Source organism: Curvibacter sp. GW821-FHT01G03, from assembly GCF_059422285.1.
Genome location: NZ_JBWKWP010000007.1, coordinates 277,688 through 333,004, shown reverse-complemented (window position 1 = coordinate 333,004; position 55,317 = coordinate 277,688). Strand labels below are relative to the sequence as shown.

General features: G+C 65.3%; 56 protein-coding genes (2 of these 56 only partly in view). 27 read left to right on the top strand and 29 right to left on the bottom strand.

All coding sequences use genetic code 11. The features are described from left to right. The 9 genes from AC07VS_RS12615 to AC07VS_RS12575 form a co-directional block, all read left to right on the top strand. Positions 1–348, top strand: the end of a protein-coding gene (locus tag AC07VS_RS12615) for a 2-hydroxymuconic semialdehyde dehydrogenase (RefSeq protein WP_494655673.1). The gene continues 1,125 nt to the left of window position 1, outside the view; 348 of the gene's 1,473 nt are visible here — the last part of the coding sequence; its start codon lies off the left edge, out of view; its stop codon occupies positions 346–348. 2 nt (positions 349–350) lie between these two features. Then, complete coding sequence (locus AC07VS_RS12610) at positions 351–752, top strand: RidA family protein (RefSeq protein ID WP_494655424.1); 402 nt, start codon at positions 351–353, stop codon at positions 750–752. A gap of 8 nt (positions 753–760) precedes the next feature. After that, a complete protein-coding gene (locus AC07VS_RS12605) occupies positions 761–1,546 on the top strand; it encodes a 2-keto-4-pentenoate hydratase (protein WP_494751085.1) in 786 nt (261 codons plus the stop codon). 50 nt (positions 1,547–1,596) lie between these two features. Beyond that, positions 1,597–2,370, top strand: coding sequence for a 2-keto-4-pentenoate hydratase (locus AC07VS_RS12600; RefSeq protein WP_494655426.1), 774 nt, complete (start codon positions 1,597–1,599; stop codon positions 2,368–2,370). 50 nt (positions 2,371–2,420) lie between these two features. Then, positions 2,421–2,870, top strand: a complete 450-nt coding sequence (locus AC07VS_RS12595) for a RidA family protein (RefSeq protein ID WP_492348728.1) — start codon at positions 2,421–2,423, stop codon at positions 2,868–2,870. Next, the gene (locus AC07VS_RS12590) at positions 2,863–3,447 is read left to right on the top strand and encodes a 3-hydroxyanthranilate 3,4-dioxygenase (protein WP_492348729.1); all 585 of its coding nucleotides are present in this window, start codon (positions 2,863–2,865) and stop codon (positions 3,445–3,447) included. Before AC07VS_RS12595 ends, AC07VS_RS12590 begins: the two co-directional genes overlap by 8 nt. After that, entirely contained in the window at positions 3,444–4,436 is a 993-nt protein-coding gene (locus AC07VS_RS12585) for an amidohydrolase family protein (protein ID WP_494751084.1), read from the top strand. Before AC07VS_RS12590 ends, AC07VS_RS12585 begins: the two co-directional genes overlap by 4 nt. A 110-nt stretch (positions 4,437–4,546) precedes the next feature. Next, positions 4,547–5,893: an MFS transporter gene (locus tag AC07VS_RS12580; protein ID WP_492348731.1), complete on the top strand. Its 1,347-nt coding sequence runs from the start codon at positions 4,547–4,549 to the stop codon at positions 5,891–5,893. Positions 5,894–5,976: 83 nt separating this feature from the next. Next, positions 5,977–7,161, top strand: coding sequence for a PA0069 family radical SAM protein (locus AC07VS_RS12575; RefSeq protein ID WP_494655427.1), 1,185 nt, complete (start codon positions 5,977–5,979; stop codon positions 7,159–7,161). Between the two features lie 19 nt (positions 7,162–7,180). On the opposite strand, the gene AC07VS_RS12570 is transcribed toward AC07VS_RS12575, so the two are convergent. The 3 genes from AC07VS_RS12570 to AC07VS_RS12560 form a co-directional block, all read right to left on the bottom strand. Then, a complete protein-coding gene (locus AC07VS_RS12570) occupies positions 7,181–8,068 on the bottom strand; it encodes a MipA/OmpV family protein (RefSeq protein ID WP_492348733.1) in 888 nt (295 codons plus the stop codon). A gap of 218 nt (positions 8,069–8,286) precedes the next feature. Continuing rightward, positions 8,287–9,138: an S-formylglutathione hydrolase gene (gene fghA / locus AC07VS_RS12565; protein ID WP_494751083.1), complete on the bottom strand. Its 852-nt coding sequence runs from the start codon at positions 9,136–9,138 to the stop codon at positions 8,287–8,289. Positions 9,139–9,152: 14 nt separating this feature from the next. Next, positions 9,153–10,259, bottom strand: a complete 1,107-nt coding sequence (locus tag AC07VS_RS12560; protein WP_494655429.1) for an S-(hydroxymethyl)glutathione dehydrogenase/class III alcohol dehydrogenase — start codon at positions 10,257–10,259, stop codon at positions 9,153–9,155. A gap of 203 nt (positions 10,260–10,462) precedes the next feature. Between AC07VS_RS12560 and AC07VS_RS12555 the strand changes: the two genes are divergently transcribed. After that, complete coding sequence (locus AC07VS_RS12555; RefSeq protein WP_494751082.1) at positions 10,463–11,461, top strand: GlxA family transcriptional regulator; 999 nt, start codon at positions 10,463–10,465, stop codon at positions 11,459–11,461. 80 nt (positions 11,462–11,541) lie between these two features. Here the strand turns inward: AC07VS_RS12555 and AC07VS_RS12550 are convergent, their stop codons facing one another. From AC07VS_RS12550 to AC07VS_RS12520, 7 genes are all read right to left on the bottom strand, one after another. After that, the gene (locus AC07VS_RS12550) at positions 11,542–12,852 is read right to left on the bottom strand and encodes a citrate synthase (RefSeq protein ID WP_492348737.1); all 1,311 of its coding nucleotides are present in this window, start codon (positions 12,850–12,852) and stop codon (positions 11,542–11,544) included. Positions 12,853–12,916: 64 nt separating this feature from the next. Beyond that, positions 12,917–13,234 (bottom strand): FAD assembly factor SdhE, encoded by a 318-nt coding sequence (locus tag AC07VS_RS12545; protein ID WP_492348738.1) that lies wholly within the window; start codon positions 13,232–13,234, stop codon positions 12,917–12,919. 10 nt (positions 13,235–13,244) lie between these two features. Continuing rightward, entirely contained in the window at positions 13,245–13,949 is a 705-nt protein-coding gene (locus tag AC07VS_RS12540) for a succinate dehydrogenase iron-sulfur subunit (protein ID WP_019574360.1), read from the bottom strand. Positions 13,950–13,974: 25 nt separating this feature from the next. Further along, positions 13,975–15,783, bottom strand: a complete 1,809-nt coding sequence (gene sdhA, locus AC07VS_RS12535) for a succinate dehydrogenase flavoprotein subunit (protein WP_494751081.1) — start codon at positions 15,781–15,783, stop codon at positions 13,975–13,977. Positions 15,784–15,786: 3 nt separating this feature from the next. Continuing rightward, complete coding sequence (gene sdhD, locus AC07VS_RS12530; RefSeq protein ID WP_492348740.1) at positions 15,787–16,152, bottom strand: succinate dehydrogenase, hydrophobic membrane anchor protein; 366 nt, start codon at positions 16,150–16,152, stop codon at positions 15,787–15,789. 20 nt (positions 16,153–16,172) lie between these two features. Continuing rightward, positions 16,173–16,604, bottom strand: a complete 432-nt coding sequence (gene sdhC, locus AC07VS_RS12525; protein WP_492348741.1) for a succinate dehydrogenase, cytochrome b556 subunit — start codon at positions 16,602–16,604, stop codon at positions 16,173–16,175. A gap of 140 nt (positions 16,605–16,744) precedes the next feature. Beyond that, positions 16,745–17,530, bottom strand: coding sequence for a GntR family transcriptional regulator (locus tag AC07VS_RS12520; protein WP_492348742.1), 786 nt, complete (start codon positions 17,528–17,530; stop codon positions 16,745–16,747). A gap of 215 nt (positions 17,531–17,745) precedes the next feature. Between AC07VS_RS12520 and AC07VS_RS12515 the strand changes: the two genes are divergently transcribed. The 4 genes from AC07VS_RS12515 to acnB are packed head-to-tail and all read left to right on the top strand — an operon-like array spanning position 17,746 to position 22,968. Further along, positions 17,746–18,732 (top strand): malate dehydrogenase, encoded by a 987-nt coding sequence (locus AC07VS_RS12515; RefSeq protein ID WP_492348743.1) that lies wholly within the window; start codon positions 17,746–17,748, stop codon positions 18,730–18,732. Positions 18,733–18,746: 14 nt separating this feature from the next. Next, positions 18,747–19,739: an HpcH/HpaI aldolase/citrate lyase family protein gene (locus AC07VS_RS12510; protein ID WP_494655432.1), complete on the top strand. Its 993-nt coding sequence runs from the start codon at positions 18,747–18,749 to the stop codon at positions 19,737–19,739. Between the two features lie 21 nt (positions 19,740–19,760). Beyond that, positions 19,761–20,318 (top strand): hypothetical protein, encoded by a 558-nt coding sequence (locus AC07VS_RS12505; RefSeq protein WP_494751080.1) that lies wholly within the window; start codon positions 19,761–19,763, stop codon positions 20,316–20,318. A gap of 58 nt (positions 20,319–20,376) precedes the next feature. After that, a complete protein-coding gene (gene acnB, locus AC07VS_RS12500; RefSeq protein WP_494751079.1) occupies positions 20,377–22,968 on the top strand; it encodes a bifunctional aconitate hydratase 2/2-methylisocitrate dehydratase in 2,592 nt (863 codons plus the stop codon). Positions 22,969–23,109: 141 nt separating this feature from the next. Here the strand turns inward: acnB and AC07VS_RS12495 are convergent, their stop codons facing one another. From AC07VS_RS12495 to ribD, 17 genes are all read right to left on the bottom strand, one after another. Beyond that, entirely contained in the window at positions 23,110–23,493 is a 384-nt protein-coding gene (locus tag AC07VS_RS12495; protein WP_494655434.1) for a DUF3597 domain-containing protein, read from the bottom strand. Between the two features lie 1,074 nt (positions 23,494–24,567). Beyond that, positions 24,568–26,784, bottom strand: a complete 2,217-nt coding sequence (locus AC07VS_RS12490) for a molybdopterin-dependent oxidoreductase (RefSeq protein WP_494751078.1) — start codon at positions 26,782–26,784, stop codon at positions 24,568–24,570. Positions 26,785–27,147: 363 nt separating this feature from the next. Then, positions 27,148–28,533: a prephenate-dependent tRNA uridine(34) hydroxylase TrhP gene (gene trhP / locus AC07VS_RS12485; protein WP_492348749.1), complete on the bottom strand. Its 1,386-nt coding sequence runs from the start codon at positions 28,531–28,533 to the stop codon at positions 27,148–27,150. A 175-nt stretch (positions 28,534–28,708) separates the two neighbouring features. Continuing rightward, on the bottom strand, positions 28,709–29,269 hold the full coding sequence (locus AC07VS_RS12480) for a nuclease/transposase family protein (RefSeq protein ID WP_494751077.1): 561 nt from the start codon (positions 29,267–29,269) through the stop codon (positions 28,709–28,711). Next, positions 29,257–29,727, bottom strand: coding sequence for an Rpn family recombination-promoting nuclease/putative transposase (locus AC07VS_RS12475; RefSeq protein WP_494751076.1), 471 nt, complete (start codon positions 29,725–29,727; stop codon positions 29,257–29,259). Before AC07VS_RS12475 ends, AC07VS_RS12480 begins: the two co-directional genes overlap by 13 nt. A 99-nt stretch (positions 29,728–29,826) precedes the next feature. Next, entirely contained in the window at positions 29,827–30,858 is a 1,032-nt protein-coding gene (tolA, locus tag AC07VS_RS12470) for a cell envelope integrity protein TolA (protein WP_494751075.1), read from the bottom strand. Between the two features lie 18 nt (positions 30,859–30,876). Continuing rightward, positions 30,877–31,305, bottom strand: coding sequence for a protein TolR (gene tolR, locus AC07VS_RS12465; RefSeq protein ID WP_492348752.1), 429 nt, complete (start codon positions 31,303–31,305; stop codon positions 30,877–30,879). Between the two features lie 21 nt (positions 31,306–31,326). Further along, positions 31,327–32,034 carry a protein TolQ gene (gene tolQ / locus AC07VS_RS12460; protein WP_492348753.1) on the bottom strand — a complete coding sequence of 236 codons (708 nt, stop codon included), beginning with the start codon at positions 32,032–32,034 and terminating at the stop codon, positions 31,327–31,329. After that, positions 32,031–32,468 (bottom strand): tol-pal system-associated acyl-CoA thioesterase, encoded by a 438-nt coding sequence (ybgC, locus tag AC07VS_RS12455; protein ID WP_494751074.1) that lies wholly within the window; start codon positions 32,466–32,468, stop codon positions 32,031–32,033. The genes tolQ and ybgC overlap by 4 nt, the downstream gene beginning before the upstream one ends. After that, a complete protein-coding gene (locus tag AC07VS_RS12450; RefSeq protein WP_494655439.1) occupies positions 32,465–33,649 on the bottom strand; it encodes a pyridoxal phosphate-dependent aminotransferase in 1,185 nt (394 codons plus the stop codon). The genes ybgC and AC07VS_RS12450 overlap by 4 nt, the downstream gene beginning before the upstream one ends. Positions 33,650–33,697: 48 nt before the next feature. Further along, positions 33,698–34,276: a transcription antitermination factor NusB gene (gene nusB, locus AC07VS_RS12445; RefSeq protein ID WP_494655440.1), complete on the bottom strand. Its 579-nt coding sequence runs from the start codon at positions 34,274–34,276 to the stop codon at positions 33,698–33,700. After that, the gene (ribH, locus tag AC07VS_RS12440) at positions 34,273–34,737 is read right to left on the bottom strand and encodes a 6,7-dimethyl-8-ribityllumazine synthase (RefSeq protein WP_494751073.1); all 465 of its coding nucleotides are present in this window, start codon (positions 34,735–34,737) and stop codon (positions 34,273–34,275) included. Before ribH ends, nusB begins: the two co-directional genes overlap by 4 nt. A gap of 5 nt (positions 34,738–34,742) precedes the next feature. Next, positions 34,743–35,867: a bifunctional 3,4-dihydroxy-2-butanone-4-phosphate synthase/GTP cyclohydrolase II gene (ribBA, locus tag AC07VS_RS12435; RefSeq protein ID WP_492348758.1), complete on the bottom strand. Its 1,125-nt coding sequence runs from the start codon at positions 35,865–35,867 to the stop codon at positions 34,743–34,745. A gap of 438 nt (positions 35,868–36,305) precedes the next feature. After that, entirely contained in the window at positions 36,306–36,638 is a 333-nt protein-coding gene (locus tag AC07VS_RS12430) for a hypothetical protein (protein ID WP_494655441.1), read from the bottom strand. A 425-nt stretch (positions 36,639–37,063) separates the two neighbouring features. Beyond that, positions 37,064–37,480 (bottom strand): hypothetical protein, encoded by a 417-nt coding sequence (locus AC07VS_RS12425; protein WP_494655442.1) that lies wholly within the window; start codon positions 37,478–37,480, stop codon positions 37,064–37,066. 435 nt (positions 37,481–37,915) lie between these two features. Next, positions 37,916–38,539 carry a riboflavin synthase gene (locus AC07VS_RS12420; RefSeq protein ID WP_492348761.1) on the bottom strand — a complete coding sequence of 208 codons (624 nt, stop codon included), beginning with the start codon at positions 38,537–38,539 and terminating at the stop codon, positions 37,916–37,918. A 2-nt stretch (positions 38,540–38,541) separates the two neighbouring features. Continuing rightward, complete coding sequence (ribD, locus tag AC07VS_RS12415; RefSeq protein ID WP_494751098.1) at positions 38,542–39,660, bottom strand: bifunctional diaminohydroxyphosphoribosylaminopyrimidine deaminase/5-amino-6-(5-phosphoribosylamino)uracil reductase RibD; 1,119 nt, start codon at positions 39,658–39,660, stop codon at positions 38,542–38,544. A 120-nt stretch (positions 39,661–39,780) separates the two neighbouring features. Between ribD and AC07VS_RS12410 the strand changes: the two genes are divergently transcribed. The 6 genes from AC07VS_RS12410 to AC07VS_RS12385 are packed head-to-tail and all read left to right on the top strand — an operon-like array spanning position 39,781 to position 46,211. After that, on the top strand, positions 39,781–40,374 hold the full coding sequence (locus AC07VS_RS12410; RefSeq protein ID WP_494751072.1) for a GspH/FimT family pseudopilin: 594 nt from the start codon (positions 39,781–39,783) through the stop codon (positions 40,372–40,374). Continuing rightward, positions 40,371–40,925 carry a type IV pilus modification protein PilV gene (gene pilV / locus AC07VS_RS12405; RefSeq protein ID WP_494655444.1) on the top strand — a complete coding sequence of 185 codons (555 nt, stop codon included), beginning with the start codon at positions 40,371–40,373 and terminating at the stop codon, positions 40,923–40,925. Before AC07VS_RS12410 ends, pilV begins: the two co-directional genes overlap by 4 nt. Positions 40,926–40,933: 8 nt before the next feature. Next, a complete protein-coding gene (locus tag AC07VS_RS12400) occupies positions 40,934–41,752 on the top strand; it encodes a PilW family protein (RefSeq protein ID WP_494751071.1) in 819 nt (272 codons plus the stop codon). Beyond that, the gene (locus AC07VS_RS12395) at positions 41,749–42,468 is read left to right on the top strand and encodes a pilus assembly PilX family protein (protein WP_494751070.1); all 720 of its coding nucleotides are present in this window, start codon (positions 41,749–41,751) and stop codon (positions 42,466–42,468) included. Before AC07VS_RS12400 ends, AC07VS_RS12395 begins: the two co-directional genes overlap by 4 nt. Further along, positions 42,465–45,761: a pilus assembly protein gene (locus AC07VS_RS12390; RefSeq protein ID WP_494751069.1), complete on the top strand. Its 3,297-nt coding sequence runs from the start codon at positions 42,465–42,467 to the stop codon at positions 45,759–45,761. The genes AC07VS_RS12395 and AC07VS_RS12390 overlap by 4 nt, the downstream gene beginning before the upstream one ends. 15 nt (positions 45,762–45,776) lie before the next feature. After that, positions 45,777–46,211, top strand: a complete 435-nt coding sequence (locus AC07VS_RS12385; RefSeq protein ID WP_492348767.1) for a type IV pilin protein — start codon at positions 45,777–45,779, stop codon at positions 46,209–46,211. Between the two features lie 53 nt (positions 46,212–46,264). On the opposite strand, the gene AC07VS_RS12380 is transcribed toward AC07VS_RS12385, so the two are convergent. After that, the gene (locus AC07VS_RS12380) at positions 46,265–47,455 is read right to left on the bottom strand and encodes an ABC transporter substrate-binding protein (protein WP_494751097.1); all 1,191 of its coding nucleotides are present in this window, start codon (positions 47,453–47,455) and stop codon (positions 46,265–46,267) included. Between the two features lie 434 nt (positions 47,456–47,889). Between AC07VS_RS12380 and AC07VS_RS12375 the strand changes: the two genes are divergently transcribed. The 4 genes from AC07VS_RS12375 to AC07VS_RS12360 all read left to right on the top strand — a co-directional run bounded on the left by AC07VS_RS12375 (position 47,890) and on the right by AC07VS_RS12360 (position 51,121). Next, positions 47,890–48,774 (top strand): helix-turn-helix transcriptional regulator, encoded by an 885-nt coding sequence (locus tag AC07VS_RS12375; RefSeq protein ID WP_494751096.1) that lies wholly within the window; start codon positions 47,890–47,892, stop codon positions 48,772–48,774. 137 nt (positions 48,775–48,911) lie between these two features. Further along, positions 48,912–49,721, top strand: a complete 810-nt coding sequence (locus AC07VS_RS12370) for a fumarylacetoacetate hydrolase family protein (protein ID WP_494751068.1) — start codon at positions 48,912–48,914, stop codon at positions 49,719–49,721. 124 nt (positions 49,722–49,845) lie between these two features. Beyond that, a complete protein-coding gene (locus AC07VS_RS12365) occupies positions 49,846–50,430 on the top strand; it encodes an NAD(P)H-dependent oxidoreductase (protein ID WP_494751067.1) in 585 nt (194 codons plus the stop codon). Positions 50,431–50,590: 160 nt separating this feature from the next. Next, entirely contained in the window at positions 50,591–51,121 is a 531-nt protein-coding gene (locus tag AC07VS_RS12360) for a GNAT family N-acetyltransferase (RefSeq protein ID WP_019574394.1), read from the top strand. A 136-nt stretch (positions 51,122–51,257) separates the two neighbouring features. Here AC07VS_RS12360 and AC07VS_RS12355 read toward each other — a convergent pair whose 3' ends face one another. Then, complete coding sequence (locus tag AC07VS_RS12355) at positions 51,258–52,178, bottom strand: alpha/beta hydrolase (RefSeq protein WP_492348771.1); 921 nt, start codon at positions 52,176–52,178, stop codon at positions 51,258–51,260. A gap of 171 nt (positions 52,179–52,349) precedes the next feature. Between AC07VS_RS12355 and AC07VS_RS12350 the strand changes: the two genes are divergently transcribed. From AC07VS_RS12350 to AC07VS_RS12340, 3 genes are all read left to right on the top strand, one after another. Further along, entirely contained in the window at positions 52,350–53,513 is a 1,164-nt protein-coding gene (locus AC07VS_RS12350; RefSeq protein WP_494751066.1) for a methyltransferase, read from the top strand. Between the two features lie 201 nt (positions 53,514–53,714). Further along, positions 53,715–54,794: a LacI family DNA-binding transcriptional regulator gene (locus AC07VS_RS12345; RefSeq protein ID WP_494655675.1), complete on the top strand. Its 1,080-nt coding sequence runs from the start codon at positions 53,715–53,717 to the stop codon at positions 54,792–54,794. A 163-nt stretch (positions 54,795–54,957) separates the two neighbouring features. Further along, a protein-coding gene (locus AC07VS_RS12340; protein ID WP_492348773.1) for an amino acid ABC transporter permease crosses the window boundary here: on the top strand, positions 54,958–55,317 show its 5' portion. Its footprint extends 312 nt past the window's final position; only the first 360 of its 672 coding nucleotides appear in the window; it begins with the start codon at positions 54,958–54,960; its stop codon lies off the right edge, out of view.

Here is a 55,317-nt window from a genome sequence, read left to right as displayed (position 1 = left end):
CAGCCCACCATCTGGACCGGTCTGCCCGACACGGCCCGTTGCGTGCGCGAAGAGGTGTTCGGACCGGTGTGTCACATCGCGCCGTTCGACACCGAAGAAGAGGTGATGCGCCGAGCCAACGACTCCAACTACGGCCTGGCCGGCACTCTGTGGACCACCAACCTGCAGCGCGCCCACCGCGTGGCACGCCAGTTCGATACCGGCATCGTGTGGGTCAACACCTGGTACGTGCGGGATCTGCGCACTCCGTTTGGTGGCACCAAGCTGTCAGGGCTGGGCCGTGAGGGTGGACGCTGGTCGCTCGATTTCTACTCTGAAGTCAGCAACATCTGCATCAAGGTGGGCTGAGCATGCAGCGGCAAAACCTCAGTTCGCCGCGCTTGGCGGCGCCGCGCTTTCGCTACACGCCCTGCGTGAAGGTGGGACCGCTGGCCTGGCTGTCGGGCATGGTGGCCCTGGACCCCGCCACGGGCCAACTGGTGCCAGGGGGCGTGGGCCCCCAGACCCAGCGCATCTTCGACAACCTCGCGCTGGCCTTGCCGGACTACGGATTGCACATGGCCGATCTGTGCGTGGCACGCCTCTACACCACGGTGTTCGAGGAGTTCGGTGCCATCAATGAAGTCTGGGAGCGCCAGTTCGCCAACCTCACACCGCCGGCCCGCACGGCCGTGGGTGTCACCCACCTGCCCCTCGGGGCTCTGGTGGAAATCGAATTCTGTTTTTACCCCGCCTCAGGAGGGCTGTTGTGAATCCCACTTTGAAAGCCGTTGCGGACCTGCTCTGGTCCGCGGAGCAAACCGGTGAGGCCGTGGCCCCGGTGCGTGAACAAATCGAGCAGGGCGCCCAGGGGGGCGATGTGCTGCAAGCGGCCTACCAGGTCCAGCAGGACCTGACCCAGCGTCGACTGGACGCCGGCGGGCGCCTGGTCGGGCGCAAGATCGGCCTGACCTCGGTGGCGGTGCAACGCCAACTGGGCGTGGACTCGCCCGATTTCGGCGCCCTGTTTGCCGACATGGCCGTGGGTGATGGCGAAGAGATCGGCTGGTCGCGCCTGCAGCAACCCAAGATCGAAGCCGAGATCGCCCTGGTGCTGGGCCGGGACCTGTCGCACAGCCGTCACACCGTGGCCGACCTGATCAACGCCACGGCCTATGCCCTGCCTGCGCTTGAAGTGGTCGGCAGCCGCATCCGCAACTGGGACATCCGGCTGGCGGACACGGTGGCCGACAACGCGTCCTCCAGCCTGTTTGTGCTGGGCACCCGGCCCGTCAAGCTGAGCCGCCTGGAGCTGGCTGACTGCGGCATGGTGATGGAGCGCCGTGGTGATCAGGTGTCGGTGGGCGCGGGCTCGGCCTGCCTGGGCAACCCGCTCAATGCCGCCGTCTGGCTGGCCAATGTGATGGCGCGCATGGGCACGCCTCTGCGCGCGGGCGACGTGCTCATGACCGGTGCACTGGGGCCCATGGTGCCGGTGCAGCGCGGTGATGTGTTCACGGCCCACATCGAAGGCCTGGGGTCGATCCGCGCCGTGTTCGAACGATGAGCACCGGCCGTCACGCCACCCCCAGCCCCCAAGGAATTCAGAGAACCGACATGAACAAAATCGACAGCTTCGCCGCCGTCCTGGATGACGCGGCCCACCATGCCCATGATGTGCAGCAATTTCCGGCAGGGCAATTTGACCTTGCTGAAGCCTATGCCATCCAGCGCGCCTCGATTGATCGCCGGGTGGCGCGTGGCGAGCACCGCGTCGGCATCAAGCTGGGCTTCACCAGCCGGGCCAAGATGGTCCAGATGGGGGTGGACAACCTGATCTGGGGCTGGCTCACCAACACCATGCTGGACGAAGACGGTGGTGTGGTCGACCTGAAGCGATTCATCCATCCCCGCGTGGAGCCCGAGGTCTGCTTTGTGACCCGCCGCACCATCGATGCCCCCCTGACGGCACTCGAGGCCGCGGATTACCTGGAGGCCGTGGCGCCGGCGATGGAGATCATCGATTCGCGCTACCGCAACTTCAAGTTCACCCTGGAAGACGTGGTGGCCGACAACTGCTCGTCGGCGGGTCTGGTGGTGGGGGCCTGGAGCCGCGATTTCTCTGGCCTGCCCAATGCCGGTGTGCGCATGCAGTTTGATGGCCGCGATGTGCAGGTGGGCTCCACGGCCGCCATCCTGGGGCATCCGCTGCGTTCCATCGTGCAGGCCTCACGCCTGCTGCACCAGTCGGGCCTGAGCCTGCCTCCGGGCTCTTTGATCATGGCTGGCGCCGCCACCGCGGCCGAAGCACTGACACCCGGCTTGCACGTGCAGTGCCGCATCGGCAGCGGCGCAAGCGCCCTGGGTCAGGTGGCTTTCAGCACCCGCTGAAGACCGCCATCGGGCCCATCCAGAACAACAGACTCACAGGAGACAAGCACATGACTTCAGGTGCACAGGTGGTGGCCGGCAAGGCCACACCGCGAGGCCGCTTTCCCCACCTCAAGCGGGCCGGCGATTTCATCTACGTATCAGGGACCAGCTCACGCCGGCCCGACAACAGTTTCGAGGGTGTCCAGGTCGACCCGATGGGGGTCACGGCACTCGACATCCGGGCCCAGACCCGGGCCGTGATCGAGAACATCCGCGACATCCTGAAAAGTGTCGGGGCCGGGCTCGCGAACGTGGTCGAGACCCAGGTCTTCCTCGTGAACATGAACGATTTCGGTGGCTTCAACGAAGTCTGGGCCGAGTATTTCGACTACGACGGGCCCACCCGCACCACCGTCGCAGTGCATCAGTTGCCACATCCCCACCTGCTCATCGAGATCAAGGCTGTGGCGTATCACCCCAGTGCCCCACAACAAACCAAGGAGACTCAAGATGTTTGAAATGAAATACGGCATGCCCCTGAACTTTGGCCAATGGCTGGGCGAACACAATCACCTGCTGCGCCCCCCGGTCGGGAATGCCCAGATCTGGCCTGATTCCGATTTCATGGTGACCGTGGTGGCTGGCCCCAATGAGCGCAGTGATTTTCACGACGACCCGGTGGAAGAGTTCTTCTACCAGTTCAAGGGCAACGCCTTCATCATCATCTGGGACCGGGACCGCTATGAGCGCGTCACCCTCAACGAGGGCGATGTGTTCCTGATGCCTCCGCACGTGCTGCACTCGCCTCAGCGGCCCGATGCGGACAGCCGTTGCCTGGTGGTGGAACGGCGCCGTCCGGCGGGCGAAGCCGACGCCTTGCAATGGGGTTGTGCAGCCTGCGGAACCTTGATCAAGCGCTATGAGATGCAACTGCAGAGCATCGTGGCCGACCTGCCGCCGGTGTATGAGCAGTTCTATGCCACGCCTGATGCCGAGCGTGTGTGCCCGAAATGTGGTCTGCAGCATCCGGGCCGTGACTTCAAGACCTGGCACCAGGACATCGCCAAGTCGTCTCACGCAAAGGTGTACGCATGATCGATATGCACGCCCATTTCTTCCCGCCGATCAGCGCTGATCAGGCCCGCGCCATGGCGCCCGAACGGGCCCCTTGGCTGGCTGTCGATGAGGGCGGACGGACCGGGCAGATCATGCTGGGTGAGAAGCCTTTCCGGCCGGTCTACCAGGCCCTGTGGGACCCTGGCTATCGGGTTCAGGAGCTGGATCAGCAAGGCATTGCCATGCAGCTCGTGTGCGCCACCCCGGTCATGTTCGGGTATGCCTGGCAGGCCCAGCGGGCGGCAGACTGGGCAGCGCGCATGAACGACATGGCGCTGGCCTTTTGCGCACCGCATCCAACGCGCCTGAAGCCGCTGGCCCAGGTGCCCCTGCAAGACCTGGAGGCCGCCTGTGCCGAGGCCTCGCGCGCCATGCAGGCCGGCTGTGTGGGCATTCAGATCGGCAACCACCTCGGGGACAAAGACCTCGACGATGAGCAACTGGTCGAGTTCCTGATCCATTGCGCCGAGCAGGACATCCCGGTGCTGGTCCACCCCTGGGACATGATGGGAGGCGACAAGCGCATGCAGAAATGGATGCTGCCCTGGCTGGTGGCCATGCCGGCCGAAACCCAGCTGGGCATGCTCTCCCTGATCATGTCGGGCGCCATGGAGCGCATTCCCGAGTCGCTGAAGATCTGCTTTGCCCATGGCGGTGGCAACTTCGCCTACGGCCTGGGTCGGGTCGACAACGCCTGGGAGCACCGCGACATCGTGCGCAAGGATTGCCCGCGCAAGCCTTCGGAATACGCACGGCGCTTTCACGTCGACAGCGTGGTGTTCAACCCGGGGGCCCTGCGCCTGCTGGTCGATGTGATGGGCGCAGACCGTGTGATGCTGGGCTCTGACTACCCCTTCCCCCTGGGTGAGCAAGACATTGGCAGCCTGGTGCGTGGGGTGGACTTCCTGACCCCCGCGCAGCGTCAAGGCATCCTGCACGACAACGCTCAGGCCTTCTTCAAGCTGTGATGGCGGCCGGGCCAGGCGTCGCCACCCGTGGCGACGCCTGGCCGATGGTCCCCGCCCCCGATCTTCTCCACTCCAGGCCCGTGGCGGCCTGGTCCGTCCAAGGAACCATCTTGTCCAAGTTGCCTACCCTCGATCTTGTCGAGGTCATCGAGCAATCGCCGCTGGGCTTTCGCCGGCTGGTGATCTTCTTCCTGATCTTTCTTTTCATCACCATCGAAGGCTTTGACACCGCCGCCATCGGCTTTCTGGTGCCTTCGATGGTCAAGGCCTTCCAACTGAGCAGCACCGAGGTGTCGGGTCTGTTTGCTGCCGGCATGGGGGGGCTGCTGCTCAGTTCCTTCGTGGGCGGCATGCTCTGCGATGTGTACGGCCGCAAGCGGGTCAGCGTGATCAGCGTGCTGATCTTTGGTGTGGCCTGCATTGGTGTCGCCATGTCCAAGGGCTACACCGAACTGATGCTGTGGCGCTTTGCCACCGGCGCCGGCATCGGCGCGGCGCTGCCTGCCTTGTCCACCTTGTGCGCCGAGCTGACACCGGCCCGCTCGCGCTCGACGATCCTGGCCATTGTTTTCAGTGGCTTTCTCACGGGCTCGGTGTTGGCTGGCCTGATCACCGGCGCCTACCTGCACCAGGTGGGTTGGGAGGGCATCATGCTCATTGGCGGGGTGGTGCCGATTGCCATGATCGTGCTGCTGGCCGCGTGGATGCCTGAGTCGCCGCGCTACATGGCCTTGCGTCCTCAACGCGCGGCAGGGGTGCCGGCGGCCATGGACAGGCTGTTCCCGGGGCGCGAGTTCAGCCGCACCGCCTTCGTCAGCCACGAGAACCCCCAGGCCGGCCCCAAAGCCCGGGTGACTGAATTGTTCCGGGGGCGCTTTGCGGCCGTCACGATGGCCCTGTGGGGCATGAATTTCACCGTGTTGCTGAGCTTCTACACGATTGCCAGCTGGCTGCCTTCGCTGTTGCACCTGGGGGGCATCGATCCGGCCCAGGCTTCGAAGCTGGCGTCCAGCTTTCAGATCGGCGCTTTGATCGGTTCGGTGAGCACGGCGCTGGCCCTGCGTCGGCTGCGCCCGGCGGTCTGGCTGGGGTCGGTGTTCGTCCTCGGTGGCTTGACCACCTGGTTGTTGACGGCCGCGGTGGGCACGACGTGGTTCATTCCGGTGACCTTGCTGAGCGGCTTTTGCGTGGCCGGCCCGGTGGTGGGCCTGCAGGCCGTGGCCGCTTCGGTCTACCCGACCTACATGCGGGGAGCCGGCGTGGGCTGGGCTGCCACCTTGTCTCGCGTGGGATCGTTGACGGGGGCCAGCATGGTGGGAATCATGATCAGCGGTGGTCTGGCCATGCCCGACATCTTCCGGCTGATGCTGGTGCCCATGCTGTTGGCAGCGGCTTGTGCCTGGTTTTTGCAGCGCGGCATGAGCGGGCCGGTGAACATGGCGGCTGGCGGCCATTGAGCTGAATCCCTGCCCGCAGCAGGGCTGACCAACGTGTCGGGCTTTCCGATAAACTGTATAAAAATACAGTTATTGGAGCCCTCATGGACGATTTCGACCCGCCCCCCATCGTGCCCAGGCCTGTGCAGGTGCTGAAGGGGCGGGGGGTGTCCAGTGCCGTGCCCCACCGCTTCAGCAAAGACCAGCGCGAGTGGCTGGATGATGGCTGGTCCGATCGTGAGGCGGGCGAACTTGAGGGCGCCCGGCCCGCCACCGAGGTCATCACCGAGACCGCACGCAGTGCCTTGAGCCGCAACGACTCCCCCGACATTGCGTTTGATCAGGCCATCAACCCCTATCGGGGGTGTGAGCACGGTTGCAGCTATTGCTATGCGCGGCCCACCCACAGCTACCTGGGGTATTCGCCCGGGCTGGACTTCGAGACCCGCATCGTGGCCAAGCACAACCTGCCCGAGCTGCTGGAGCAGGCCTTGTCCCGGTCCAGCTACCGGCCCCGCATGACCAACCTGGGCTCGGCCACCGATTGCTACCAGCCTGTGGAGCGCGAGCTGCGCCTGACGCGACGCGTGATCGAGGTCTTGCAGCGGCACCAGCACCCGTTCTCGCTGATCACCAAGGCCAGCCTGGTCGAGCGCGATCTGGATTTGCTGGCACCCATGGCACACCAGGGCCTGGTGGCGGTGTATGTGACCATCACCACCCTGGATGCCGAGCTGGCGCGCCGCCTGGAGCCCCGGGCCGCGTCACCGCAACGGCGCCTGCGCACGATCCGCACGCTGGCCGAGGCGGGCGTGCCCGTGGGCGTGAGTGTGGCGCCACAGATCCCCTTCCTCAACGAAGACATGGAGCAGGTGCTGACGGCCGCTGCTGAGGCCGGCGCGCGCTCGGCCTTCTACACCGTGCTGCGCCTGCCCTGGGAGTTGCGCGAGGTGTTCACCGAGTGGCTTCAGCTGCATTACCCGGATCGGGCCGCCCGCGTGCTGGCCCGCTTGCGCGACCACCGCGGCGGGCATGATTCGGCAGGTGATTTTTCAACCCGCATGAAGGGGCAGGGCCTGTGGGCTGATTTGCTGAGTCAGCGCTTTGCCCGCGCCTGCACCCGCCTGGGGCTGAACCGCGAGCGGGTAGAACTGGACTTGTCGCGCTTCATGCACCATCCCGAGCAGGCTGGGCGTCAGCCCGGTTTGTTTGACGATGAACCCGGGCCCCTGCCTCGCCGGGTGGCGGGAACCGTGCTCGATGTGTGCGCTGAGCGGACCGGCCATTGAGGGGCGTCGGCGCCTCAGCTCAACGGTAACGGTAGGCCACGCCCAGGTTGGCGGACAGGCTGTTCGGACGCTGCGTCAATGGGCTGGCACGGGCCGGGCCCCGCAACTGGGTTCCGCCCAGGCCCCCGTAAACCAGCCATTGGGAGGTCAGCGCGCTGGTGAAACTCAGGCCGATCGAGCGGCTGTAAAAGCCCGCCCCGGCCTGGTAGGCAGGCAGTGACGAGGCGCCGGTTGGCACGCCGTAGTGGCTGTTCATGTAGGTGCCATTCCCCCAACTGGTGCCTCCGCCAAGCACCAATCGGGTGCGTGGCGTGGCTTGCCAGGTGTAGCTGAGCGAGGTGTCGACCTGGCTGCCAGCGTCCCTCCCCAGCAGATCCTGGGTCAGGCCGGTGCCCACGGCCCAGCCATAGCCCAGTGCCAGGCCCAGGCCCAGTCGCCCCGTGATGGTGCGTCGCACATCGGGCAGGCCGCTCAGACGGGGATCGTCAGAGGCGCTGCGCCCGTTGTCAAAGCCCAGCGAGGCATTGAGCTGGAGGTCGCGCAGGCTCAGCAGGGTGGCGGTGGCGCCCGATCCGCCCATTTCGGCGCCATAGCCCAGCAAGGCGTTGGCCCCACCGGTGCTCAGCTTGAAGCGTCCGTATGACACCAGCCACACCGGGCTGATGCGATGCTGGCTGCCGGCTGCCCCTGAGTAGTTGGGGCTGCTTCGCAGGCCGGCGCCCAGCAGGTAGCTGAGGCGGGGTTCGGGCGGCTCAAAACCGACACCGGGGGTGCGGGCCTCGCCGGACAACACGGGGCCGCCTGGGGCCGATGCGACAGCTGGCGTTGGCGTTGCTGGCGTGGCGCCTGCTTCCGTGCCGGCGTTGGCCAGACGCAGGTCCAGGGCTTGGGGCAGGGCAGGGGCCACGGGCGGGGCGCCTGCCTCGGCCTGTGCCAATGCCAGTGTCGGCAGTAACCACAGGCCCGTCAGCAGGCCTGGCAGTGCCCCTGCCTGCCCGCAAACGGCGAGGCAGGGCCTCGGTGGGTAAGGGCTGAACGGTCGTTTTGAACGCATGAGACGCATTATGGAGGCCGATGCAGCCGGCCCCTGTGCCTTGCGTCAAACCCTGTGGTGCGGCAGAGCGCTCAGGCGCAAAGCGTGGCGGCGTGGTGACGCAGGTGGCTCTCGATCACGCTGCTCACGAAGTAGTAGCCGTGGTCATAGCCTTCGTGGCGGCGCAGCGCCAGGCCTTGGCCCACCTGGGCGCAGGCCGCCTCGAACAGGTGCGGGTGCAATTGCTCGGCCAGGAAGTTGTCGGCCAGACCCTGGTCGATCAGGATGTCCTGCGGCAGCAGCGGCGCGTTGCGGGCGCTCATCAGTTCGGTGGCGTCGTGGGCCGACCAGTGCTGGCGGTCTGGCCCCAGGTAGCCGGTGAAGGCCTTCTCGCCCCAGGGACAGCGGGTGGGGGCACAGATGGGCGCCAGGGCCGACAGTGAGCGGAAGCGGCCTGGGTGGCGCAGCGCCAGGGTCAGGGCCCCATGCCCACCCATCGAATGGCCGGTGATGCCGACGCGTGTCACGTCCAGCCCTTGCAGGGTGCCCAGCAAGGGCAACAGCTCGTCGAGCAGGTAGCTTTCCATGCGCCAGTGGGTGGACCAGGGGGCCTGGGTGGCATCGAGGTAGAAGCCGGCGCCCACTCCGAAATCCCAGGCTTCGGCCTCACCCGGCACACCGGCGCCGCGCGGGCTGGTGTCGGGCGTGACCAGGGCCAGGCCCAGTTCGGCGGCCACGCGCTGGGCACCGGCCTTGATCATGAAGGTCTCTTCGGTGCAGGTCAGCCCGGCCAGGTACAGCAGCACCGGCACCGGGCCGGTCTCGGCCTGCGGGGGAAGGTAGACCGAAAAGCGCATCGGCAGACCGATGGTGCTGGAGGCGTGGCGGTGGAAGCGTTGCACGCCGCCAAAGCAGCGGTGCTGGCTGAGGGTTTCAAGCGTCATGGCCGTTGTCGGTGTCAGTAGAGCACCACGCCGCGGATCGATTCGCCGCGCTTCATCAGGTCGAAGCCCTTGTTGATGTCTTCGAGCGGCATGGTGTGGGTGATCAGGGCGTCGATGTTGATCTTGCCCTCCATGTACCAGTCGACGATCTTGGGCACGTCGGTGCGGCCACGGGCGCCGCCGAAGGCCGAGCCTTCCCATTTGCGGCCGGTGACCAGTTGGAAGGGCCGGGTGCTGATTTCGGCGCCAGCCTCGGCCACGCCGATGATGATGCTGCGGCCCCAGCCCTTGTGGGTGCATTCCAGGGCCTGGCGCATGACCTGGGTGTTGCCGATGCATTCGAAGCTGTAGTCGGCACCGCCATCGGTCAACTGCACGATGGCGTCCACCACGTTTTCGACTTCCTTGGGGTTGATGAAGTGGGTCATGCCGAACTGGCGCGCCATTTCCTGGCGGGCCGGGTTGATGTCGACCCCGATGATCTTGTCGGCGCCGACCATCTTGGCGCCCTGGATCACGTTCAGGCCGATGCCGCCCAGGCCGAACACCACCACATTGGCGCCTGCCTCGACCTTGGCCGTGAAGATCACGGCGCCGATCCCGGTGGTGACGCCGCACCCAATGTAGCAAACCTTGTCGAACGGTGCGTCTTCGCGGATCTTGGCCAGCGAGATCTCCGGGGCCACGGTGTAGTTGCTGAAGGTGCTGGTGCCCATGTAGTGGAAGATGGGCTGGCCGTCCAGGCTGAAGCGGCTGGTGGCGTCGGGCATCAGGCCCTTGCCCTGGGTGCCGCGGATCAACTGGCAAAGGTTGGTCTTGCGCGACAGGCAGAACTTGCACTGGCGGCATTCCGGTGTGTAGAGCGGGATCACGTGGTCACCCTTTTTGAGGGTGGTCACGCCCGGGCCCACATCGACCACGATGCCGGCGCCCTCATGGCCCAGGATGGCCGGGAAGATGCCTTCGGGGTCGGCGCCCGACAAGGTGTAATAGTCGGTGTGGCAGATGCCGGTGGCCTTGATCTCGACCAGCACTTCGCCAAACTTGGGGCCTTGCAGGTCGACGGTTTCGATGGTGAGGGGCTGGCCAGCTTGCCAGGCGACGGCGGCACGCGTTTTCATGGTGGGCTCCGGGGGTGTTCAGGAAAGAAGAGGTGTCTGGTGGCGCACTCTACCGAAGTCGGCCGCTCTTGCGGGGGACGGGCTGGAAGTGCCGCACAATTTGGCCGCTGCCATCGCTAGATTGGCCGTCGGCCATTCAGCCCGGTCGATGGCTGCGCCGTGGCCTTGTCGTTTCACGCTGTTTTCCTGCCCGCTTGTTGCCCATGTCCTCACTGCCAGCCTCCGCTCCGTTCACCGTGGACATCGTCGTCTACCCCGGCTTCAAGGCCCTGGAGGCGGTGGGGCCCTTGTCGGTCTTTGACTATGCCAATCTGCACCTGGCCCGGCGCGGCTTGGGACCGGGCTACCTGGTGTCGGTGGTGGCCGAGCAGACGGGCCTGGTGCGTTCGGACACCGTCATGGCCCTGGAGGCGACGCGCCAGGCCGGTGTCGGGCCGGTGCCTGACGTGGCCTTGATCGTGGGTTCCAGGCACATCGAGCAGGCCCTGCAGGCCTCACCCGGCCTGGTGGCCTGGGCGGCCCGCACGGCCCCGGAGGTCGGGCGCATGGTGGCCTTGTGTTCCGGGTGCTTTTTTCTGGCGGCGGCCGGGCTGCTCGATGGCCGGCCCGCGGCCACGCACTGGAGCGTGACCGAGTTGCTGCGTCAGCGCTTTCCCCAGGTGCAGGTCGATCCGGATGCGATTTATGTGCGCAGCGGCAAGTTCTGGACGTCGGCCGGGGTGACGGCCGGCATCGATCTGGCCCTGGCCCTGGTCGAAGAGGACTTCGGCCATGCCCTGGCCCTGGAGGTGGCGCGTGATCTGGTGATGTACCTGAAGCGCCCGGGCGGGCAGTCGCAATTCAGCGTGCACCTGGCCAGCCAGGCCACGCGCCACCCCGGCATCCGCGAGGTGCAGGCCTGGGTGCTGTCGCACCTGGACCAGCCAATCAGCCTGGCGCTGCTGGCCTCGCAGGCGGCGATGAGCGAGCGCAACTTCCGCCGCGTGTTCGCGCAGGAGTGCGGGCAAAGCCCATCCGATTTCATCGAGACAGCCCGCCTGGAGGGGGCCCGGCGCTTGCTGGAGGAGGGCGCCGGTCTGCCCGTCAAGGCGGTGGCGGTGCGGGTGGGCTTCCAATCCGAGCAGGCGCTGCGGGCCTTGTTCATCCGTCGCTTGGGTGTGACCCCTCAGGCCTACCGCGAGCGATTTGGCGAAGCCCCATGAAAAAAGCCCGCCGGGTGGCGGGCTTGGTCAGGCTTGAGGCCTTCAGGCACGGGCCACCGAAGTGGCCTGTGCCGGGGTCATCAACGTTGGCCCAGGGGCTGGACGTCGCGACGGGGCGAGCCGGTGAACAGCTGGCGCGGACGGCCGATCTTGTACTCGGGGTCGCCGATCATTTCGTTCAGCTGGGCGATCCAGCCCACGGTGCGGGCCAGCGCGAAGATGGCGGTGAACAGGCTGACCGGGATGCCGATGGCACGTTGCACGATGCCCGAGTAGAAGTCGACGTTCGGGTACAGCTTGCGCGACACGAAGTAGTCGTCCGACAGGGCGATGCGTTCGAGTTCCTTGGCCAGCTTGAACAGCGGGTCGTTTTCCAGGCCCAGGGCTTCCAGCACTTCGTTGCAGGTTTCCTGCATCAGCTTGGCGCGCGGGTCGTAGTTCTTGTACACGCGGTGACCGAAGCCCATCAGGCGCACGCCCGAGTTCTTGTCCTTCACCTTTTCCATGAACTCACCGACCTTGGCCACACCGCCCATGGCCTGGATTTCTTCCAGCATGTTCAGGCAGGCTTCGTTGGCGCCACCGTGGGCAGGGCCCCACAGGCAGGCCACGCCAGCCGCGATGGCGGCGAACGGGTTGGTGCCCGACGAGCCGCACAGACGCACGGTCGAGGTGGAGGCGTTTTGCTCGTGGTCAGCGTGCAGGATGAAGATGCGGTCGAGCGCACGCTCGATCACCGGGTTCACCTTGTACTCTTCGCACGGGGTGGCGAACATCATGCGCAGGAAGTTGCCGGCGTACGACAGGTCGTTCTTCGGGTACATGAAGGGCTGGCCCACGCTGTACTTGTACGCCATGGCGACCAGGGTCGGCAGCTTGGCGATCAGGCGGATGGCAGCGATTTCGCGGTGCTCAGGGTTGTTGATGTCGGTGCTGTCGTGATAGAAGGCCGACAGACCACCCACCAGACCGGTCAGCACAGCCATCGGGTGGGCATCACGGCGGAAACCACGCAGGAAGAACTGCATCTGTTCGTTCACCATCGTGTGCTGGGTGACACGGTTGGTGAAGTCAGACTTTTGCGTGGCGTTCGGCAGTTCACCGTACAGCAGCAGGTGGCAGGTTTCCAGGAAGTCGCAGTTCACGGCCAACTGCTCGATGGGGTAGCCGCGGTACAGCAGTTCGCCCTTGTCGCCATCGATGTAGGTGATGGCCGACTGGCACGAGGCCGTCGACAGAAAGCCCGGGTCGTAGGTGAACATGCCGGTCTGGGCGTACAGCTTGCGGATGTCGATGACGTCCGGACCGATGTTGCCGTGGTAGACCGGCAGGTCAACGCTGGGGCTGCCGTTGCTGAACGACAGGGTGGCTTTATTGTCAGCTAGCTTCATATGCACTTTCCTAGAGTAATTTGCCCGTCTTGGGTGGGGGCTCTGCCAGGCCTTTGATGAGGCCTCAGGGGGTCAGCAGGGCCAGTACTGCACGCACTTCTTCAGTGTCCAATGTCTCGGCAAGCGGCTTGCGGCGCAGCAGCAGGTCGAGCAGATCGTTGTCTGCCAAGTCCATCAAGGCATACATGCCCCGGGCGTGGCCCACGGTGAGGTGAGCGCCGTGCCGGGTGAAGAACTTCTCGATGAACAGGTCGTTTTCCAGCAGGCCGCGGCGGCAGCGCCACTGCAGCTTGCTGTAGGCACGTTCACCCAAGGGCTCGTCGGCAGCCCGCTGGGCGAGCTCGCCGTCATCTCCGAGGTGACTGGGCAGATCAAGTGTCATGCCTGAACCATCAAACGGCCCGACGGACCATCAGTTCCTTGATCTTGCCAATCGCCTTGGTCGGGTTCAGGCCCTTGGGGCAGACGTCGACGCAGTTCATGATGGTGTGGCAGCGGAACAGGCGGTACGGATCTTCGAGGTTGTCCAGGCGCTCGGTGGTGGCTTCGTCGCGGCTGTCCGCAATGAAGCGATAAGCCTGCAGCAGACCGGCGGGGCCCACGAACTTGTCAGGGTTCCACCAGAAGCTGGGGCAGCTGGTCGAGCAGCTGGCGCACAGAATGCACTCGTACAGGCCGTTGAGCTCTTCGCGCTCTTCGGGCGACTGCAGGCGCTCTTTCTCGGGCGGCACGTTGTCGTTGATCAGGTAAGGCTTGATCGAGTTGTACTGCTTGAAGAACTGGGTCATGTCCACGATCAGGTCGCGGATGACCGGCAGGCCAGGCAGCGGCTTGAGCGTGATCACGCCCTTGAGCGTGTTCATGTTGGTCAGGCAGGCCAGACCATTCTTGCCGTTGATGTTCATGGCATCAGAGCCACAAACACCTTCGCGGCAGGAGCGGCGGAAGGCGATGCTGGGGTCTTGGGCCTTGAGCTTGATCAGGGCGTCCAGCAGCATGCGCTCGTGACCGTCGAGTTCGATCTCGATGGTCTGCATGTAGGGCTTGGCATCCTTGTCCGGATCGTAGCGGTAGATCTGAAAAGTACGTTTCGTCATATCGTGGGCTTTCGTGCGGGACGGATCAGAACGTGCGGACCTTGGGCGGCACGGATTCAACGGTGCGCGGCTTCAGGTTCACGGGCTTGTAGGTCAGGCTGTTGGAAGCGCTGTGCCACAGGGTGTGCTTCATCCAGTTGGCGTCGTCGCGGCCCAGCGGTGCCGTGGGGTGATCGGCCGGGTGTTCGTAGTCGTCCACGGTGTGGGCGCCACGGCATTCACGGCGGGCAGCAGCCGAGACCATGGTGGCCTGGGCGGCTTCGATCAGGTTGTCGACTTCCAGCGCTTCGATGCGCGCGGTGTTGAACACCTTGGAGTTGTCGGACAGGCCCACGCTCTTGGCGCGTTCGCGCAGTTCGGCGATCTTGACCACGCCTTCATCCATGCCCGCCTGGGTGCGGAACACGCCGGCGTGCTGCTGCATGGCAGCGCGGATGTCGTTGGCCACGTCCTGGGCGTATTCGCCGCTCTTGGCGTTGTCCAGGCGGTTCAGGCGCTCCAGCGTGTAATCGGCCGCATCGGCCGGCAGCGGCTTGTGCGACTTGGTGCGGCTGGCGAACTCGACGATGTGGTTGCCGGCCGCACGGCCGAACACCAGCAGGTCAAGCAGCGAGTTGGTGCCCAGGCGGTTGGCGCCGTGCACCGACACGCAGGAGCATTCACCGACGGCATACAGGCCATTGACGACCTGGTTGTGAACATCACCGTTCTGAACCACGACCTGACCATTGACGTTGGTCGAGATACCGCCCATCTGATAGTGGATGGTGGGCACGACCGGGATCGGCTCGCGAGTGATGTCGACGTTGGCAAAGTTCACGCCGATTTCGTACACCGAGGGCAGGCGCTTGTGGATGGTCTCGGCACCCAGGTGGTCCAGCTTCAGCAGGATGTAGTCCTTGTTGGGACCGCAGCCACGGCCTTCCTTGATTTCCTGGTCCATCGAGCGCGACACGAAGTCACGCGGGGCCAGATCCTTCAGGGTCGGCGCATAGCGTTCCATGAAGCGTTCGCCATTGCTGTTGAGCAGAATCGCGCCTTCGCCACGGCAGCCTTCGGTCAGCAGCACGCCGGCACCGGCCACGCCGGTGGGGTGGAACTGCCAGAACTCCATGTCTTGCAGCGCGATGCCTGCACGGGCAGCCATGCCCAGGCCGTCACCGGTGTTGATGAAGGCGTTGGTGGAGGCTGCGAAGATGCGGCCGGCACCGCCGGTGGCCAGCAGCACGGTCTTGGCGTGCAGCACATGCAGGTCGCCGGTTTCCATTTCGAGGGCGGTCACGCCGACCACGTCGCCTTCGGCGTCGCGGATCAGGTCCAGGGCCATCCACTCGACGAAGAAGCTGGTCTTGGCCTTGACGTTCTGCTGGTACAGCGTGTGCAGCATGGCGTGACCCGTGCGGTCAGCGGCTGCGCAGGCACGTTGCACCGGCTTTTCGCCGTAGTTGGCGGTGTGGCCGCCAAAGGGGCGCTGATAGATGGTGCCGTCTGGGTTGCGGTCGAAAGGCATGCCCATGTGCTCAAGGTCATAAACCACCTTGGGCGCTTCCTGGCACATGAACTCGATCGCATCCTGGTCGCCGAGCCAGTCGGAGCCCTTGATGGTGTCGTAGAAGTGATAGTGCCAGTTGTCTTCGGACATGTTGCCCAGCGAGGCGCCAATGCCGCCTTGAGCCGCCACGGTGTGCGAGCGGGTCGGGAACACTTTGGACAGAACGGCCACATTCAGGCCTGCACGGGCCAGTTGCAGCGATGCGCGCATGCCGGAGCCGCCGGCCCCCACGATGACGACGTCAAACTTGCGGGTGGTGATGCCAGATTTCGAGTAAGTCATTTTTTACAGTCTCCACAGGATTTGAATCGCCCAACCAGCGCAGCTGACGAGCCAGACAATGGAGAAGATTTGCAGGGTGAGACGGAGACCGACGGGCTTGACGTAGTCCATGAAGATGTCACGCACGCCAATCCAGACGTGGTAGAGCAGGGCGATGATGACCGAGAAGGTCAGGGCCTTCATCCATTGGGCCGAGAAGATGCCGGCCCACTTGTCGTAGCCGATGGGGCCGGAGCCCAGAAGCACCTGAGCCAGCACGATGATCGTGAACAGGGCCATCAGGCCGCCGGTGATGCGCTGGGCCAGCCAGTCGCGCAGACCATAGTGAGCACCGACGACGATGCGCTTGGAGCCGTAGTTGACGGACATGGGTTGTTGCTCCTGTGTAATCAGTAGAGGCCGAACAGCTTGGCACCCAGCACCAGGGTCAGGCCAATGCTCAGGGTGAGGGTCACGAGGGCGGAGCTCTTGCCGAACTCTTTGCTCACGGCGTGGTTCACATCCATGTAGAGGTGACGCAGGCCGGCGATGAAGTGGTGCAGGTAGGCCCAGATGAGGGCCAGAGCCACCAGCTTGATGAACACGCCCGGAACAAAACCAAGGCCGCTGTTGAAAGCGGCCTTGAACTTCGAAAACGAAATTTCGGAGGAGACGGAAGCGTCAAACATCCAGATGATGAAAGGCATCAGCAAGAACATGATGACGCCACTGGCGCGGTGAAGAATCGACACCCAACCGGCCGGAGGCAGGCGGTAGGTGGTCAGGTCCTTGAAGGCGTTGATGTTGCGGAACTCTGGCCGCTTTTTTGCGAGTTCGGACATTGGATGTGCTTTCGTGGATGTAACTGCTCTGTAATTTCGTAAATGCGATCGACCCAAAATTCTATTGCAATGCAGCAATGGGGGGCTTGGGTCGGTGCCTATTTTCGACGTTTCTCATCAAGTTGGTGCCGCTTCTTTCTTTAGTTGAGTTCGTTCCTGTAGTGATGGGTATCAGTTCGGTAAAGACCGCGCCGCAGTTCCATGGGGGCGTTGTTGTAGGTGTAGGCCACGCGTTCCACGCTCAGCAGCGGGGTTTGAGGGCTGATCTGCAGCAGGCTGGCCTGTGTTTCGTCGGGCAGCACGGCCTTGATTTTTTCTTCGGCGCGCACCATGCGCACGCCAAATTCGAGCTCGAACATCGCGTAAGTGGCCCCATGAAACTGAGCCATTTGCTCGGCTGTCAGGCCCTTGAAAGCCTGGCCCGGCAGCCACAGGTCTTCCAGGATGGTGGGGACACCACCAAAGGCGAGGATCCTGCGCACCTGCAGCACGGCGTCACCGCTGCGCAGGGCCAGGGGGCGGGCCACTTCGGCGCTGGCCCGGGCCCGGCGGCACTCGATGATGGTGCGCTGTGCAGGGCCTTCGGCGGCGATGTCGCCCACATCGGGCTTGAGTTTCAGGAAGCGGTATTGAACATGCTGTTCGGCGTGGGTCGCCACGAAGGTGCCCTTGCCCTGGCGTCGCACCACCAGGTTGTCGGCTGCCAGTTCGTCGATGGCCTTGCGCACCGTGCCTTGGCTCACGCGGTAACGTGCAGCCAGGTCCATCTCGCTGGGGATGGACTCGCCGGGTTTCCAGTCGCCCGCCTGGAGGCTTTGCAGGATCAGACCTTTGATCTGTTGGTACAGTGGACTGAAGGCGGGGGTGACCATGCCGCCGGCGTCCGGGGAACTGGCGTCGGATGGGCTCAGTGAGGGCGGTGGCATGGTGGTGTCGGGTGGCATCGGGCTGGGCGAGGTCCGCGTTATTTTTCAACGTGGCGCGGGCTCGCATCATATCTTATATAAGACATAAGACAAATTGACCGAGGTGCTGTAACGAGAGTACACTCTTGTGCTGTTTCGCAGGCTCGGACGCTAGTTCCTGGGACAGGTCCAGCACTGTGGCGACACCCGTTTTACACAACCTCCTGGAGTTCCTCATGAGCAAAAAGCCCGTCCGTGTTGCCGTTACCGGCGCCGCAGGCCAAATTGGTTACGCCCTGCTGTTCCGCATCGCCTCCGGCGAAATGCTGGGCAAGGACCAGCCGGTGATCCTGCAATTGCTGGAAATCCCCGATGAAAAGGCCCAGAACGCGCTCAAGGGCGTGATCATGGAACTGGAAGACTGCGCCTTCCCGCTGCTGGCCGGCATTGAAGCCCACAGCGATCCGATGACTGCCTTCAAGGACACCGACTACGCCCTGCTGGTGGGTTCGCGTCCGCGTGGCCCGGGCATGGAACGTGCCGAGCTGCTGGCCGTCAACGGCGCCATCTTCATTGGCCAGGGCAAGGCCCTGAACGCCGTGGCTTCGCGCAACGTCAAGGTGCTCGTGGTCGGCAACCCCGCCAACACCAACGCTTACATCGCCATGAAGTCGGCCCCGGATCTGCCGGCCAAGAACTTCACTGCCATGCTGCGCCTGGACCACAACCGCGCTGCCTCGCAACTGGCTGCCAAGACTGGCAAGGCCGTGTCGGACATCGAAAAGTTGGCCGTTTGGGGCAACCACTCGCCCACCATGTACGCCGACTACCGCTTCGCCACCATCGGTGGTGAGTCGGTCAAGGCCATGATCAACGACGAAACCTGGAACCGCGAAACCTTCCTGCCGACCGTGGGCAAGCGTGGTGCCGCCATCATCGCCGCCCGTGGCCTGTCGTCGGCTGCCTCGGCTGCCAACGCTGCCATCGACCACATGCGCGACTGGGCCCTGGGCACCAACGGCAAGTGGGTCACCATGGGCATCCCGTCGGATGGCTCTTACGGCATCCCCAAGGACGTCATGTTCGGCTTCCCGGTCACCACCGAAAACGGTGAGTACAAGATCGTTCAAGGTCTGGATGTCGACGCCTTCTCGCAAGAATGCATCGACAAGACCCTGAAGGAATTGACCGACGAGCAAGCCGGCGTGGCCCACCTGCTCTGATCGGACTGCAATCCGTGAAGAAGCATCCGCGCGACGTCTTGCTGGAAGCCCAGGCCCAACGGGGCCTGTTGCCGGTCTGTGACCATTACAGCGGCGTTGAGCTGCGGATGCGCAAAAGCCTGCAGCTGCAGGCTGAAATGACCGCGCGCCTGGGCACCTGTGTCTTCGATGTCACCCTTGACTGCGAAGACGGTGCTCCGGCTGGTGGTGAGGCGGAACATGCTGCGCTGGTGGCCGAGCTGGCGCTGGGCGCCGCGCCCGGGGCCCGCGTGGCAGCCCGGGTCCACCCGGTCGATCACCCCTCTTTTGACGCTGACGTGCAGACCATCGTGGGTCGAGCCGGAGCCCGCCTGTGCCATGTGATGGTGCCCAAGGTGGAAACCGTGCAGGACGTCGAGCGAGCGACCCGTGCCCTGGCGGCCGCGGGTCACCCTGATCTTCCGCTGCAGGTGCTGATCGAGTCGCCTGCAGCCGTCCACCGCGCCTTCGACATTGCTGCCTGTGCCCAGGTGCAATCGCTCAGCTTCGGCCTGATGGACTTTGTTTCCGCCCACGCCGGTGCCATACCCTCTGCGGGCATGGGTGCTGCGGGGCAGTTCACCCATCCGCTGGTGGTGCGTGCCAAGCTCGAGATCGCCTCGGCCGCCCACGCCCACGGCAAAGTCCCCTCGCACTGCGTGGTCACCGAATTCAGCGACATGGCGGTGATGCGCGCGGCGGCCCAGAAGGCCTCGCGTGAATTTGGCTATGCCCGCATGTGGAGCATTCACCCTTCTCAGATCCAGCCCATTCTCGAGGCCTTTTCGCCCGACGAGCGGGAGATCGAGACCGCAACGCGCATCATCCTGGCGGCTGAGGCGGCTGATTGGGCCCCGATCAGCCACGCCTCCCAATTGCATGATCGCGCGAGTTACCGTTATTTCTGGCAAGTGCTGGAGCGCGCCCACCAGACGGGTTGCGCCCTGCCTGCCGAGGCGCAGGCGTATTTCGCGCCTAGCCATCTTTGACCCACCCCGGGAGTTACAAGCATGAAACATCTGATCGCCGCAGCCCTGATCCTGGGCGCCAGCACCCTGGCCCTGGCCCAGAACCCGACGGCTGACGCGGCCCACAAGGCCCACAGCGAGAAGAAGGCCAAGGCCAAGCCCAGCGTCAGCCGCACCGAAATCAAGAGCACCGCCAAGAACATGGCGGCGGGTGTGGAGGCCGCCGAGGCCGCCCTGTCGCCCGAGGAACTGGCGCTGGCCGACCGCGTGCACACCGGTCGCATTCCCTGCGAACTGGGCGCCTACGTGACCGTCACGGCTGACGAGAAGGCACCGGGCTACTTCAGTGTGGTGGGCAAGGGCTTCAAGTACCGCATGTCGCCTGTGGCCAGCCGCACTGGCGCTCTGCGCCTGGAAGACGAGAAGGCTGGCGCCGTGTGGATCCAGATCGCCAACAAATCGATGCTGATGAACCAGAAGCTGGGCCAACGCTTGGCCGACGAATGCATGAGCCCCGAACAGGCCATTGTGGCCGACAGCCTGCGCAAGAACCCGGCCCCAAGCCTGCTTGATGCCCCGGCCACTGCACTGGCCAAGTAAACCTCAGATTTTCAAAAACCGCCCCACTATCCCCTTAGTGAACTGACAGGAGAACAACATGTTGCAAGCCTACCGCCAACACGCTGCCGAACGCGCAGCCCTGGGCATTCCTCCCCTGCCGCTGGATGCCAAGCAAGTGGCCGAGCTGATCGAACTGATCAAGAACCCGCCCGCGGGTGAAGATGCCTTCCTGCTCGATCTGCTGACCCACCGCGTGCCCCCGGGCGTTGACGATGCCGCCAAGGTCAAAGCCAGCTTTCTGGCAGCCGTGGCCCATGGCGACATCGCTGTCGGCCTGATCTCCAAGGCCAAGGCCACCGAGTTGCTGGGCACCATGGTGGGTGGCTACAACGTGCACCCCCTGATCGAACTGCTGGACGACGCTGAAGTGGCTGCTGTGGCTGCCGAAGGCCTCAAGAAGACCCTGCTGATGTTCGACTTCTTCAACGACGTGGCCGAGAAGGCCAAGGCCGGCAATGCCAAGGCCAAGGAAGTGGTGCAGAGCTGGGCGGACGCCGAGTGGTTCACCACCCGCCCCGAAGTCGAGAAGAAGATCACCGTCACCGTGTTCAAGGTGCCCGGCGAAACCAACACCGACGACCTGTCGCCCGCCCCGGACGCCTGGAGCCGTCCGGACATCCCGCTGCACTACCTGGCCATGCTGAAGAACACCCGTCCCGACGCGGCCTTCAAGCCCGAGGAAGACGGCAAGCGCGGTCCGATGCAGTTCATTGAAGACCTGAAGAAAAAGGGCAACCTGGTGGCCTACGTGGGCGACGTGGTGGGCACCGGCTCCAGCCGCAAGTCGGCCACCAACAGCGTGATCTGGGCCACGGGCCAAGACATCCCCTTCGTGCCCAACAAGCGCTTTGGCGGTGTGACCCTGGGTGGCAAGATCGCCCCCATCTTCTTCAACACCCAAGAAGACTCGGGTTCGCTGCCGATCGAAGTGGATGTGTCCAAGCTCGAAATGGGCGACGTGGTCGACATCCTGCCGTACGAAGGCAAGATCATGAAGAACGGCGAAACCGTCTCTGAGTTCAAGCTCAAGAGCGATGTGCTGTTTGATGAAGTGCGCGCCGGCGGCCGCATCAACCTGATCATCGGCCGCTCGCTGACGGCCAAGGCCCGCGAATTCCTGGGCCTGGGCGCTTCCACCCTGTTCCGTCTGCCGCAGGCCCCTGCTGCCACCAACGCTGGCTTCACGCTGGCCCAGAAGATGGTCGGTCGCGCAGTCGGTCTGGCTGAAGGTCAAGGCGTGCGCCCTGGCACCTACTGCGAACCCCGGATGACCACCGTGGGCTCGCAAGATACCACTGGCCCCATGACCCGTGACGAGCTGAAGGATCTGGCTTGCCTGGGCTTCTCGGCTGACCTGGTGATGCAGTCCTTCTGCCACACGGCCGCCTATCCGAAGCCGGTCGACGTCAAGACCCACCGCGAACTGCCGGCCTTCATCAGCAGCCGCGGCGGCGTGGCCCTGCGTCCGGGCGACGGCGTGATCCACAGCTGGCTGAACCGCCTGCTGCTGCCTGACACCGTCGGTACCGGTGGCGACTCGCACACCCGTTTCCCAATCGGTATTTCGTTCCCCGCCGGTTCCGGCCTGGTGGCCTTCGGTGCCGCCACCGGCGTGATGCCCCTGGACATGCCTGAGTCGGTGCTGGTCCGCTTCAAGGGCCAGATGCAACCCGGCGTCACCCTGCGTGACCTGGTGCATGCGATCCCGCTGTACGCCATCAAGGCCGGTCTGCTGACCGTGGCCAAGGCCGGCAAGAAGAACGTGTTCTCGGGCCGCATCCTCGAAATCGAAGGCCTGCCGGATCTGAAGGTCGAGCAAGCGTTCGAACTGTCTGACGCCTCGGCCGAACGCTCGGCAGCGGGTTGCACCATCAAGCTCAACCCCGAGCCGGTCAAGGAATACCTCACCAGCAACGTGGTGCTGATGAAGAACATGATCGCCGACGGCTACGCTGATGCCCGCACCCTGCAGCGCCGCATCGAGAAGGTTGAAGCCTGGCTGGCCCAGCCCAACCTGCTCGAAGCCGACAAGGACGCCGAGTACGCCGCGGTCATCGAGATCGACCTGGCCGACATCAAGGAGCCGATCGTCTGCTGCCCGAACGACCCGGATGACGCCAAGTTCCTGTCCGAAGTGGCCGGCACCAAGATCGATGAGTCCTTCATCGGTTCGTGCATGACCAACATCGGTCACTTCCGCGCGGCAGCCAAGCTGCTGGGCGGCCAGCGCGACATCCCGGTCAAGCTGTGGGTTGCCCCGCCGACCAAGATGGACCAGAGCGAGCTGATCAAGGAAGGCCATTACGCCGCCTTCGGCACCGCCGGTGCCCGCACCGAAATGCCGGGCTGCTCGCTGTGCATGGGCAACCAAGCCCAGGTGCGCGAAGGTGCGACCGTCATCTCGACCAGCACCCGCAACTTCCCGAACCGCCTGGGCAAGAACACCAATGTGTTCCTGGGCTCGGCCGAACTGGCCGCCATTGCCTCCAAGCTGGGCAAGCTGCCCACCGTGGCCGAGTACCACGAAGCCATGGGCATCGTGAACAAGGACGGCGCCTCGATCTACAAGTACCTCAACTTCAACCAGATCGAAGAGTACGCAGAAGTGGCCAAGGGCGTGACCGCCTGAGGACCCCGGGCCTGAAAAGGCCCGTTTTCAGCCCTGGTGCTGAAACGTCTGTCAAAAAAAGCCCCGCTGGCGTGAGCCTGCGGGGCTTTTTGCTGATGCCTGCCTATGCCCCAGGTTGTCTGCAGGGGGCAATGGGGATGATCAGTGCAGCAGGTCTGCAGGCACGTTGCCGCCGTTGGCCGCCAGCTTTTGCAGCACCGTCTTGTGCAGCCAGATGTTCATGGCGGCAGAGTCCTCCATCTTTTCGCTCGGGCAGCCCAGCTCGGTGGCCAGGGCCTTGCGCGTGGCCAGGCTGCTGTCCAGGCCCAACAGCTTCATCAGGTCGACGATGGAGACCTTCCAGTTGAGCTTTTCAGCGTGGCTGGCGGCCAGTGCTTCGAGTTGACCCAGGACATCGACCACGCTGATGGCCGCGGGGGCGTCTGCCGGTGCCGCTGCCGTGGGGGCGCTGGGCGCTTGCTCGGCGGCGGCGACGGCCTGTTCGCCAAAACCCAGTTTGGAAAGAATGCTGCTGAAAAAGCCCATGGGGAACTCCCGGTGTTGAATGAACCCCGGTTGTAACTGCACCGTGTGACGGCCAGCTTAGTTTGATGGACCAGAAGTGTGACAAATGCCCTCGATGAGCCTTGCTGATGCGTTCAGACGGCCACGAGGCAACGCCGGTGACTGCGAAGGCAATGGGGCCACGTATGAGGTGCTGTTGCACCTGCACATCGCATTCTATTGCGTCACACAGGCATTGACGCTATCAGCCAAGCAGAGTCGTTCAGTGCAAATCGAATGAGTGCTGTGATAATAATTCAAAAGAAATTCTGGCTCCTGAAGAAGAGGAAAATTGTAATTGTTGCAATCCATGGGTGTGTAATCCAGCTGGTAATTTTTGGATTGATCAAATCCTTGAGAAAAAAGCTGTTTCTATCATGAATTTCTTTGAATAATCTGAAGAGTGTGGGGAGTGTGATTCCAATCAATGAAATTTTGTTGGGTGTTTCGAGTGCTGCGACTGTGGCGCTGATGAAGAGAAATGCCAGGCAGACTTTTATATTTGCTGGGTTATAAATATCCGCCCCTCCAATTTTGGTTTAATTAGAGCTTATTTATAATGACTATTGGTTTTTTTGAAAAATAACTAAGAATTATCCGCATAACCAGCACAGTAGTGCGAGTTGATGCGTGAATGTTCACATGGCGAAACCAGTGCAGAATTTACTGCTGATTTCTCGAGAAAGGTTAATCTTGAATTTTTCTTTGTCCGTGATGAGATCTTCAATTGTCAAGGGCATATCTGCCCAGGAATTTGAAGTGATTGTCAAAATTGATAGCAATAAAATGCGAAAGAGTCTCGTGATATTCTCTGTGTTGGAGAATTTATGATCGCATCAATGTGCTATTTTCTAACTCCTTTTATCTCGCTTGCCGGCTCGCTAGTCGTTTGTTGACGAGTAGAGTTGGGCGCCTAAGAGATTAACAAGTGGCACAGAAGGCCGCTTATCGGAGATAACCCTGCATTCCTGCCGATAATCTTTGACTGACATCCATCCACCTATGGTTCAGGATGTCGGTTTTAGGCAGGGCCACGATCTCCGCCGAAACACCCAATCATGCAGGTACCAACACGACCTCTATGCCACTGAGCACAGAATTACCCGACAACGGGTCTCGCCTCTGTTCATCCAACAAGGCGTTCAGGTTGACCCCAGGGCGCTCAGCCGCCAGGTTCAGGCGCGCCCCAGGCTGATCGTGCCCCCAGCCGTGCGGCAGGCTGACCACGCCGGGCATCATGGCGGCGCTGAGCTGAATGGGCACAAGCAGGGTGTTGGCCGGCTGGTCACTGCGGCTCAGGCGGGCCTGGCTGCCGTCTTGCAGGCCCAGGCGTTGGGCATCGTTGGGGTGGACCAGCAGGGTGCAGCGTTCTGGCCCCTTGGCCAGGATGGGCAGGTTGTGCATCCAGCTGTTGTTCGAGCGCACATCGCGCCGGCCGATCAGGGTGAGGGCTGGTGCCGGTTCGCTCAGGGCGGTGGCGGCACGCTGCAGGTCTTGCATCAGCGCCGGTGGCGTCAGGTCGATGCGGCCGTCGGGTGTGCGCAGCAGCTCAGGCAGGCGGGGCTGCAGCTCACCCAGGTCCAGGCCACCCGGAGCGGCCTGCACCTGTTCCAGACTCAGCCGGTAAGGGCCGGCGCGCAGGGCAAGGTCAAGCAGGCGGTCTGGCCCCTGAAGATGGCCACTGGCGGCTCGGGCGGCTTCGGCCAGCTCGGCGGGCAGGCGCTTCAATTCATCGGCAAAGTACGCGTCGTCCAGCCTCTGGCTGTCCTGCGGGCCTTGCTCGCCCTGGGCGATGGCCGCCAGCCTCAGCAGGCTTTGCCATTCGGCAGGTTGCTCAGCGGGGCGTTGAAAGACGGGCGCGCTGTAGCGCGCATGGTTGCGCCACGAGAGCTGGGGAAAGGGCACGTCGTAATGCAGGTCTTCCAGCGGCGACGGCGCGGGCAGGATCACATCGGCATGGCGCGTGGTCTCGTTGAGGTAGATGTCCAGGCTGACCATGAAGTCGAGCTGACCCAGGGCCTTGGTCAGGCGTTCGCCGTTGGGCGAGGACAGCGCGGGGTTGGTGGCAATGGTGATCAAGGCCCGCACAGCCCCTTCGCCCGGGGTGTCGATCTCTTCGGCCAGGCAACTGATGGGCAGCTCGCCCATCACTTCAGGTGCGGCGCTGACTCTGCTGCTGAAGCGACCCAGCTTGACCCCACGGCCCTGTCCGGCAGGGCCTGCCGTGTTGGCGGCAAAGGCGGCCGCCTTGGGGAACATCGATCCACCGACCTGATCAAGGTGTCCGGTGAGCAGGTTCAGCAGGTCGAGCAGCCAGGTCGACAGGCTGCCGAAATCCTGGGTGCAGGTGCCGATGCGGCCGTACAGCACGGCGCGGGGGGTGGTGGCCAGTTCGGTCGCCAGACGGACAATGGTCTGTGCGGGCAGCCCACAACGTTCGGCCACCCGCTCTGGGGTAAAGCCCGCCACGGCTTGCCGAAGTTCGTCCCACGGTCCGATCAGGCCTTGGACCGCCCCGGGCCGCGCCAGGCCCGACTCGAACACGGTGTGCAGCATGCCCAAGAGCAGATAGACGTCGGCGCCCGGGCGGATGAAGTGGTGTTCATCGGCCAATGCGGCGGTTTCGCTGCGGCGCGGGTCGATGACGATGAGCTTGCCGCCGCGTGCCTGCAATGCCTTGGCCTTGCCGCGGAAGTCGGGCACGGTCCACATGCTGCCGTTGCTGGCCACCGGGTTGGCGCCCAGCACCAGCAGCCAGTCGGTGCGGGTGATGTCGGGCACGGGCACACTCATCCACTGCCCGTACATCAGTCCGCTGACCACATGGCGAGGCATCTGGTCGAGGGTTGCGGCGCTGAAGATGTTGCGCGTGCCCAGGGCCTTGAGCAGACGGGGGTAGTAAAGCATCAGCCCGATCTTGTGAGCGCTGGGGTTGCCGGCCACCGCGGCCACGCTGTGGCGCCCATGCTGCGCTTGCACGGCCTGCAGGCGGCGTTCGATCTCGGTGTAGGCCTCCTCCCAACTGGCCGGTTCGAAGCGTCCGTTGCGTTTGATCAATGGCTGACGCAAGCGGTCGGGGTCTTCGTGCAGGTCTTTCAGCGCGGCGCCCTTGGGGCAGATGTAGCCCTGGCTGAACACATCATCGGCCTGGCCGCTGATGCGGGTCACACGGCCCTCGCTGACCTTGATTTCCAGGCCGCAGCAGGCCTCGCACAGTGGGCAGATGCGGTGGTGGGTGGTGGTGATCGGGGTGGGCGGGCTTGTCTCTGTCATGGTGTGCGCTCGGTGGGCTCTTGATCGGGGTCATGCTGCCGCAGCCCCGGCGTCGGCGCGATCACACCCGCGACAGGCCCTGTTCAAGCGCCCTTGCGGGCCGGGGCCTCCTGGTGCCGTGAGGCTGTCGCCAGCTTGTCACATTCGTCCACAGCTTCTGTGGACAACTTTGTGGGTGAGTGCATGAACAAGCCGCCAAAGCCTTGACTGGCGCGGCTTTCAACAGGCTGCTTACTGTTTGAGCAGGGTTAACCCTGTGTTGAAAAGTGCGAATTTTGCTACCGAAACAAGAGCAAAAAAGGCCTGCGAAGCAGGCCTTTCCGGTCGTTGGGGGGGTGGATCTGTGCTAGGCCTTCTGGCCTGTCACGCCACCGCTTCGGGCTCAAACACCCGGGCCAGCAAGGCACCCGCGAAGCGGGCCTCCAGCGGGATCCAGACCTTGATCGGGTTGCCCTGGGCCACATCGACGGGCTGACCGTCGCTGTTGCGCATCTCGGCGAGCTTGACCTTGTGGTTGCCACTGGGGTGGATCACCTCCAGGGTGTCGCCCACGGCGAAGCGGTTTTTGGTTTCCACTTCCACCCAGCCATCGGCCGCACCACGCACCTCGCCCACAAACTGGCTGCGGTGGGCCACCGAATGGCCGGTTTCGTAGTTCTGGTAATCGTTGGCCGGGCGTCGGTCCAGCAGACCGGTGGTGTAGCCCCGGTTGGCCAGGCCCTCCAGATCGGTGATCAATGCCGGGTTGAAGGGGCGGCCCGCCACGGCGTCGTCAATCGCACGGCGGTAGGCCTGGGCGGTACGGGCCACGTAATAGAGGGATTTGGTGCGGCCCTCGATCTTCAATGAGTCGACGCCGATCTGGGCCAGCCGCTCCACGTACTCGATGGCGCGCAGGTCTTTCGAGTTGAGGATGTAAGTGCCGTGTTCGTCTTCCATGACCGGCATCAGCTCACCCGGGCGGCCCAGCTCCTCGATCAGGTAGACCTGGTCTGCTGCGGGGTGGCGCTGCTGGTTGCCGCAGGTGCTGGTGAACTGGGCATCGGCCTCGTCGCGGGCCTGCTCGAAGCTGAAGCCCTTGTCCAGTGGCTGGGCCAGGGCTTCGCCGGTGTTGGCGTCGATGGCGGCTGACTGGGTCTTGTACTCCCAGCGGCAGGCATTGGTGCAGGTGCCTTGGTTGGGGTCGCGCCGGTTGAAGTAGCCCGACAGCAGGCAGCGGCCCGAGTAGGCGATGCACAGGGCGCCGTGCACGAAGACCTCGATCTCCATGTCCGGGCATTCCTGGCGGATCTTCTCGATCTCGTCCAGGCTCAGTTCACGCGACAGAATGATGCGGGTCACGCCCATCTTCTGCCAGAACTTGACCGTGGCCCAGTTGGTGGTGTTGGCCTGCACCGAGAGGTGGATCTCGGTCTCGGGCCATTTTTCTTTCACCATCATGATCAGGCCCGGGTCGGCCATGATCAGGGCGTCGGGGCGGCATTCGATCACCGGTTCGATGTCGCGCAGGTAGGTGCGCACTTTGTCGTTGTGGGCAATCAGATTGCTGGTGACGAAGAACTTTTTGCCCCGCGCGTGGGCTTCGCCAATGCCTTGGGCAATCTGCTCCAGGCGGAACTCGTTGTTGCGTGCGCGCAGCGAGTAGCGGGGTTGCCCAGCATAGACGGCATCGGCGCCAAAGTCATAGGCGGCGCGCATCTTTTCGAGGGAACCGGCCGGCAGCAGCAGTTCGGGGGCTTTGAGGGTCATGGTGGGGTGTCCTGAGGGGGGGCCGGCTGGCTTCGCCAACCTGTGTCGTGCGATGGGCGCCGACCGCACAGGCGGCAGACGGGGGCTGTCTGCCGCTGGGCAAAAAAGGGGGCACGGTCCAGACACGTGGCCTTGACAGCACCGGCTGGAGCGGATTTTAAGGGCTGAGCGCGATTCAGCTTTCGGTCCGGTTCAAGAGCGCTTCAAGGCTGGGGGCACTCAGCATGTGTTGCGACCACTGATCAAGCTGATGCCGGGTGGCCTCGCTCAGGCGTTGCTCGGCCCAGGGCGGCAAGTGGTCAAAACGCTGCTCCAGCACCCGGCGTAGCATGAGGCTGATACCCTCTTCTCGGCCTTTCTCACGACCCTCGTCACGCCCCTCCTGAAAGCCCACTTGGCGACCTGCCTTGAGGCCATCCTTGTGGGCCTGTTTGAAAATGCGCTCCAGGGTATCTTCAAGCATGGGGGCTCCTTCAAAGAGGTTGGGGATGGTGGCCAGATCGGGCTCGGCAGTTTCGGGCATTTTGCGACGGATCAGGCGGCGAAACCAGAGGTCCAGGGTGCGCCGAAGTGCTTTTTGCTCGGGGGCTTGCAGCACTCTTCCAGCTGCGAGGATCAGTCGGATGATGTCGTCTGAGGCGGTGCTGCGTTCAAGTTTGAACAGGGCTTCGACCATGTTGTGGATGTCATGGGAGGGGGACAGTTGCAGCCGGGCCTCGTCGATCAGGTGGTACATGAGTCTGGGGCGGAACCGGGCCAGGCCGGGCAGGCTGGGGCAAAGCAGTGGCCCGCATCGGTGGGTGCCCGCCAGGGCTGTGCGCCGTTGTAAAGCACCAAGGGGATCAGTGCGGGCAATCGACCATCCTCCAACTGCCTTTCCTTGATCAGGTGCTGCGCCAGCAGGCCCACGTAGACCATCATGCGTACGGCCATCCACGGGTCATCTTGGCTCTGGAACTCCAGCAGCAGGTAGACCCAGACCCAGCGTGGCCCCACTTGCAGCCGCCACACCATGTCGTCGTGGCGTTGCTTGTCCGATTCGCTGACATAGCTCGCATTGACACGTTCTAACGTTTCGAAGCGCGCGGCCTGCAGCCAGGGCCCGGGGACGAAGCCGGTGAGCAGGTCGCGCACCATGTCGGGGTGGGAGAACAGTTGCTTGTAGCCGCTGTCGTGGGCAGTGTCTGAGGCCATGGCGGGCCATCGTGAGGCCCTTTGCCCCGCATGCAGCCGGCGCACCGCCGGACTGGCGGTGCGGGCGGACAAAGGGGCAGCCCTGGCGGGCTCGTCACCTCAGTCCTTGGGTCGGAATGTGATGATCAGACTTGATGGTGGGGCTCGCCCTTCATCAAGGGGCAGCACCTCGGTCTTGTCGATGGCCTTGAGCACAGCGTCGTCCCAGGCCGCCACACCGCTGGATTTACTCAGCTTGCGGCCCACGATGGTGCCGTCCGGGGCAAGTCGCACCTCCACCTCGGCCACCGGGTTGTTCGGCAGGTCGTCGGCGAAGACGATGTTGGGCTTGACGCGTGCCTTGACGCGCCCGCCATAGCTGGCAGACGGCCCGGAGGAGCGCAGTGCGGTGCCCGTGGCGCTGGCGCCGCCGCTGGCACCGGCCATGCCGGCCATGCGTTTGAGGTTGTCGGCGCGCTGGGCTTCCAGGCGCTTGGCATCGGCGGCTTCAGCGTCTTTTTTGCGCTTGGCGTCGGCTTCGGTCGCTCGGCGTTTGTCGGCCTCGGCCTCCTGCTTCTTGCGCTCCTGGTCTTTCTCTCGTTGCTGTTGTTCCTGGCGCTTCTTTTCAGTGGCTTTCTCAGCGGCCTTCTCGGCGGCTTTGTCGGCCTCGCGCTTTTGCTGCAGGGCTTTTTCTTTGTCCAGCTTTTCCTGCTTCTCGCGCTCTTTCTTTTCCTGCGCCTTTTTCTCAAGTTCGCGCTGGTGCTCGCGTTCTTTCTTCTCAAGTTCCTTGCGCTTGCGTTCTTTTTCGAGGGCGATCTGGGCGTCCTTGAGCGATTCGTCCGGGGCCGGCGGCGGCTTGACCTCCGGCGCTGGCGGCGGGGCGGGGCGGGGCTTGACGATCTCCTCGGGCGGAGCCGGTGGAGGAGGAGGGGGGGGCGGCGGCTCGACGGCGCGCGGGGCGGCCTCTTGCGGCACGGCAGACCACAGCTCGGCCTCGGCCACCGTGTCCTCGGCGTTGCGCTTCCACTGCACGCTGAAGGTCAGGCCGGCCACCAGCAAGGCATGGGCCAGCAGCGCCAAGGCCACAGCGCGGCCCATGCCGCGCTGTGGCGGCGGCGCGAATTCGTTGCGTTCGGAGAGGGCGTGCGTCATGAAGCTCGGGGGCCTGGGTCAGGGGGCCAGTTGCACCGACAGGCCCACGCGCTTGACGCCGGCGCGCTGCAGGGCGTCCATCACCTTCACCACCGACTCGTACTTGACGTTGCGGTCGGCGCTGATCACGACCGGGTTGTTGTCATCGCCCTCCTGGGCCTGGCGCACGGCGGCCACCAGACCGGCCTGGTTGATGGCCTGGGTTTCTTCGGGCTTGCCGGGGCGGCGCAGTTCCAGCTTTTCGTCCTTGCCGATCACCACCTGCACCACGCGGTCAGGCTGTTTGGCGGCCTTGCCCACGCTGGGCAGGTCGATGTTGCTGGGCGTGATCAGCGGGGCGGTGACCATGAAGATGATCAGCAGCACCAGCATCACGTCGATGAAGGGCACCATGTTGATCTCGTTGATGGTGCGGCGGCCGCGGCCGCGTGAAACCATGGCGGGCATCGTGGGGTCTCCGGACGGGGTTCAGCGGCCCGAGGCCGATGCCTGCGCAGCCTGGGCACCCAGGTTGCGTTGCAGGATGTTGGAGAACTCTTCGATGAAGGTTTCCTGGTGGATGGCCACGCGGTCGATGTCGCGCGCAAAGCGGTTGTAGGCCACCACGGCCGGGATGGCAGAAAACAACCCGATGGCGGTTGACACCAGGGCTTCGGCGATGCCCGGGGCCACGGTGGCCAGGGTGACCTGTTGCAGGGCGGCCAGGCCCGAGAACGCGCCCATGATGCCCCACACCGTGCCGAACAGGCCCACATAGGGGGATACCGAGCCCACTGAGGCCAGGAAGGACAGATTGGATTCGATCACGTCCATTTCGCGCTGGAAGCTGGCGCGCATGGCGCGGCGGGCGCCATCCATCAAGGTGCCGGCATCGCTGATGCGGCGCTCACGCAGCTTCTGGAACTCTCGCATGCCGCTGGCAAAAATGCGTTCCATGGGGCCGGACTGGCGTGCGTTCTGGGCCGCGGCGGCAAACAGGTCGTTCAGGCTGGTGCCCGACCAGAACTCGCGCTCGAACTCCTCATTGAGGGCTTTCACGCGCTTGATCGAGAACAGCTTGCGGAAGATGGCTGTCCAGCTGGCGATCGAGATGCAGGCCAGCAAGGCCATGACCAGCTGGACCACCAGACTGGCATGCAGCACCAGATGCACGATGGACAGGTCTTGAGAATTCATGAGAGTACTTCCAGGATGTTCGTCGGGATGCGGGCGGGGCGCAGGCTGGCCGCATCGACCCAACCTATGCGGATCGTGCCTTCGCACAGAAGTTCCACGGGCAGGCCTGCTGCATCCTGCAGCCAGGCCTGTTGGGCAATCACCAGCGAGGCCCGGCCCGGCGTGTGCAGGCTCGCCGTGACGATGAGTTGATCGTCGAGCCGCGCCGGCCGGTGGTAGCGCAGTCGGGTCTCGCTGACCACGAACATGCCGCCCGTGGCTTCGCGCAGCGCCTGCTGGCCCACACCCAGGCTGCGCAGCCATTCGGTGCGGGCGCGCTCGAAGAACTTGAGGTAGTTGGCATAGAACACGATGCCACCGGCATCGGTGTCTTCCCAGTACACGCGCACGCTGTGGCGGTAGGCGGCACTTTGCGGGGTGGCTTGCGGGCTCATCCGGCCAGGGCCTTCAAGCGGGCAATCGACTCTTGCAGGTGCGCCATCGAGCTGGCGGTGGAGAAGCGCAGGAAATCCGCTGTCTCGGCCGTACCGAAGTCGCGCCCCGGGGTGACGGCCAGATGGCTTTCGCGCATCAGGGCGTAGGCCAGGTCCCAGCTGTCTTTCACGCCCAGGCGCTGGCACCAGTCGCGGCAGTGGGCCCAGGCGTAAAAGGCCCCGTCGGGCTTCACAGGCACAGTCAGTCCCACGCTTTCCAGCGCCGGGATGAAGTAATCACGCCGGGCCTTGAATTCGGCGCGACGGCGCTCGTACTCGGCCAGGCTGTCGGGCTCGAAGCAGGCGAGGGCGGCATGCTGGGCCACGGTGCTGGCGCAGATGAAGAGGTTCTGAGCCAGGCGCTCGACCACCGGCACCAGGGTGTCTGGCACCACCAGCCAGCCCAGGCGCCAACCCGTCATGTTGAAGTACTTGCTGAAGCTGTTGATGCTGATGAGCTGGTCGTCGATGCCCAGGCCCGTGTGGCCATAGGTGTCGTCGTAGCTCAGGCCCAGGTAGATCTCGTCGACCATCGTGATGCCGTCGTGCTGCTTCACCACCTCGTGGATGCGGCGCAGTTCATCGGGATGGATCGAGGTGCCCGTGGGGTTGGAGGGCGAGGCCAGCAACACGCCACGGGTGCGGGGTGTCCAGGCCTGGCGCACTTTGTCGGCGCTGAGCTGGTAGCGCTCGGCGGCCGTGGTGGGAATCAGCACCGCGTTGCCTTCGGCGGCACTCACAAAGTGGCGATTGCAGGGGTAGCTGGGGTCGGGCATCAGCACCTCGTCGCCCGCATCAATCAGGGCCAGGCAGGCCAGTTGCAGGGCGGCCGAGGCGCCGGCCGTGATCACGATGCGCCGCGCCGGCACCTGAGCGCCAAACCGGTCGGCATACCACTGGCTGATGCGTTCACGCAGCGCCATCAGGCCGGTGGCCTGGGTGTACTGGGTGGCCCCATCGCGGATGGCTTTGGCAGCGGCCTCCTGCACGGCCGGCGGGGCCGTGAAGTCGGGCTCGCCAATGTTCAGGAAGATCATCGGGCGGCTGCTGTGCGCCACCTCGCGGGCCAGTTCGGAAGCAGCCTTGGCCACCTCCATGACATAGAAGGGCTCGATGCGCCCAGCTCGGGTGGAGATTTTCATGCGCGGGGCAATACAGGCAAAGGAGGCTGTGCAGGGGCGGGCGGCAGTTCAGTCGGCAGACGGCGGTGTGGCTGCTGCGTCTGGGGTCGTTGCCGGGCTGGCCTGGGGCGCCTTGCTCTTGTCGGCGGCCACTTCGGCGGCGCGCAGGCGCGGGGCCAAGCCATTGAGCACCGCATTCACGTACTTGTGACCATCGGTACCGCCAAATTCCTTGGCGAGTTCGATGCATTCGTTGAGCACCACGCGCCAGGGCACGTCTTGGCAGAACTGCAGTTCGTAGGCGCCGATCCACATCACGGCGTGCTCGATGGGCGAGATCTCGGCCAGCTTGCGGTCGAGCAGGGGCTCGATCTGGGCATCCAGATCATCGGCCTGGGCCACGCAACCGTGCAGCAAGGTGTTGTAGTGCGCAGCATCGGCCTTGTGAAAGCCCGACAGGTCGCGCGTGAAGTGGTCGATGTCGCTGGCGTCGTTCTTGCCCACCAGGAACTGGTACAGCGCCTGCAGGGTGAATTCACGCGCACGGCTGCGGTCGGATTTCGAGGCCGCCTTGCGGGCGCCGGTGCTGGTCGTGCCTTTGCGCGGGGCGCGCGGCTGGCGAGGGGCGGGGGAGGGGGTGTCGCTCATGAAAGTTCGTCCAGCAGGTTGGCCATCTCGACCGCCACCCGGGCCGCATCGCGTCCCTTGTCGGTCTGGCGGGCCACGGCCTGCTCCAGGTTTTCGGTGGTGATGATCGCGTTGGCGATCGGGATCTGGTAGTCCAGCGTCAGGCGGGTCACGCCGGCGCCCGATTCGTTGGCCACGAGTTCGAAGTGGTAGGTCTCGCCACGGATGATGCAGCCGAGGGCGATCAGGGCGTCGTACTCGTCCTTTTCGGCCATGGCCTGCAGGGCCACGGGCACTTCCAGTGCGCCTGGCACGAGCACGTGGTGGATGTGCTTGTCCAGCACGCCCAATGCGGCCAGCTCGGCCTTGCAGGCGTCGGCCAGTGCATTGGTGATGCTCTCGTTGAAGCGGGCCTGCACGATGCCGATGTGGAGTCTTTTACCGTCCAGCTTGTCGGACGTGCCTTTTTCTGCGCCAAACATGTGTCTTATTCCTTGGTGAGGTAGCCGGTGATCTCGAGTCCGTAGCCGGTCATGCTGGGCATGCGGCGCGGGTTGCCCATCAGGCGCATGCGGTGCACGCCGCAGGCGCGCAGGATCTGTGCCCCCACGCCGTAGGTGCGCAGGTCCATGCGGCCCCGCTCAGGGGCCTGGGCCGCGCGGGCCCGGCCCTCGAACTGGGCCAGCAGTTCGGCAGCGCTTTCGCCGCAGTTGAGCAGCACGGCCACGCCCTTGCCGCTGGCGGCAAAGTGCGCCAGGCTGGCGTCCAGCCCCCAGGAGTGCATGCTGCGGTTGATTTCCAGGGCATCCAGCACCGACAGCGGCTCGTGCACGCGCACATCCACCACTTCATCGGCCTGCCATTGACCCTTCACCAGGGCCAGGTGAATGCCCTGGCTGGGTTTGTCGCGGAAGGCATGGGCCTGGAACTCGCCATAGGCGGTGCGGATGCTGCGCACGCCCAGGCTCTCGACCAGGGATTCGGTGCGGCTGCGGTATTCGATCAGATCGGCAATGGTGCCAATCTTCAGGCCGTGCTCGGCAGCAAACAGTTGCAGGTCGGGCAGCCGGGCCATGGTGCCGTCTTCGTTCATCACTTCGCAGATCACCGAGGCGGGACTGCATCCGGCCATGGTGGCCAGATCACAACCGGCTTCGGTGTGGCCGGCGCGCATCAGCACGCCGCCATCGACGGCCTGCAAGGGAAAGATGTGGCCAGGCTGAACCAGGTCGCTGGCTTGGGCATGGCGGGCCACGGCAGCCTGCACGGTGCGTGCGCGGTCGGCTGCCGAGATGCCCGTGGTGACGCCTTCGGCTGCTTCGATCGAGACCGTGAAGGCTGTCGAGTGCTTGGCCCCGTTGCGGGCCACCATGGGTGGCAGCTGCAGCTTCTCGCACATCTCGCGCGACAGGGTCAGGCAGATCAGGCCGCGGGCATACCGTGCCATGAAGTTGATGTACTCGGCGCTGACATGGTCTGCCGCCAGCACCAGGTCGCCTTCGTTCTCGCGGTCTTCTTCATCCACCAGGATGACCATGCGGCCGGCACGGATGTCGGCCACGATGTCCTCCACCGGGGAGATCGCCACGGGCGTGAGTGATTTGCTTGTCATGGGTGTCGATGTGATCGGGCCAGCTCGCCGGCATCCGGCCGATGCGTGTGCATCGGTGCGGAACGGGGCAGGGTGTGGTCCATGGGTTGATTCGGTTGTTTCCGTCGCCCCGCGGGTCAGTGCCCGGACGCCAGGGCGCGAGCCTGGCCGGCAGGCCACGGTGTGTCAGGGTGATGCGGGAAGCCTCTTGGGGAGATCCTGGATGAACCGACAAACCCCGATTATCGCCGCAAAGCCTGCCGTTCGGCATGGCGGGCGGGCACCTGCACCCGCGGAATGCCGATGCCAGCGCTTCACCGCCTGCGCCAGCGGGGCCAGAAAGCGCTGATCCAAAGCAAAACAGCAGGCCGCGGATGTCTCCGCGCCTGCTGTCTCAATGTTGGGGCCGGTCTGTTCAGAGGCCGGATCGGGCCACGCCAGTGCGCAGCCCAAAACCCATCACTGACCGATCTTTTCGGTCTTGGCGGCTTCAGCGCCGGCGGCCTTGCGCTTGGCGCGCGCAGCCTTCTTTTCGGCGGCAGTGGCCTTGGCCGAAGGAGCAGCCTTGTCGGCGCCACCAGCGGCATCACCGTTCTCGGAGGCCTTGGCAGCCTTGGCGGCTTCAGCGCCAACAGCCTTGCGCTCGGCGCGTGCAGCTTGCTTTTCAGCCTTGGTGGCGGGAGTCGAAGCAGCAGCCTTGCTGTCAGCAGCGTCCACTTCACCAGCGGCGAAAGCGTTGACGGCCATCAGTTGAACCAGAGCCACACCCACGGAAAGAATCACTTTTTTCATACGTTTCTCCAAAAATCCGAGCTAGTCAGTGAACGTCCAGGACCGGACGCTTGCACGTTTTGCTGTGCCTGCCAGTCAACATCAGGGAGCCCATGGCCGAACTCGCAGGCGCAGTAACACCACTCTAACGGAGTGGGCGGATGTTTTTTTGCGATGAGCGGTCGAAGTGTCCGAGTTGCGACACTTTTGGCTTGGGATGGGGTTTTTTGATTTGGGTGCTTGACACGAATCAAAAGTTGAGATTTTGAAAATTCGTGAGCTTCCATCGCAGGAAGTTACGCCAGCTCAAGCAAGTGGCGTGCCAATTTTGGAAGCCCCGTGGGGCTTGGGGCGTTGCCGGGGGTGGGGTGGGGGGGCTGTGGATTCAGGTCGGGCGAGTCCGTCGCCAACCCCTGGCGACGGGCTCGCCCGAGGGTGCGGGCTTTTTATTTCTTGGCGCGGTCGTCGGCCGATGCGGCTTCGCCCGAGCCTTGGGTCTTGTCGGCTTGAGCAGCGGCTGCACCTGCGGTCTTGCGCTTGGCCCGGGCTTCGGCCTTTTGTTCGGCGCTGGCGGGCTGAGAGGCCTTGGCGCGATCGTCGGCACTGGCGGCTTCGCCAGAGCCATTGGCCTTGTCGGCCTTGGCAGCGGCGGCACCTGCAGCCTTGCGCTTGGCACGTGCCTCAGCCTTTTGCTCGGCGCTGGCGGGCTTGGACGCTTTGGCGCGGTCGTCCGCGGTCGCTGCTTCGCCGCTGCCGTTGTTCTTGGCGGCTTGGGCCGCGGCTTCGCCAGTCGGGTTGGCGTGGGCGGGAATGAGTGCCAATTGGGTCAAGGCCAGGCCCAAGGACAGAACAAGTTTCTTCATGACATTCTCCAGAATTGAAATTGAGCGGCGCTGTTGCCATGAGGATCTGTGCATCAGCACCGTGCCGACACCTGTGATCGCAGGTCGTTCGCTGCTTTTTCGCACGCATCGGCTCGGCTGAATTTAATGGAGAAGTGATGCGAATCTGGAGGGATTTCAAAATTGAACTGATTTTGTGTGAGCAAATAATTTAAGTGTTATTTGCTGAAAATCATCCCTGTCGGGATTGGCCGTTCTGCCAGCGCCTCCCTCTGAAAGGCGTCTCAAATTTCAGCGATTTGATGCCTTGAAGGCCTGAGGATTGATATTGAGTGGCTTTATTGGAGGTATGAGTGGTGTTGATATTCTGGTTTTATCTTTAATCAGATATTGAGGGGCGCCAAATAAAATCCGGGCTGCGCCCGGATTTTTACATTTCGAATCTGTTATTGCGATTCACTTGTGGGTGCTTGAGAGCATTCGTTCGACGTAGCGCGCCACGGTGTCGATTTCGAGATTGACCCGATCACCGGCCTTCAACACGCCCAACGCGGTGTTGGCGACCGTGTGGGGAATCAGGTTGATGCTGATTTCTGCGCCATCGGCCGTGTCTTGCACCTGATTGACGGTCAGACTGACGCCGTTGACTGTGATCGACCCTTTGTAGGCCAGAAAGCGCGCCAGGCTGGCTGGGGCGCCGATGCGCAGCTCCCAGCTTTCGCTGATCTGTTCGAAGCGCACGACGGTGCCCAGTCCATCCACATGGCCCGACACGATGTGGCCGCCCAGGCGATCGTTGGCCCGCAGGGCCTTTTCCAGGTTGATGGTGCCGGTGCGGTCCAGGCCGCTGGTCTTGTCCAGGGATTCGGCCGATATGTCGACCGTGAACTGGCGTTCCGCCAGTTGCAGCGAGGTCACGGTCATGCACGCGCCATTGAGTGCGATGCTGTCGCCCAGGCCGACATCGTCCAGGTAGCCCGCAGGGGTCTCGATGCTCAGGCGTTTGCCGTGGCTGGCACTGCTGCCCAGGTCTTGCAAGGCCACGATGCGGCCGACGCCAGTGATGATTCCAGTGAACATGTTCAGCTTGTCCTGTCAGAAGGTTGAGGTGGAAATGGGGCTCCGGCCCGGCGCGCCAGCAGGCGCAGATCCGGGCCGACGCGATCGATGTCGGTGAATTCGAGCGTGCAGGCACCGTCCAGCTGGTTCAGCGCCGGCAGTGCCAGCAGGGGCCGTCCGGGCCCCAGCAGCTTGGGGGCCAGGTAGAACAGCCACTCGTCGGTCATGCCGGCCTGCAGCAGGGCCGCGTTCAGGATGGGGCCGGCCTCGACATGCAGCTCGTTGATCTCGCGGCGCCCCAGTTCGGCCATCAGGGCCGCCAGATCGATCCGACCGTTCGGACCGGGCAAGACCATCACTTCGGCGTTGCGGGCCAGGTAAGGGGCGTGGCGCTCGGGGTCGGCCACCGTGGTGACCAGCAGGCAAGCTCGTTCAAGCGTGAGCAGGCGGGCGTTGGGCGGTGTGCGCAACTGGCTGTCTACCACCACCAGCAGGGGCTGGCGCGCTGTAGGTACACCGTGCGCGTCGCGCACATTGAGCAGCGGGTCGTCCGCCAGCACCGTGCCCACCCCAGTGAGCACGGCATCGGCGCGCGCGCGCCAGGTCTGGCCATCGGCACGTGCCTCCGGCGAGGTGATCCACTGGCTGACACCGTTGTCCAGTGCCGTGCGGCCATCGAGGGAGCCGGCGATCTTGCTGCGCACCCACGGGCGCCCGCGAACCATGCGCGAGAAGAAGCCGATGTTGAGCTCACGCGCAGCCACTTCGCCGGGCCCGATCTCGACCGCGATGCCGGCAGCCCGCAGGCGGGCAAAGCCTTGGCCGGCCACCAGGGGGTTGGGGTCTTGCAGCGAGGCCACCACGCGGCTCACACCAGCGGCAATGAGGGCATCACAACAGGGGCCGGTGCGCCCGTGGTGGGAACAGGGCTCCAGCGTGACATAGGCGGTGGCTCCCTGGGTCGATTCGCCCCGCGCCTGGGCGTCGCGCAAGGCCATGACCTCGGCATGGGGGCCGCCCCGCACCTGGGTGTGGCCGCAGCCGAGGACGCGACCGTCCGGGCCCATCAGCACCGCACCGACGGCGGGGTTGGGCGGGCAGATCAGCCGGGCCTGGGCGGCCAGGGCCTGCGCCAGGTCCATCGGGTGCTCATGGTGGGCGAAGGGGAGTGCGTCGGGGCGTGTCAATCCAGTGGTCCTGAGATAAAAACCGTCGTTCGTGTCGGTGTGTCGTGATCGGGCCGAAGCACGTATTTTCGTCGGATGTCATCACCTGGGTCGTCAAACGCCAAAAACAAGCCGCCACGCTGCTGCCTGGGCCTGACCCTGGTCGAGCTCATGGTCACGCTCGCGTTGGTGGGCGTTCTGGCCGGGTTGGCGGCCCCGGGCTTCAGCGTGCTGGCACAGCGCTACAAGGCCGATCTGGCGACCAGCCAGATGGTGGCAGCCCTGAGTCTTGCGCGCCTGGAGGCCCTGCGGCGTGGCGGCGGCGTGGCGGTTCAGCGCCTGGAGGACGCCAGTTGCGCTCGCCCGGATTCCGTCCAGGACTGGTCTTGTGGTTGGGTGGTCTTTGCCGATCGCGACGGCGACGGTCTGTTCAACCCAAGCACCCGCTCTGGACGCGCGACCCCTGACCAACTGATCCAGGTGTTCCGGGTGGCCGATGGCACTGCGGTCATGCGCTCGCTCAATCTTCGCTCCTTTGTCGTGAACCGTTGGGGGCAACTGGGCGGCGTCAACCTGGGGTTCACCTTCACGCCGCCCAACAACCGGCTCGATTCCACCTACCAGGTCTGCAGCGCCACTGGGGGGCGCATCCGCAAGTTGCCGACCACCGTGGCCTGCTCCGCCTCATGAAGCCTTCGCACACCCTGTCTGGTGTGGCCCTGCTGGAGGCCCTGGTCGCCCTGGGGGTGCTGGCCTTTGCCTTGTTGGGGCTGTTGGCGCTGCAGATGCGCACTGGCACCGACGGGCATTTGGCCGCGCAACGCACATTGGCCACCCGCCTGGCACAAGACCTGTTCGAACGGGTCAAGGCCAACCCGGGTGGTGCCGCGGTGTTTCAGGCCTACCTGACCCCGACCGACCGGCCGGAAGCAGCGCTCGACCCTGTCCCAGGCCCCCTCATGGACTGCCGGGCCCAGCCTTGTGATCCGCTGGCCCTGGCTGCCTGGGATCTCGACCAGTGGCAGCAGCAGCTTGGCCGTGATCTGCCCCTGGGGCGGGCCACCGTCTTTGTGCCAGAAGGCAGCGCTGGTCAGTTGGGCGTGCTCTTGGCTTGGCGGGCCAACGAGGCCGCCCACGACGCGCGCTATTTGGCCCCTCTGCAAATTTCGCCCCTGCCGGGTCGTCCCTTGCTGCGCTGTCCCGAGGGGCAGATCTGCCAGCTTCTTTACACGGCGCCATGAAGCGGTCGGTGTTTCATCGTCAAGCACCCGAAGTGCGCCATCGGGCTGCACACGGCGTGTCGCTGCCTGAGCTGCTCACAGGTCTGGCCGTCGGCCTGCTGGTGGCGTTGGCTGCGGTGGGGTTGCTGGCCTCAACACGGGTGCTGTCGCGGCAAACCCTGGACGAGGCCGAGTTGATGGCCCAGGCCAACAACGCGATGCGTCTGATCGGCAGCCAGGCCAGGCCGGCCGGCGCGGTGGAGCTTTTGCCCCTCAACCCGGCGAGCCCTTCTGCGGAGCAAAGCTTTGTTTACAGCCAACGTTTTGATGGTCTGGACGTCGACGGCGATGGCCTGGCCGACGGTGCGTATGTCTGGGGGCTGGATGGACCGACCGGCGCTGGCGACACCTTGGTGCTGAGCTTCGAGAACCGATCTGCCAGCATCACCCCCGATTGTCTGGGCGCCGGCACCGCCAAAGGCCTGCACCGGGTGGACAGCCGCTTCTTCATGCGTGAGGGCCGCTTGATGTGTCAGGGCTCCAGCAATCCCGGCACGGCACAGCCGGTGGCTGAGTCGTTGGAAGATTTCCAGGTGCGCTATGCGCTGTTGCAGGGCGTGGGTGGCGGTGCCACGCTGCAATGGCTGGACGCTGCCCAGGTGGCTGGCCGATGGCTTCAGGTGCTGGCCATTCAGGTCTGTCTTCAGAGAGTGGGCTCGGTGGGCGGGCCCCGACTGGAGGGGCGTTCGTTCCTGGCCTGCAGCGGGCTCGAACAGGCCCACGATGGTCGCCGGCACATCGTGTTGCGCAATACCTTTGTCCTGCGCGGCGCGGGGCGCCCGCGATGACCCGGCGGCCGGGCCAACAAGGGGTGTCGCTGCTGATCGTGGTCGTGATGACCCTGCTGTGCGCCTTGCTGGTGCTGGCCGGTGCCCAGATTGTTCGTCTGTCCGAGATGCTGGCCGGCAACGACAGCGAAGCCACCCGGGGCTTCGAGGCGGCTGAAGCCCTGCTGCGCGACGCCGAGTTGGATGTGCTCGGCCTCGGGCCCCAGGGGCAGGTCTGCCGGCCCGACCCTGGCTGGGTGGGGTGCCGCAACCCGGCCACCACCACCACGCTGCCGCGCACCCTGGCAGACTTTGATGTGCTGGCCCAGCAGCTGACCCTGCGCGAGCCACCCTGTGCCGATGGCCTTTGCCTGAGCCTGGGGGCTGCCGCCACCGCCGAGTCGGGTGCCGGCTTCTGGCGCAACGAGCAGACGCTGGGCACTTTCGTGGCAGCAAGCGGCGGGGTTCCCTATGGTCGCTACAGTGGCGCCCCGGCAGCCGCGGGCGCGGGCAATCCCTTGCTGCTGTCCAGCGCCGCCCGAGGCGCCTGGTACTGGATCGAGGTGCTGCCCTACAGCACCGGTGCCGCTGCGGCTGGCGGAGACCTGGCGATCTGGTCGCCCACACCGGCGGACCCGTTCATTTTCCGCATCACCGCGGTGGTGCAGGGCCGGCGCTCAGGCGCCTCCACCGTGTTGCAGACCCTGCTGGTACGGCACAGCCTGGGGGCGCCATGAGGCCCTTGATGGCGGTCATGCGCCTGAGCGGGCATTCCAGCCTGGTGCGAGCCGTCGGGTGGCCGCTGCTGGCCCTCGCGTGGGCATGGTGGGTGGCGGTGTGCGGGCCTGCCTGGGCCGAGCCATTGCCGCTGGAGACGGCGCCCGCAGGGGCCGCAGAGGCCCCGCCCAACCTGATCCTGTCCGTGGGCGATTCCCGGCGCCTGGGCCAGGCCGGGCTGCAGGCCTTGCGGCCGGTGCTCCGATCGGCCTTCAGTGCCGAGGCCGTGCCCGATGGCAGCCTGCGTCTGGCCTACCAGTCGTACGGCAGTTGCCGAGCCCAGCCTGACGGCCGCTGCGGCAAGCCCTTGAAAATCCGCAGCTTCGATGCCCGCGAGCGTGAGCCGTTCTTTCAATGGGCCGATGCGCTGGTGCCCGATCACCCCAACTGGGCGCATCTGTTGTTTGCTGAGGTCGGGCGCTTCATGCGGAGCACGGGTGTCGAGGGCCCCTATGCGGCTGTTCCGGGCCAGGCTGAGGCACCGGTGCTGGCGTGTCGCAGGTCTTACCACCTGTTCGTGGACGCGGGCGGCTGGAGTGACGAGGCATCGGCAGGCGAGCATGCGGCCGATGCCGGCTCGGCCGACGGCACCCGCCGGGTGCTGCCTGACGGGGTGGTGTTTGACCCTGAGGGCCAGACCGAGGCCCCGACGCGGGTCTTTCGCGATGGCTATCTGCCGCGAGCCAGCGCCAGCCCTGCCCACCCGGGCTGGCACCACAACACCCTGGCTGATTTCGCCTTTGACCAATGGGCCAGCGACCTGCAACCCCAACTGGCCGACCAGGTTCCGCCTCGGGTGCGGCAGCCCGGCCAGGCCGACTTCGGCACGCCGGCTGCGCCCTACAAGGTGCCCGAGTACTGGAACCCGAAAAACGATCCGGCCACCTGGCAGCACCTGAGCACTTCCACCGTAGGCTTCAACCCGCGAGCCCAGGATGCCTTGCCTGAAACCGGGCCGCGGCGACGCCCCTGGTGGGCGGGCGACACCTGGTCGGGGGATTTCCAGGCCCTGGTGCGCGGCGAGGTGGGCTGGTGCAACCCGATGTTCACGGCCGGCGGGCGGGTGGATGGGGGCTCGGGGCATCTGCCGTCCTTGAAGGGCGACGGGCCGCTGCCCCCCAACTTCTGCGTCGAGCCCAGCCCCTCGGATGGCAGGCCTCTGATCGACGATGCGCTGGCGCGGGCCCGCCTGCAAGAGCTCTGGCATGTGGCCCTCAACGGGCGAGGGCGTTTTGTTCAGGCCACGGATCAGGACGGCCTGCGGCAGGCCTTCAGCGACTTCCTCGGGCAGATCCAGACCGCCAGCGGCGAGGCTGAGCTGACCTTGGCGGCCAACACCCAGACGCTGGATGCCGGCGGCAAGCTGTACTTTGCCGGCTACCGGGCGCCGTCCTGGCGTGGCGAGCTGCAAGCCATCGGTGTTGACGACCAAGGCCGGCTGCAGCCCCGGCCCGACTGGGAGGCCGGCCAGGCCCTGCAGGGCCTGGACCCCACCCAGCGCCTGATCTGGAGTCATGACGGCCAGCGTGGCGTGCGCTTTGAATGGACTGCCTTGAGTACCGCCCAGCGCGAACTGCTCAAGGGCGGGCCGCGTGCACCCGATGCCGAGGGCGAGCTGCGCCTGCTCTACCTGCGCGGTGCCCGCACGGCTGAGGCCCGGCAAGGCGGGCACCTGCGCGATCGCGACACCGTGCTGGGCGACATCGTGCATTCCGTCCCCTGGTGGGTGGGGGCGCCGGTGGCGGGGCGGCCCGAGCCGGGCTACCCAGCCTTTGTGCAGCAGCACCGCGGCCGCGTCGGCATGGTCTATGTGGGCGCCAACGATGGCATGCTGCACGGCTTTTCCAGCCTGGATGGGCGTGAGAAGCTGGCCTACGTGCCCCTGGGCGCCTGGCCTCGGCTGCATGCCCTCACCGAGCCGGCCTACACCCACCGCTACAGCGTCGATGGCCGCCTCATGAGTGGCGATGTCCTGGACGCGGGCACCTGGAAGACCCTGCTGCTTGGCACCCTGGGTTGGGGTGGCCGGGGCTATTTCGTGCTGGATGTGAGTTCCCCCGCCCAGTTTGCCGAGCAGGATCCGGCCCGGCAGGTGGTGATGGACCGCAGCGACGGGGCTGACCCCGACATCGGCCACCAGATCCTGGAGCCCACCCTGGACCCGGCCCATCCTGCCAGGGTGTCGCAGTTCAGCCGGCTCAACAATGGCCGCTGGGCCGTGCTGTTGGGCAACGGCGTGAACAGCCGCAACGAGCGCGCGGTGCTGCTGATCCAGTACCTCGACGGCGCGAAGGAACTGCTCAAGCTGCCCACTGCCGTGCCGGTGCCGGCCGGGGCGGGCAATGGCCTGTCCACGCCCCAGTTGATCGACTTCAATGGCGACGGCCAGGTCGATGTGGCCTATGCCGGAGACCAACTGGGACAACTCTGGAAATTCGACCTCAGCAGTGCCCAGCCTTCAGATTGGGGGGTGGCCGCGCCCGGCGGGCCGATCTTTGTCGCCGAGGACCCCCAGGGACGGCGTCAGCCGATCACGGCGGCGCCGGTCTGGCTTCCCCACCCCTATGGTGGTGTGATGCTGGGCCTGGGGACCGGCCGTTTGCTGACGCTGGATGACCGGAGCAGCGCCGACGTGCAGACCCTCTATGGCCTTTGGGACACGGCCCGCGTGGGCATGGGCGCCACCCGCGTTCAGATCGGGCCCGGTGCGCCCTTGGGTCCGGGCTGGCGGCAACTCAAGCCAGCGCCCTTGGTGGCGCAGCAACGCACCGAGGTGGTCCGGCAGGGGGCGCAGACCTTCTACCGCAGCAGCCGCCATCCGGTGAACTACCGTGGGCCCGCCGCGGTACAGGGCTGGTTCATGGACCTGCCACAGCCACGTGAAAGAGTGGTCTCCAATGGCCTGGTGCTGGGCCGCCTGTGGCTGCAGCGCAGCCTGGTGCCGGCCCGCAGCGAGCCCGCCGACCCGGCTGCACCGAGCTGCGAGGCCCCGCTGCGCGAGGCCATCAGCGAGGAGTACCTGCTGGACCTCTTCAGCGGCGCGCCCGCCCCGTGGCCGGCATTTGACACCGACGGTGGCGGCTTCACGGGCACCGAACTGGCCGACATCAGTGGCTGGCGATCGGGGCCTCAGGCGCGCCTGTGGCAGCGCTCCGCGGGCTCGGAGGTGCTCAGCCTGGGGCGGGGCGCGCCCCTGCGCCTGCGCGTGCTGGGCGGGCCCTCGGTGCGCATCGGCTGGCGCCAGCTTCAGTGAGTCCAAGGGGCACGCATGGCGCAATTTGTCTGTCGGGGTCGGCGATCCCAGGGCTTCAGCCTGATCGAACTTCTGATCGTGCTGGCCGTGATCGCGTTGCTGGTGAGCCTGGCCTGGCCCGGCTACCAGGCCACCCTTCAGCGCGCCCGCCGCAGCGACGCCCGCGAGGCCTTGCTGCGGGGCGCGCAGTGGCTTGAGCGCGTGGCCTCGATCCACGGGCAGTACCCCGAAGCGGCGGCCTACCCAGCCACCCTGGCCCTCAGCGCTGCCGGCCATTACCACATCCGGTATGCGCCCAGCGCCGATCTGGGGGCCTACACCCTCACCGCACTGCGCCGTGGCGCACAGGCGCAGGACCGTTGCGGTGATTTCGTGCTCGACCAGGCGGGGCAGCGGTCACTTGTGGGGCCGGCGGTCGGCAACGGCGTGGCCGATTGCTGGCAACGCTGAACGCCCGCCCCATGGGCGCGGCCCCGTTGTTGGCGGGCCGAGGGTCGCCTGGCTCATTGCTTGCGTTGCACGAACAGATTGCGCTTGGCGTCCTCGGGGTAGGCAAAGGTGACCAGCCCGTTGCGCACTTGGCCCATCACCAGCATGTTGGCCGAGATGGCTTCCTTGTCCTGGGGGCTGAACGGATGGTCATAGGTGGCCACCACGCCGTAGTAGGTCTTCATCCGTCCCTCGAGTGCAGCCTTGATGGCCGGGCCATCGGCCGGCCCCTTGTGGATGGACAGCAGGGCATACAGCAGCAGGTAGCTGGCGTCGTAGCCATTGGCCGCGGCCATGGGCACCGGGATGCGGCGGTTGTTGAACTTGCGCGCATAGCCGGCCAGAAACGCGGCGCGCCGTTCGTTGCTGGGCTCGGCGATGAAGGTCTGGGCCATCAGGGCGCCTTCTGCCGCGTCCTTGGCGCCGTCGATGAAAAACGGAAACGACAGCGTCCAGGGGCCGACCTGGGGCACTTTCCAGCCCAGGGCCTTGCGGCCTTGCGCCACCACGGCGTTCTCCGGGCCCACGGTGTAGCTGAAGATCACGTTGGCGCCCGCCGCCCGAGCGGCCTTGAGCTCGTCGGACAGGTCCTTGACACCCAGTGCGAAACGGGCCACGTGAACGGGCTTGAGGTTCTTGGCCGCCAGGGCCGCGATCACGTCCCGGGTGCCGCCTTCGCCGTAGCCCGTGGTGTCGGCAAAGATGGCCACCCGGTCCCAGCCCCGCTTGAGCAGGTCGTCCACCACGAAAGGGGCCTGCAGGGCATCACGGCCTTGCACGCGGAAGATATAGCTTTCGGGTGCCGGGTACTGGGTGGTCAGTGCCGTGCCGGTGGCGCAAGGGACGATCAGCGGCACCTTGTTCTTCTGGAACACCTCGATCGAGTTGAGTGCCACCCCGGTGTTGCAGTAGCCGATCGTGGCCACCACCTGGTCGCGAACCAGTTCTTCGGCCAGTTGCCTTCCGCGGGCCGGGTCGGCCGTGTCGTCCTTGATCACCAGCTCCAGCGGGCGCCCCAGGTAGCCGCCGACCGCATTGATTTCGTCCATGGCCAATTTCACGCCATTGGCCATGGGCACACCGAAGTCGGCCGAGGGTCCCGTCAAGGGGCCGATCAGGCCGATGCGCAAGGGCGCCGGCCCGGCTGGGGGGGGGCCTGCCTCGGCGGCCCCTGCCGGCAGCCCGGCAAGCCCGCCTGCGAGCAGCAGGGCGCTGCACGCCCATGCCCCTGCCCGCCGGCCCAAGCCGAAGACCGACCCCACGGACGCATCCGCCCGACTTGGTAAGAACTTGAAAGACACGTGACGACCCGCCCAGGTGGATGAACAAATGCCCGAATCTAGGGGGCAGCCCCCGCCTGCGGAACGGGGCTTACCCGAGTCACAGGCCTCTGACGATGGCGCGAACCGCTTGTTGCATGGCGCTCCTCGCCGGGGCGCCCGGGTTTGTCCGGCCCGAAGAGTGGGGTGTTGAAGGGGGTTTTGGCGCGGCAAGCATCCAGGCGCCGCTAACATGTCGTTTTCGGGGTCGCCGTGCGCGTTGGACGCTGGTGGCCGTTGTGCTGACCCCTGCTTGTGTGGCCTTGTTCCTGCCCCTGTGTGACTCTGTGAGCGCCTCCCGCGACATCAAAACCTATGGCATGGCCGAACGGGCCAACCACCTCGATTTCGACATCCGCGAGCAGCTGGTGCGGCCACCGCTGCTGCGCCCGCACCGGCACGACTATTTTCAGATCCAGGTCAGCCTGCAGGGGGATGGCGAGCAGACCGTGGGGGCCAGTGTGCGGCCGTTTGGCCGCGGCACGCTGAGCTTTGTGCTGCCCTACAGGGTGCATGTGGTCTCGCACCCTGAAGGTTCGCGCTATGTGATCCTGAACTTCTCGCAAGCCTTTTTGCGCCCCGACCTGCAGGCCGACCCCCTGGATCTGGAAGACGTGCCCCTGAGCCTGGCGCCCGAACTGGGCCCGTTCCTGTTCCAGGAGTACACCGACTTTGCCTTTGGACCCGAGGCATTTGCCGAGGTCGAAGCCCTGGTGCAGCGCATGCTGCGTGAAAACGCGCAGCGCCGCCACGGCAGCCTTACGCTGTTGCGGGGCCTGCTGTTGCAACTGCTGGGCCTGACCTGCCAGGTGTTCGAGGCCGACCTGACCCGTCTGGCGGCCCAGCATGCGCAAAAGACCAGCCAGCGCGAAGCCTTGCAGCGTGTGGCCCGTTTCATCCGAGAGCACTTGGCCGAGGACTTGACGCTGGCCGACGCCGCTGCGGCGGCGTTTCTGTCGCCCAATTACCTGGCCAACCTGCTCAAGAAGGAAACCGGCAAGACCTTCACCGAACTGCTCACCGAGCGCCGCATGGAGCGTGCGCAGGAGCTGCTGGCCCACACCTCGCAGCGCGTCATGCAGGTGGCGCATGCGGTGGGTTTCGCCGACGAGTCGTATTTCACGCGGCGCTTCCGCCAGAGCATGGGCCTGAGCCCGCGCGCCTGGCGCGACCAGCTGCGCCAGCGCCTGCAACACCCGGCCTGAACGTCGCTCTGAGGGCCGCATGCAGGTGCAGCCCGCTTTGTGCTGGAAAACCGTAAGCCCGCGCGGTGATGGCTTGGCGCCGCGTTTTTAAAGTCGTCTTCTGTTGCTTTCGAATATTTTTACAAGCGGAGACTTCGATGACTGATTTGAGCAAACGGGGCTGGCTGCAGGGCGGCCTGCTGGCGAGTGCTGGGGTCTTGGGCGCCTGTGCCAATCCGGGCGCGGCCCAGCCCGGGCGACCGGTGGCCACCCCCTTCGAGCTGAGCCACACCACCGTGCCCGTGGCCACGGCCGACGGCCAGCCCCTGGCCTTTCCGGTGCGCCGCATCTATTGCATCGGGCGCAACTACGCGGCGCATGCCCGCGAGATGGGCTCGGACCCGAGCCGTGAGGCGCCGTTTTTCTTTCAAAAGCCCAGCGACGCGATCCAGTTCGTGGCGCCGGGCACGGTGGCCGATCACCCGTACCCCAGCCTCACGCGCAACTACCACTACGAGGTGGAGCTGGTGGCCGCCCTGCACCGGGGCGGGCGGGACATTCCGATGGAGCGGGCGCTGGACTGCGTCTATGGCTACGCCCTGGGCCTGGACATGACGCGGCGCGACCTGCAGCGTGGCATGGGCGATCAGAAGAAGCCCTGGGAGATCGGCAAGAGCTTCGATCACTCGGCCCCCATCGGCCCCATCCACCCGGTGGCCCGCACGGGCCATTACACGCAAGGGGCCATCTGGCTCAAGGTGAATGGCCAGATCAAGCAACAGGCCACGCTCAACCACATGATCTGGTCGGTGGCCGAGCAGATCAGCCGCCTGTCCGAGGCGTTTGAGCTGTTTCCGGGCGACATCATCTACTCCGGCACCCCGGAAAACGTGGGGCCTGTGGTGCGCGGCGACCTGATTGAATGCCACATCGACGGCCTGCCCGAATTGAACCTGCGCATCGTTTGAGTCTGCTGACCGCGCTGCCGGGTTGAGGGACGTCAACATCAGGCCACGGCCCCGGTGGCAGGATGAAGTCCGGTGGCATCGGGGTCGTCAGAACAGCCGGGCTCCGATTTCGGGAGCTTGTTCTATGAAGCGGCGCATTCTCATCATCCAGGGGCATCCGGACCATCGGGCCCCTCATCTGGCCCACGCCCTGGCAGACGCCTATGCCAGCGGTGCCCAGTTGGAGGGGCACGAGGTGCGGCAGATCTGTGTGGCGCAACTTGACCTGAGCCTGCTGCGCAGCCAGGAGGAGTGGGAGCGCAAGCCCATCCCGGCGGCGCTGACGTCGGTGCAGGAAGAGCTGCGCTGGGCCCAGCACCTGGTGTTCTTCTTCCCGCTGTGGTTGGGTGAGATGCCCGCCATGCTCAAAGGCTTTCTGGAGCAGGTGGCCCGGCCCGACCTGGTCCGGGTGACAGGGTCTGGGGGGCGCAGCAGCCCTGGCCTCAAAGGGCGCAGTGCCCGCCTGGTGGTCACCATGGGCATGCCGGCCCTGTTCTATCGCGCCTTTTACGGCGGCCATGGCCTGCGCTCGATGCGCCGCAGCGTGCTGGGCTACATGGGCATCTCACCGGTCAGTCAGACGCTGATTGGCCGTGTCGGGGCGATCTCGCCGCACCGTTTCGAGGGGCTGGTGCACCAGATGCAAGGGCTGGGGCGCCAGGCACGCTGAGTTTCTGATGGGTGGAACAAGCCCTAGCACAGACCTCGTCTTTACGGGGGCGCGGCACCGTGGGCAACTCCGGTATCAGGGTAAAGCCGGGGGTGTCTTCGGGCAATCTGCGACAATCCTGCCTCTCGAAAATTTTGACCGTCCGAAGAATAAATCCTAAATGAGCACTCTGACCACTGTTGAGATCCGTCCTGCCACCCTGCGAGATGCCAAGACCGTAGCCGAAATCCACACGGTGGCTGCCCAAGCCGCCTACAAAGGCATTGTTCCCGACGAGTTTCTGAAAAGCTCCTCCACTGACAAGCGCGTGGCCCAATGGCGTGAAGCCATCGAATACTGTGAACCCCAGGTCCAAGTGGCCATGGATGAAGGCAAGGTGGTCGGCTTTGTCGGCTTTGACCGCTCGCGCGATCCGAAGTCCCGCCCGACCACCGGCGAAATCTGGGCCCTGTACGTGTTGCCCAGCCACTGGGACAAGGGCGTTGGCCTGGCCCTGTGGGACGCCGCCCGCGAAGGTCTGTCTGAAGAAGGCTGCACCAACGTCACCGCCTGGGTTCCGCTGCGCAATGAGCGCGCCATGCGCTTCCTGGAACTGGCCGGTTTCAAGCGCGAGCTGAACACCGCCAAGACCACGCCCATGGGCGCCATCAAGCTCGAGGAAATCCGCCTCAAGCGCGGCGACCTGAACTGAGCCTGGCGAGCCCGGCAAGAGGCTGCTGACGCAGCCCGTCGGGTGCCTCTGAAAGCCCTCGGTCTTCGGACCCAAAGGCCACCGCCCTCGTGCAGTGGCCTTTTTTTCGTGGGCGATCGGTGGGCCGTTCGCGGCCTCAGCTGCCCTTGCGGCAGGCCTGATCGACGTACTGCAGTGCGTCGGGCAGAGCGTCGCGAAACACCAGCCATTCATGGTCGCCATCGATCACGCGCAGTTCGACCTGCCGTGGCTGGATCTGATGCAGGCGCCAGAACAGGTTGGCCGACATCGGGGCGATGCCCAGGTAATCGTGGTCGCCTGACACGATCCACATGGGCACCCGCGCAGCGCCGGCCCGGTAGGCGTCGAGCGCAGCCGGGTAGTTCAGCGCCTTCCAGGTGTCGGCATCGAACTGGCCGTTGCGCACGAACTGCGGCGTGCGGCGCGCGGCCGAGGTTTCGGGAGGCAGGGGATCGTAGATCGCCGGGCTGATCACGGCCGCCCCGCAGAACTTCTGCGGGTGGCGCAGCGACAGGTTCAGCGCACCGTAGCCTCCCATGGACAGGCCGCCGATGGCCCGGCCGCTGCGCTCTTTCTGCACCCGGTAATGCGTCTCCACATAGGGCAACAGCTCGTTCATGATGGCCGTGCCGGCCTTCTCGGCGGCCCCGTCGGCCCACCACGATGCGGGGCCCGCTGTCGGCATCACCACCACCGAGGGCCGGATCAGGCCGCGCTTGATCAGGCCGTCCAGGGTCTCTACCGCACCGCCCTTGGTGCGCCACTCGTTTTCGTCGCCGCCCGCGCCATGCAACAAGTACACGACGGGGTAGGGCTGTTGGGCTTTTTCATACCCATCTGGCAGGTAGACCGTGAAGGGCAGGGGTCGGCCCAGCGCAGCCGAGGGCGCCTGATCGGCCAGCACCATGCTGGCTGCGTGGCCGGGCAGGGCCGCACTCAGGGCCGCGCCCAAGGTCAGCAGGCCCAGCAGATGGGCCTGCGCCCACCGGCGGGCACGCGCGCCCAAGGGGCGCAGGGTCGGGGATGTCAATGCCATGTTGTCTCCTGTTTTTTGAGGTCTGAGCTTCGTTCCGAGGCAGAGGAACGCGCTTGATTCTGGGTGCATGGGCCAAAGAATGTGCGCTGACACGCTAAATTCGACCTTTGAGCAGGTGATTCCTCGCAATGCAGACCACGTGGGCGGCGCTCAAGCCGCGACAATGGGGGCATGACCGATACCCCACCCAGCCTGAGCTGGACCGATGCCCAGGGCCTGCCGCAGCAAGCCCGCTGGCGCTCCGAAGCCGGTGTACCTGCACCGCGCCGCCTGCAACTGGCCGATGACACCCTGAACGCCGACACCGCCTACCGCCTGGCCTGCGAGGGCACAGGCTTGCTCTGGCAGGGTGATTTCCACAACGCCCGGCAACTGCTGCAGGCGCTGGCACGCCGGGTGGACCGCAAGCCGCGCAAGCTCAAGGCACCGGCCACCACGCTGGCCGAAGCGTTCCACCAGCATCGCCAGGGCCAGGCCCAGCGGGCTCGTGTGCTCGGTCAGGTGCTGGTGCCGGTGAATGCCGATTTCACCGTGCCGTTGCGCCGCGCACCCGATGTGCGGCAGGCTTTGCAGGAGGTGTGGGGCGAACCCGGGGCGCAACCGTCGGTGCTGAGCCTGCGCGAGCTGCTGGGCCTGGTGGGCGCGCATGAATGGCGCAAGAAGGGCGTGCCCGTGCCAGCCCTGGGGCCGGAGGCGCGCATCCACCCCTATTACGGCGTGTTTTCACCCGTGCGCGGTGAGTACGTCGATCTGCTGGCCAAGACCCCTTGGCCAGCCGGCTTCAGCACCGATCAGCCGGTGTTCGACATCGGCGTGGGCACGGGTGTGCTGTCGGCGGTGCTGGCCCGGCGTGGAGCCCGTCAGGTGGTGGCCACCGATCAGGACCCGCGTGCCCTGGCCTGTGCGCGGGCCAACCTGGCCCGCCTGAAGCTGTCGGCCCAGGTCCAGTTGCAGCAGACCGACTTGTTTCCGCCGGGCCAGGCGGCCCTGGTGGTGTGCAACCCGCCCTGGCTGCCCGCCCGGCCCAGTTCCCCCATCGAGTACGCGGTCTACGACCCCGACAGCCGCATGCTGCGTGGCTTTCTGCAAGGCCTGGCGGCGCACCTGAGCCCCGATGGCGAGGCCTGGCTGATCTTGTCCGACCTGGCCGAATTGCTGGGCCTGCGCAGCCGCGAGGAGTGGCAGGGTTGGGCCCGTGAGGCGGGCATCGAAGTCGTGGGCCGGCGTGATGCCCGGCCCCAGCACCCCAAGGCCAGCGACCCCACCGACCCCTTGCACAAGGCACGCTCTGCCGAGGTCACCAGCCTGTGGCGCTTGCGCAGGGCGGCGGCCTAACGTGGTGACCTAGGGCGGGTTTTCACCGGGTGCCCAGTGGCGGGGCAAGACACTAAGATAAGATCACGCTCTGAAACTGGTTTCAGGCTTCCCGGCCTTTCGCTGCGTCCTGATGTCGCAGGTGCCCCGGGGCTGTGGCCAGTGCTAGCTCTGCCTGATTCGACCCTGCCCGTGCCCCGCTCCACTCCCCCTTCTACCGCCATCGCCGCCGCTGCGGCCCCGTCAGGCGCCGCCGGCGCCCGCGCCACCATCGCCGATGTGGCGCGCGAGGCGGGGGTGTCCAAGGCCACCGTCTCACGCTTTCTGAACCACCGCGAAACCCTGCTCAGCCCCGACATCGCGATGCGGGTCGAGCGGGCGGTGGCGGCGCTGGGCTACTCGCCCAGCCCGATGGCGCAAGCCCTCAAACGAGGGCGTACCCGACTCATCGGCCTGGTCGTGGCCGATGTGACCAACCCCTACTCGGTGGCCGTGTTGCGCGGCGCCGAGCAGGCCTGCCAGGAGGCGGGCTACCTGGTCATGCTGTTCAACCTGGGCAATGACAGTGGGCGTGAACGCGAAGCCATGGCGGCCCTGGCCTCTTACCAGGTCGAGGGGTTCATCCTCAACACCCTGGGGCGTGATCCGGGTGTGGCCGCCGAGGCGCTGCGCCTGGGGCGTCCGGTGGTGCTGGTGGACCGGCGCCACAGCAGCATGCAGGCCGATTTCGTGTCGCTGGACAACGCCCAGGCCATGCGCATGGTGCTGGCCCACTTGCAGGCCCAGGGCTATCGCCAGCTTTTGTACGTGACCGAGCCGGTGCGGGGCGTGAGTTCGCGCACCGAGCGCGAGGCGGCCTTTCGCGAGGGCTGCCACCAGTCCGGCCACGACGGCCCGGCCCTGCTGGGCCAGACTTTCGAAAACCAGGACGACGCACCCGAAGCCCAGGTGCAGGCCCTGGCCGAGGCCTTGCAGGCCTGCCGGCAGCAGGCCGGAGGGCAGCCTGCGGCGGTGCTGGCGAGCAATTCGGTGGTCATGCTTCGCGTGTGCGCCGCCCTGGCCCGCCTGGGCTGGCAGGCCGGGCGTGAGCTGGGGGTGGTGGGCTTTGACGATCCCGACTGGGCGCCCTATGTGGGCCCCGGCATCAGCACCCTGGCCCAGCCCACCCACGATCTGGGGCGGCTCGCGGCCAGTTGCCTGCTGGAGCGCCTGGGTGGCCTGAGCCTGGCGCCCCGCCAGATTCTGCTGCCGGGCCAGTTGCGGGTGCGGGGCTCGACCTCGGGTCTGGCCGCGGGCGCCTGAGATTTTCTGGGCGGGGTGAAGCCAGGGTTTTCACCCATGGAAACCTGAAACCGGTTTCTTAAACTTGCTGAAAACGGTTTCAGGATGGATTTCAGGGTTTCAAATCGTGCCTGCCCCCAGTGGGCGCCGTCCGCCACCGGTTCTCTTTTCTATCGGATCGATCGTGAACTACAGCTTTCAATTTGCCGATGTGCTGGCCGCCTGGCCGCTGCTGCTCAAGGGCACCTGGATCACGGTGCAGCTGTCGATGCTGGCCATGGCGCTGGGCCTGGGGCTGGCCATTCTGTGCGCCTGGGGCAAGACCGCCGGCCCACGCCCGCTGCGCTGGGTGATCCAGGCCTACATCGAGTTGATCCGCAACACGCCGTTTCTGGTCCAGCTGTTCTTCTTTTTCTTTGCGCTGCCGGCCATCGGCCTGCGCTGGAGCGCTTACACCGCGGCCCTGACGGCCCTGGTGATCAACCTGGGGGCCTATGCCACCGAGATCATCCGTGCGGGCATCGAATCCATCCCGCGCGGTCAG

Excerpts from the sequence above, each read along its gene's own strand:
- AC07VS_RS12350 (WP_494751066.1), top strand. The coding sequence starts at position 52,350 with ATGACCGATACCCCACCCAGCCTGAGCTGGACCGATGCCCAGGGCCTG.
- ribBA (WP_492348758.1), bottom strand. The coding sequence starts at position 35,867 with ATGACAAGCAAATCACTCACGCCCGTGGCGATCTCCCCGGTGGAGGAC.
- AC07VS_RS12390 (WP_494751069.1), top strand. The coding sequence starts at position 42,465 with ATGAGGCCCTTGATGGCGGTCATGCGCCTGAGCGGGCATTCCAGCCTG.
- AC07VS_RS12425 (WP_494655442.1), bottom strand. The coding sequence starts at position 37,480 with ATGAAGAAACTTGTTCTGTCCTTGGGCCTGGCCTTGACCCAATTGGCA.
- AC07VS_RS12515 (WP_492348743.1), top strand. The coding sequence starts at position 17,746 with ATGAGCAAAAAGCCCGTCCGTGTTGCCGTTACCGGCGCCGCAGGCCAA.
- AC07VS_RS12575 (WP_494655427.1), top strand. The coding sequence starts at position 5,977 with ATGGACGATTTCGACCCGCCCCCCATCGTGCCCAGGCCTGTGCAGGTG.
- AC07VS_RS12430 (WP_494655441.1), bottom strand. The coding sequence starts at position 36,638 with ATGAAAAAAGTGATTCTTTCCGTGGGTGTGGCTCTGGTTCAACTGATG.
- acnB (WP_494751079.1), top strand. The coding sequence starts at position 20,377 with ATGTTGCAAGCCTACCGCCAACACGCTGCCGAACGCGCAGCCCTGGGC.
- AC07VS_RS12595 (WP_492348728.1), top strand. The coding sequence starts at position 2,421 with ATGACTTCAGGTGCACAGGTGGTGGCCGGCAAGGCCACACCGCGAGGC.
- AC07VS_RS12610 (WP_494655424.1), top strand. The coding sequence starts at position 351 with ATGCAGCGGCAAAACCTCAGTTCGCCGCGCTTGGCGGCGCCGCGCTTT.
- AC07VS_RS12410 (WP_494751072.1), top strand. The coding sequence starts at position 39,781 with ATGTCATCACCTGGGTCGTCAAACGCCAAAAACAAGCCGCCACGCTGC.
- AC07VS_RS12365 (WP_494751067.1), top strand. The coding sequence starts at position 49,846 with ATGAAGCGGCGCATTCTCATCATCCAGGGGCATCCGGACCATCGGGCC.
- AC07VS_RS12495 (WP_494655434.1), bottom strand. The coding sequence starts at position 23,493 with ATGGGCTTTTTCAGCAGCATTCTTTCCAAACTGGGTTTTGGCGAACAG.
- AC07VS_RS12355 (WP_492348771.1), bottom strand. The coding sequence starts at position 52,178 with ATGGCATTGACATCCCCGACCCTGCGCCCCTTGGGCGCGCGTGCCCGC.
- tolA (WP_494751075.1), bottom strand. The coding sequence starts at position 30,858 with ATGACGCACGCCCTCTCCGAACGCAACGAATTCGCGCCGCCGCCACAG.
- tolR (WP_492348752.1), bottom strand. The coding sequence starts at position 31,305 with ATGCCCGCCATGGTTTCACGCGGCCGCGGCCGCCGCACCATCAACGAG.
- AC07VS_RS12480 (WP_494751077.1), bottom strand. The coding sequence starts at position 29,269 with ATGTACCACCTGATCGACGAGGCCCGGCTGCAACTGTCCCCCTCCCAT.
- ribD (WP_494751098.1), bottom strand. The coding sequence starts at position 39,660 with ATGGACCTGGCGCAGGCCCTGGCCGCCCAGGCCCGGCTGATCTGCCCG.
- fghA (WP_494751083.1), bottom strand. The coding sequence starts at position 9,138 with ATGACGCTTGAAACCCTCAGCCAGCACCGCTGCTTTGGCGGCGTGCAA.
- ybgC (WP_494751074.1), bottom strand. The coding sequence starts at position 32,468 with ATGAGCCCGCAAGCCACCCCGCAAAGTGCCGCCTACCGCCACAGCGTG.
- AC07VS_RS12600 (WP_494655426.1), top strand. The coding sequence starts at position 1,597 with ATGAACAAAATCGACAGCTTCGCCGCCGTCCTGGATGACGCGGCCCAC.
- AC07VS_RS12505 (WP_494751080.1), top strand. The coding sequence starts at position 19,761 with ATGAAACATCTGATCGCCGCAGCCCTGATCCTGGGCGCCAGCACCCTG.
- AC07VS_RS12560 (WP_494655429.1), bottom strand. The coding sequence starts at position 10,259 with ATGAAAACGCGTGCCGCCGTCGCCTGGCAAGCTGGCCAGCCCCTCACC.
- trhP (WP_492348749.1), bottom strand. The coding sequence starts at position 28,533 with ATGACCCTCAAAGCCCCCGAACTGCTGCTGCCGGCCGGTTCCCTCGAA.
- AC07VS_RS12375 (WP_494751096.1), top strand. The coding sequence starts at position 47,890 with ATGGCCGAACGGGCCAACCACCTCGATTTCGACATCCGCGAGCAGCTG.
- AC07VS_RS12450 (WP_494655439.1), bottom strand. The coding sequence starts at position 33,649 with ATGAAAATCTCCACCCGAGCTGGGCGCATCGAGCCCTTCTATGTCATG.
- AC07VS_RS12555 (WP_494751082.1), top strand. The coding sequence starts at position 10,463 with ATGTCCTCACTGCCAGCCTCCGCTCCGTTCACCGTGGACATCGTCGTC.
- AC07VS_RS12385 (WP_492348767.1), top strand. The coding sequence starts at position 45,777 with ATGGCGCAATTTGTCTGTCGGGGTCGGCGATCCCAGGGCTTCAGCCTG.
- AC07VS_RS12540 (WP_019574360.1), bottom strand. The coding sequence starts at position 13,949 with ATGACGAAACGTACTTTTCAGATCTACCGCTACGATCCGGACAAGGAT.
- sdhC (WP_492348741.1), bottom strand. The coding sequence starts at position 16,604 with ATGTCCGAACTCGCAAAAAAGCGGCCAGAGTTCCGCAACATCAACGCC.
- sdhD (WP_492348740.1), bottom strand. The coding sequence starts at position 16,152 with ATGTCCGTCAACTACGGCTCCAAGCGCATCGTCGTCGGTGCTCACTAT.
- sdhA (WP_494751081.1), bottom strand. The coding sequence starts at position 15,783 with ATGACTTACTCGAAATCTGGCATCACCACCCGCAAGTTTGACGTCGTC.
- AC07VS_RS12395 (WP_494751070.1), top strand. The coding sequence starts at position 41,749 with ATGACCCGGCGGCCGGGCCAACAAGGGGTGTCGCTGCTGATCGTGGTC.
- ribH (WP_494751073.1), bottom strand. The coding sequence starts at position 34,737 with ATGTTTGGCGCAGAAAAAGGCACGTCCGACAAGCTGGACGGTAAAAGA.
- AC07VS_RS12360 (WP_019574394.1), top strand. The coding sequence starts at position 50,591 with ATGAGCACTCTGACCACTGTTGAGATCCGTCCTGCCACCCTGCGAGAT.
- AC07VS_RS12520 (WP_492348742.1), bottom strand. The coding sequence starts at position 17,530 with ATGCCACCGCCCTCACTGAGCCCATCCGACGCCAGTTCCCCGGACGCC.
- AC07VS_RS12475 (WP_494751076.1), bottom strand. The coding sequence starts at position 29,727 with ATGGCCTCAGACACTGCCCACGACAGCGGCTACAAGCAACTGTTCTCC.
- AC07VS_RS12585 (WP_494751084.1), top strand. The coding sequence starts at position 3,444 with ATGATCGATATGCACGCCCATTTCTTCCCGCCGATCAGCGCTGATCAG.
- AC07VS_RS12590 (WP_492348729.1), top strand. The coding sequence starts at position 2,863 with ATGTTTGAAATGAAATACGGCATGCCCCTGAACTTTGGCCAATGGCTG.
- AC07VS_RS12550 (WP_492348737.1), bottom strand. The coding sequence starts at position 12,852 with ATGAAGCTAGCTGACAATAAAGCCACCCTGTCGTTCAGCAACGGCAGC.
- AC07VS_RS12490 (WP_494751078.1), bottom strand. The coding sequence starts at position 26,784 with ATGACAGAGACAAGCCCGCCCACCCCGATCACCACCACCCACCACCGC.
- tolQ (WP_492348753.1), bottom strand. The coding sequence starts at position 32,034 with ATGAATTCTCAAGACCTGTCCATCGTGCATCTGGTGCTGCATGCCAGT.
- AC07VS_RS12545 (WP_492348738.1), bottom strand. The coding sequence starts at position 13,234 with ATGACACTTGATCTGCCCAGTCACCTCGGAGATGACGGCGAGCTCGCC.
- nusB (WP_494655440.1), bottom strand. The coding sequence starts at position 34,276 with ATGAGCGACACCCCCTCCCCCGCCCCTCGCCAGCCGCGCGCCCCGCGC.
- pilV (WP_494655444.1), top strand. The coding sequence starts at position 40,371 with ATGAAGCCTTCGCACACCCTGTCTGGTGTGGCCCTGCTGGAGGCCCTG.
- AC07VS_RS12420 (WP_492348761.1), bottom strand. The coding sequence starts at position 38,539 with ATGTTCACTGGAATCATCACTGGCGTCGGCCGCATCGTGGCCTTGCAA.
- AC07VS_RS12370 (WP_494751068.1), top strand. The coding sequence starts at position 48,912 with ATGACTGATTTGAGCAAACGGGGCTGGCTGCAGGGCGGCCTGCTGGCG.